The sequence below is a fragment of the Achromobacter denitrificans NBRC 15125 genome (assembly GCF_001571365.1).
GTDB lineage: Bacteria > Pseudomonadota > Gammaproteobacteria > Burkholderiales > Burkholderiaceae_B > Achromobacter > Achromobacter denitrificans.
Window position 1 is genome coordinate 1 of sequence record NZ_BCTQ01000041.1, and the last position, 56,640, is coordinate 56,640.

Consider the following 56,640-nt stretch of genomic DNA (forward strand, 5'->3'; position numbering starts at 1 on the left):
CCGACGCCCGCAAGCCGCAATCCCAGGCCCAGCAGGCCGCCGCCGGCGCGGCGACCACCGAGGACGGCCAGGCCGTGCCCGAGGACACCGGCGGAGGCAGCAGCGCCAGCGCCGCGGCCCAGCCCGCGCCCGCACCCGCGCCCAACGCCGCCGCGCACAGCCTGGTGCCGCAACCGCAAACCTATATGGGCACGCTGCCCTGCTTCTCGCCCGCCATGCAATGCACGGCGCAGCGCGTGACGCTGACGCTGGCGCCCAACGGCCGCTGGCGCGGCCGCACGGCCTACCTGGAAGACGATCCCAAGAAGGGCCCGCCGGTGGCCGAGCAAGGCTGCTGGGACGCCACCGACGAACGCCCGCCGCGCGTCATCCTGATGGACGGCCAGGGCAATGCCCGCGTGGAATTCGTGGTGGCCGCCAACAACGTGCTGCGCGTGCGCTCCATCGCCGGCCAGACGCCCAACCTGAACTACAACCTGACCCGCCAGCCGGACCTGGATCCGATCGACGAACTGGCCAAGGCCGGCGCGCCCAAGTGCCCTTGATGCGCGGGCGCTGAGCGCCCCGCAGCCGATGCCTGTGCCCCGGGCCTGGCGAACGCGACGTTCGCCAGGCCCGATGCTTTTGGGCGGAGGGCAGCCGGGCGGGCGGACGCATCCAGGCCAGGCCGGCATCATGGCTCGCCGCCCGGCCCAGCCTGGGCCAGGCCGTAGCCGGGCGGCGAGCGTTCATGCAGCGTGGGCGCCGGCACGGCCGCGCCGCCCTCCTGGCGGCCGCAGCCCGGCACGGGCGAGGCGCCCGAACGCCCGTGCGCGCACAGCCGGCAGGCCAGTTGCATGGCGTTGCGGGCCTGGAGCTTGGCGAAGATGCGGGCGCGATGGGCCTCGACGGTGCGCAGCGATATGCCCAGGTCGATGGCGATGACCTTGTTGGGGCGGCCGGCCGCTACATAGGAGACGATCTGCCGTTCGCGCGGGGTGAGGGAAGCGAGGACGGCTTCCAGGTCGGGGCGGGGGACTTGCATGGGCATGCTCTCCTGCAATGTGGGATTGCATCGAGTCTGCCCCGCCGCGTGGTGCGCCGGAAGCTGGCAATTCTGCCAGGGGAGGACATATTTGCCTCCCCTGCCCGGGCGTCAGGCCGTGTAGGCCAGCTCCAGGTTGTCGATCAGGCGGGTGCTGCCGAGCTTGGCGGCGGCCAGCACCACCAGGGGTTCGCCGGCCTGCAGGTCGGCGGCTTCGGGACGCTTCAGGTCGCGCTGGCGGCGCAGGGCCACGTAGTCCACTTGCCAGCCGCGGGCGGCGAGCCCGTCGATGGCCTCGCGCTCCAGCGCGGCGGCATCGCGCTCGCCCTGAGACAGGCGCTCGCCCAGGTGCCGCAGCGCGGCGTACAGCGCGGGCGCCTCGGCGCGGTCGGAATCGCTCAGGTAGCGGTTGCGCGAGGACAGCGCCAGGCCGTCCTCGGCGCGCACGGTTTCATGCGCCAGCACCTCGACGGGCAGCTGGAACTGGCGGCACATATTGCGCACCACCATCAGCTGCTGGTAATCCTTCTTGCCGAACACGGCCACGCGCGGCTGCACGCAGGAAAACAGCTTCAGCACCACGGTGCTGACGCCCTCGAAGAAGCCGGGGCGGAATTCGCCTTCGAGGATGTCGCCCAGGTCGTCGGGCGGCTGGATGCGGAAGTTCTGCGGCTCGGGATACATTTCGCGCTCGTTCGGCGCGAACAGCACGTAGACGTCGCGCTCGCGTTCGAGCTTCTCGATGTCGGCCGCCAGGGTGCGGGGATACTGGTCGAAGTCCTCGTTGGGGCCGAATTGCAGCCGGTTCACGAAGATGCTGGCCACCACCGGATCGCCATGCTGGCGGGCGAGCTTCATCAGCGACAGATGGCCTTCGTGCAGGTTGCCCATGGTGGGCACGAACGACACGCGGTTCTGTCCGCGCAGGTGATCGCGCAATTCCTGGATGGTATGTACGACTTTCAAGGGGACTCTCCCGGGATGGGTTCGGATTCTAGGCCCGGCGGGGTTCAGGCCGCGACCGCCGCCACGCTGGTGTAGGCCAGGCGGACGTAGATGGGCGCGTAGGGCTCCGCCTGCGTGATTTCCAGCAGGGATTCGCGGGCCAGTTCCAGCATGGCGATGAAATGCACGACCACCACCGCGGCGGGCGCGCCTTCGCGCACGCGCTCCATGAAGAGGTCGCCGAATTCCATGAAGCGCACGTCGTTCAGGCGCCGCAGGATGTGCGTCATGTGGTCGCGCACGGACAGTTGTTCGCGCGTGATGTGGTGGTGCTGGTTCAGCTTGGCCCGCTTCATGATGTCGGCCCAGGCCGCCCGCAGGTCGTCCACGCTGACTTCCGGCAGCATGCGCTCCACGCTCAGGTCGGCCACCGCGTGGCTGCTGACGAAGTCGCGGCCCAGCTGCGGCATCGCGTCCAGCTTCTGGGCCGCCAGCTTCATCTGCTCGTACTCCAGCAGGCGGCGGACCAGTTCGGCGCGAGGATCTTCCGGCTCTTCGCCGGTGTCGGTCTTCTTGACCGGCAGCAGCATGCGCGACTTGATCTCGATGAGCATCGCCGCCATCAGCAGGTACTCGGCGGCCAGCTCCAGGTTGTGGATGCGGATCTGCTCCACGTACGACAGGTATTGCCGCGTGACATCCGCCATGGGGATGTCCAGCACATTAAAGTTCTGCTTGCGGATCAGGTAGAGCAGCAGGTCCAGCGGCCCTTCGAACGCCTCCAGGAAGACCTCCAGCGCATCCGGCGGGATGTACAGGTCGGTCGGCATCTGGAACAGCGGCTCGCCGTAGAGGCGAGCGAAGGCCACGCTGTCGACCGTGTCGGGAGTGCTGTCGACGGGCGGTTCCACTAGCGCGGCCAGGGCATCGCCCGGGAGAGCGTTCTGGGCCATGGTTGCCGCAATGGGCTCAATCGGCCTGGTACACGTAAGGCTTCTGCGCCACGCGGGCGGCGCGGAAGCCTTCCAGCAGTTCCGGATCCTGGGGCTTGTCCCAAAGGCGGGCGCGGCCTTCGCGCTGGCGTTCTTCGGTGCCAGGGTGCGACTGCTTGAAGTCTTTCAGGAAAAGGGTGATCTCGGATTCGTAGTTGGTCGCCATGGCACCAATTTCAATGGGTTTCGGATGAGGGGAGTTTACTTCACGACGGCCCACCCCCCGGCGTTACAATCTCGCGGCACCCAACGCCCCCCTCCGCCATGTCCGCACAATCCGCAGCAGCAGCCCATCCCGCTCCGTCGCCCACTCCGGAAGCGATGCGCGCGGCGCGCATGATTCCCTTCATCGTCGGCTGCGCCCTGTTCATGCAGATGCTGGACGCCACGGTCGTGGCCACCGCCCTGCCGGCGATGGCGCGGGCCCTGGGCTCCACGCCGGTGCGGCTGAACGTGGCCATCACCTCCTACCTGCTGTCCGTGGCCGTTTTCGTGCCGGTCAGCGGCTGGGCCGCCGACCGCTACGGCGCCCGGCGCGTCTTCGTGGCCGCCATCGGCCTGTTCACGCTCAGCTCGGTGGCCTGTGCCCTGTCCCAGGACCTGCCGCAGCTGGTCATGGCCCGCATCGTCCAGGGGATGGCCGGCGCGATGATGGTGCCCGTGGGACGGATCATCCTGCTGCGCACCGTGCCCAAGCAGGACCTGCTGAAGGCCATGTCCTTCCTCTCCATCCCCGCCCTGCTGGGGCCGGTGATCGGACCGCCGCTGGGCGGCTTCATGGTCACCTACATGTCCTGGCACTGGATCTTCCTGATCAACATCCCCATCGGCGTGCTGGGCATTTTCCTGGTGCTGCGCTACGTGGCCGAGATCCGCGAGGAAGGCACGCCCCGCCTGGACTGGCCGGGCTTCCTGCTCAGCGCCGTCTGCCTGGCGACGCTGGTGAGCGGCTTCGAGGCCATCGGCCGCGACGTGATGCCGCTGTCCATGCTGCTGGGGCTGATCGCCACGGGCACCGTCTGCGGGTTCCTCTACGGCTGGCACGCGCGCCGCGCCGAGCACCCCATCATCGACCTGTCGCTGATGCGGATCCCCACCTTCGCCATCGCCACGCTGGGCGGCAACCTGTGCCGCTTCGCGGTCGGGGCCACGCCTTTCCTGCTGGCCATGCTGCTGCAGGTGGGTTTCGGCCTCTCGCCGTTCTCGGCGGGCCTGATCACCTTCGCCAGCGCCGCCGGCGCGCTGCTGATGAAATTCGTGGCCACCCCCATCGTGCGGTATTTCGGCTTCCGCCGGGTGCTGACCGTGAACGCCCTGCTGGCGGGGGTGTTCATCGTGATCTGCGGCACCTTCACGCCCGAAACCCCGGTCTGGCTGATGATCGCCATCCTGCTGGTGGGCGGTTTTTTCCGCTCATTGCAATTCACCGGGGTAAATACGCTAACCTATGCCGACATACCCCCGGCCAAGATGAGCCGCGCCAGCAGTTTCGCCGCCATGGCGCAGCAGCTCGGCATCAGCCTGGGCGTGGGCGTGGCCGCGGTGACGCTGAACATCAGCATGTCCTTGCGCGGCGCCGAGACCTTGGCGATACGGGACGTCGTCGCGGGCTTTATCGTCGTCGGCTTGCTGTGCATGGCTTCGACCTTCTCCTTTCGACGCCTCGACCCTCTGGCCGGGGCACACCTGAACGGCGCGAAACAAAGTGACGACGAATGAATTTGTCCTGGCCCTAGACCAGGGGACCACCAGCTCCCGAGCCATCGTGTTCGACCGGGAAGGCGTCGTGCGCGGCGTCGGCCAGCGTGAATTCCGCCAGCACTATCCCCGCCCGGGCTGGGTCGAGCACGACGTCAGCGAAATCTGGCACAGCCAGCTCGACGTGGCCCGCGAGGCCCTGCGCAACGCCGGCGCGGTCGCCGCCGACCTGGCCGCCATCGGCATCACCAACCAGCGCGAAACCACGCTGATCTGGGAGCGCGCCACCGGCCGCCCGCTGGCCCGCGCCGTGGTCTGGCAAGACCGCCGCACGGCCCCCATGTGCGACCAGCTGCGCCAGGACGGCCACGCCGACTTCCTGCAATCGCGCACCGGCCTGGTGCTGGACGCCTATTTCTCGGGCACCAAGCTCGCCTGGCTGCTGGACCACGTGCCCGGCGCCCGCCAGATGGCGGAGCGCGGCGAACTGGCCTTCGGCACGGTCGATAGCTGGCTGATCTGGCAGCTGACCGGCGGCGCGGTGCACAGCACCGACCCCAGCAACGCTTCCCGCACCATGCTGTTCGACCTCCACACGCAGGACTGGAGCGACGAGATCCTGGCGCTGCTCAAGATCCCGCGCAGCGTGCTGCCCCGCATCGCGCCCAGCAGCGCGGTGGTGGGCGAGGCCCTGCCCGAATGGCTGGGCGGCGCCGTCCCCATCGCGGGCGTGGCCGGCGACCAGCAGGCCGCCACCTTCGGCCAGGCCTGCTTCGCGCCGGGCATGGCCAAGAATACCTACGGCACCGGCTGCTTCATGCTGATGAACGTGGGCGAACAGCCCGTGCAGTCGCAGAACCACCTGCTTTCCACCGTCGGCTGGGGCCTGCCCCGCGCCGGCGATGGCGCCTGGCAACCGACCTACATGCTGGAAGGCGGCGTGTTCGTGGCGGGCGCGGCCGTGCAATGGCTGCGCGACGGCCTGGGCATCATCCAGCGCTCCGAGGAAATCGAATCCCTGGCCGCCAGCGTGTCCAGCACGGACGACGTCTTCATGGTCCCGGCCTTCGCCGGCCTGGGCGCGCCGCACTGGGATCCCTATGCGCGCGGCACCCTGGTGGGCCTGACCCGCGGCACTACCCGCGCCCACATCGCGCGCGCCACGCTCGAATCCATCGCGCTGCAAAGCGCCGAACTGCTCACCTGCATGAACGCCGACAGCGGCATCGCGCTGACCGAGCTGCGCGTGGACGGCGGCGCCGCCCGCAACGACCTGCTGATGCAGATGCAGGCCGACCTGCTGGGCGTGCCCGTGGTGCGCCCGCGCGTGCCCGAGTCCACCGCGCTGGGCGCGGCCGGCCTCGCCGGCCTGGCGGTGGGCTTCTGGTCGAGCCAGGACGAGTTCGCCTCGAAATGGCAGGCCGAGCGCACCTTCGAACCCACCTGGCCCGCCTCGGTGCGCGAGGCGCGGATGAAGCGCTGGCGGCAGGCCGTGGAATTGTCCAAGGGCTGGTCCGCCAACGCCGGGGCTTGAGGCTGGAGCCCCAGGCCAGGGGCCAGCCCCCGATCTGGGGCGCGCGCCTCAGGCCACTCTAACGCCCCCGATCGGCACCACCGTCGCGCTGAATTCCTTCAGCAGCGCCTCCCTGCGTTCCGCCACTTTCTCCATGGCGGCTTCCTTCACGTGGCCAAAGCCCCGGATCTCCTCCGGCAGGCTGGCCAGGGCCACGGCGCGGTCCAGGTTGCCGCGGTTCAGCTTGGACAGGATTGCCGTGAGCGTCTCGCGGTATTCGCGGATCAGTTCGCGCTCGGCGCGGCGCTCCGCCGTGTAGCCAAAGATATCCAGCCTGGACCCGCGCAGGCCGCGCAGCCTGGCAAGCAGGCGGAAGACGCGCAGCATGCCCGGACCGTAGCTGCGCTTGATCAGGTGGCCGGCCGCGTCCCGCCGCGCGAACAGGGGCGGCGCCAGATGGAAATTCAGCTTCCAGTCGCCCTCGAACTGCTCGCCCACCCGCTTGATGAACTCGCCGTCCGAATACAGCCGCGCCACTTCGTACTCATCCTTGTAGGCCATGAGTTTGAAGTAGCCGCGCGCCACGGCCAGCGCCAGCCGGTTGGTGCCCGTGGCGTCGCGCTCTGCGCGCGCGACCTTGTCCACCAGGTCGGCGTACTGCTGGGCATAGGCGGCGTTCTGATAGCTGGTCAGGAAGGCCTTGCGCACCGAGACCAGTTGCTCCAGCTCGTTCGCCGGTTTCTTCAGCGCCACCACCGGGCTGGCCGCGCGCGGCCGCTTGAGTTCGATGATGCCCTCGGGATGCGCCGGGGCCGCGCCGCCCCCGGCCAGCACGCGGTTCACGTCCGCCAGGTCGTGGGCCGCGCGGCGGCCCCAGGCGAAGGCGGCGATATTGTTCGGCACCTGCTGGCCGTTGAGCTCGATGGCCCGCAGCAGCGCCTCCTGCGACAGGGGAATCCAGCCCTTCTGGTAGGCGTAGCCCATCATCAGCGGATTCGCGTAGATCGCGTCGCCCAGCAGGCCCGTGGCCAGCGCGGCCGCGTCCACCGTGTCGAGGTTTTCCTTGCCGCAGGCGGCCTGCAGGTCCGCCATCAGGTTCACGCCCGGCAGCGTCCAGTCGGGATTGGAGACGAAGGCCGCGGTGGGCGCGGTATCGCTGTTCAGCAGGGCCCGCGTGCGGCCCGGCCGCAGCCGCGCCATGGCGTCCATGCTGGTGGCCACGACCAGGTCGCCCGCCAGCAGCAGGTCGGCTTCGCCCATGGCGACCCGCGTGTTCAGCAGGTGGTCCGGCGTTTCCGCCAGCACCACGTGGGAATACACCGAGCCGCCCTTCTGCGCCAGGCCCGCCATGTCCAGCACCGAACAGCCCTTGCCTTCCAGGTGGGCCGCCATGCCCAGCAACTGCCCGATGGTGACCACGCCGGTGCCGCCCACGCCGGCGATGAACACGCCGTAGGGCCGGTCCAGCGCGCGCGCGGCCGGCTGCGGCACGTCCTCGTCGATGACGCCGTCCTGCGCCAGGGCCTGCGGCTTCCTCGGCTTGCCGCCCTCCACCGTGACGAAGCTGGGGCAGAAGCCCTTCAGACAGGAGAAGTCCTTGTTGCAGCTGGACTGGTTGATCTTGCGCTTGCGGCCGAATTCCGTGTCCAGGGGCTCCACCGACAGGCAGTGCGATTGCCGTGAGCAATCGCCGCAGCCCTCGCAGACGCGCTCGTTGATGACGACGCGGCGCGCGGGATCCGGATAGGCGTCGCGCTTGCGGCGGCGGCGTTTTTCAGTGGCGCAGGTCTGGTCGTAGATCAGCACCGACACCGCGGGATGCTCGCGCAGCTCGCGCATCACCGCGTCCAGTTCGTCGCGGTGCCGCACCGGCACGCCCGGCTCCAGCCCTTCCATGCTCCGATACTTGGCGGGCTCGTCCGTCACCACCACGATTTTCTCTATGCCTTCGGCCGCCATCTGGCGGCTGATCATCGGCACGCTGAGCGGGCCGTCCACCGGCTGCCCGCCCGTCATCGCAACGGCGTCGTTGAACAGGATCTTGTAGGTGATGGGCACTTTCGCCGCCACCGCCGCGCGTATCGCCAGCAGGCCCGAATGGAAGTAGGTGCCGTCGCCCAGGTTGGCGAACACGTGCTTCTCGTCGGTGAACGGCGCCTGGCCCACCCAGGGCACGCCTTCGCCGCCCATCTGGGTAAAGACCTCCGTGCCGCGGTCCATCCATCTGACCATGTAGTGGCAGCCGATGCCCGCCATCCCGCGCGAGCCTTCCGGCAGGCGCGTCGAGGTATTGTGCGGACAGCCCGAACAGAACCAGGGCTTGCGCTCTTCGATGACCCGTGGGCGCGACAGCGCCTGCTCGCGCTCGGCGATGAACGCCAGGCGGGCCTCGATGCCGGCGCGCACGTTCTCGGGCAGCGCGAAGCGCAGCAACCGCCCGGCGATGGCGCGCGCAACCATGGCGGGCGAGAACTCGTAATGCGCCGGCAGCAGCCAATTGCCCTGCGGCACCGACCATTCGCCGCCGTCCTTGTCGTCGAACTTGCCGACCACCCGCGGGATCTTCTTGCCGCTGCCGATCCAGCTGAACAACTCTTCCTTCAGCTGGTATTCCAGCACCTGGCGCTTTTCCTCGATCACCAGGATCTCGTCCAGCCCCTCCGCGAAGCGCTGGGTGCCGGCGGACTCCAGCGGCCACACCATGCCCACCTTGAACAGGCGCAGGCCGATGCGGCGGCAGACGGCCTCCGACAGCCCCAGGTCCGACAGCGCCTGGCGCGTGTCCAGGTAGGCCTTGCCGGAGGTCATGATGCCGAAGCGCGCGTCGCGCCGCGGCACGTCCCACAACTCCTGGTTGAGCCGGTTGGCGCGCGCGTAGGCGAGCGCGGCGTAGAGCTTGTAGTCCAGCAGGCGCGCCTCCTGCTGCAGCGGCGTATCGGCCAGGCGGATGTTCAGGCCATCGGCCGGAAGCTGGAAGTCCTCGGGCAGCAGGATCTTCACGCGTTGCGGATCCACGTCCACCGAGGCGGACACCTCGACGATGTCGGTGATGCACTTCATGCCCACCCAGACCCCGGCGTAGCGGCTCATCGCCCAGCCGTGCAGGCCGTAGTCCAGCACCTCCTGGACGCTGGCGGGAAACAGCGCCGGGATCATGCAGGCCTTGAGGATGTGATCGCTCTGGTGCGGCAGCGTCGAGGACTTGGCGGGATGGTCGTCGCCCGCCACCACCAGCACGCCGCCATGGCGCGCGGTGCCGGCGGCGTTGGCATGCTTGAAGACGTCGCCGCAGCGGTCCACGCCCGGCCCCTTGCCGTACCACATGCCGAACACGCCGTCGTACCTGGCGCCCGGGAACAGGTTGACCTGCTGCGATCCCCACACGGCGGTGGCGGCCAGGTCTTCATTGATGCCGGGCTGGAACTCGATGTGATGCGCCTTCAGGTAACGGGCCGCCTTCCACATGTTCTGGTCGACCCCGCCCAGCGGCGAACCGCGGTAACCGGACACGAAGCCCGCCGTGTTCAACCCGGCCTGCTGGTCGCGAACGCGCTGCATCATCGGCAGGCGGACCAGGGCATGGATGCCGCTCATCCAGGCGCGGCCGGATTCCAGGGTGTATTTGTCGTCCAGCTGGACGGATTCGAGCGCCGCGCGGATGGCGGGCGTGAGAGGGGCGTTCATGTCTGCTCCGAGGGATCCTGGAACCCCCGCCGGCTTCGCGCGACACCCTCTTGAAGCGCACGCGGGCGAGCAGGGGACGTGAATTCCGGGCGCTGGCGCGCTTCTGTTTTCCCTTGGTTGTAACCGGTACCCCCACCCCGGGCAATAGGGCGATGCGATAATTGCCGCCATGGACTTCGCCCCACGTATCGTCGACTGGCAGCGCCGGCATGGCCGCCATGATCTTCCCTGGCAGAACACCCGCGATCCCTACCGGATCTGGCTGTCCGAGATCATGCTGCAGCAAACCCAGGTCGCGACGGTTATCCCCTATTACGACCGCTTCCTGCAGCGCTTCCCGGACGTGGCCGCGCTGGCCGCGGCCGCCCAGGAAGACGTGATGCCGTACTGGGCCGGGCTGGGCTACTACGCCCGCGCCCGCAACCTGCATCGCTGCGCGCAGGAGATCGCGCGCGACTGGGCCGGCCGCTTCCCGCCTACGGCCGAAGCCATCGCCACCCTGCCCGGCATCGGCCGCTCCACCGCCGCGGCGATCGCGGCCTTCGCCTACGGCGAGCGCTCCCCGATCCTGGACGGCAACGTCAAGCGCGTGTTCACCCGCCACTTCGGCATCGCGGGCGATCCGGCCAAGCGCGACATCGAACAGCGGCTATGGGCCCTGGCCGATGCGCAGGTGGATGCCGCGCCGGACCTGGACATGGCCGCCTATACGCAAGGGCTGATGGACCTGGGCGCCACGCTTTGCACGCGCGGCAAGCCCGCCTGCGACAAATGCCCGATGGCCGACAGCTGCGTCGCCCGGCGCGAGGGCCGCCAGGCCGAACTGCCCACGCCCAAGGCGCGCAAGGCCATCCCGGAGCGCGAGACCTGTATGCTGGTGTTGCGCCACCAAGGCGCCTTCCTGCTGCAACAGCGTCCCGAACCCGGCATCTGGGGCGGGCTGTGGAGCCTGCCGGAGTTCGATACGGCCCTGGATCCGGACAGCGCCTCCCGCGCGCTGGGGCTGGAGCCCGAGGAACGCTACGAGCTGGCCGCCTTCGCCCATACGTTCACGCATTACCGCCTGCACATCCGGCCCTGGCTCGTGCCGGTGCGCGCGGCCCGCCTGCGCGAATCCGCGCTGCCCGAGCGCTGGGTGCCCGCCGACAAGCTGGCCTCGACGGCCCTGCCCGCTCCCGTGAAGAAGCTGCTGCTGGGGTTGGTGGAGGCCGGCCTGCAGGGCGGGCTGTTCAAGGACTGAGCACGGCCGGCCCCGGGCCGACGTCCTCCTAGACCGTGGCCACCGGCGTCACCGGCGAACCGAAAGAGCCGGGCAGCCGCAGCGGCGGGCAGGTCAGCATGAAATGGCTGCGCCCGTTGCGCCGCAGCCATTGCGCCAGCGGCGTGAGATACCAGAGCTCGCCGAGGTGGATGCCCAGCCGGAACAGGCAGGCCTGGTGCAGCGGCAGCCCCTCGCACTGCGGGCAATCGTTCTTCTCGTAGGGATAGCCCTCGACCGCGAAGTTGTCGGCGATCAGGACGGAGATCCCACTTTCGTCGATCCAGCGCAACAGGCGCTCGTCCCGGCCGTCCAGCACGGCGCAGCTGTGGTGCAGCACCTGCGGATCGGGATCGCCGCCCATGTCGATCAGCTTCTGGCCGAAGCCGGTGTGCAGGCACAGCATGTCGCCGGCCTGGATATCGACCCGGTCCGCGTCGATCACGCGCTGCAGCGCGTCGTAGCCCACATAGGTCCGGGCATCGCCGTAATGGGCATGCAGGTCCAGCATGACGCCGCGCCCCTGCACGCCGGTCTCGGCCATTTTCTCGATGCCCAGCCGATGCGCGCGCGCCTCGGAATCGCCGGTCGGCCCCATGACGTCCACGCCGGCGCGAAAGCCGTTGTAGTACACCGGCACCGGGATGCCGTCGCCATTCACGTCGAAGTACTGCCCGACGTGCGACAGCGCGTCCCATTGGGTCGAATACTGGGTGTAGAGCGTCACCGAATCGTCGCTCGAACAATCGACGTAGCGGGCATCTTCGAGCCGCAGGGGATAGTTCACGCTGAACAGCCCGCGCTTGCGCGTGGCCACGTGGCGTTTCGGCGGCAACCGGTTCGGGTTCAGCGCCGTTCCTCCGGGCAGGTCCAGCGGCAGGCTCAGGCAGAAAGCCTCGCCCGCGCGCACTTCGCGCGCCGCCTGCACCCGCCTCTCGGCCGTCAGCAGATTCAGGCGGCCCAGTTCGTCGTCGGCGCCGAACTCGCCCCAATTGGAGCCCGGCGGCCGGTTCTTCCAGCGTTGGTTCATGTCGCCTTCCTTACTGTCCGACGTTCTGGCGCTGGCCCCAGGCGGGCAGCGGATAGGTGATCTTGTCGGTCACGCCGAACTCGGTGGGCCAGATCGTGCGGATCTGCCGGCCCTGCCATTGGTCCACCATGGGGAAGGCGCGGGTGTTCTCGCCGGTCTTGGGGTCGAACTTCACGCCCCAGCCCACGATGGTGGAACCCACCGGCTTGTCCAGGGCCAGGAAGGCCTGGCGCACCTTGTCCGGATCCACGCCGCCGGCGGCCGGCAGCACGTCGGACAGCAGCACCCACATCGCATTGAAGCCCATGGCCGAGTGGGCCGAGGGCTTGCGGCCGAACTTCTGCTCGTAGCGCTCGTGGAACACCTTGAACAGCGCCGCCGCTTCCGGCGTCAGGCCGCTGTCGTTGAAGTACGCCGAGGTGCCGGCGTTGAACACGCCGTTGGCGTCGTCGCCCAGCGCTTCGGCGAAATCCGGAATATTGTGGGCCCCGCCGTTGCCGATCATCGCCTTGACGTTCAGATTGGCCTCGCGCGCCTGGCGCCAGAACAGGATGCCGTCGGGCGTGTAGGAGCACGCGACGATCACGTCGGGATTGCTCGACTTCAGGCGCTGGACCAGCGAGGACAGGTCGGTGGTCTTGTAGCTGTAGCTGGACTCGTCGACGATCTGCACGCCTTTTTCCTTCAGCCACTTGCGGGCGCCGTCCGCCACGGCCGCGCCGTAGGAACTGTCCTCGTTCAGGATGGCCACGCGCGCCTTCTCCAGCGGCACGCCCAGCTTGGGCAGGATGACGTCGGTGGCGTACTGGGCGCTGCCCTTGCCCAGCTCGCTAGCCGGGTAGATGAAGCGGAACAGGTTCTTGAAGCCGCGGCGCGTGATGTCGTCGGCCACGGCGCCCTGCTCCACGTAGATGACGCCGTTGCGCTCCGCCACCTGGCTGGCCGCGAACGAGATCGAACTGGCGTACGAACCCACCAGCACCTTGACCCCGTCGCGATTGATCAGGCGCATCGCCTGCGACGCCGCCTCGTTGGAGCCGGGCACATCGGTGGTCAGCAAGACGATCTTCTCGCCCGCCACCCCGCCCTTCTCGTTGACGAGGTCGCGCGCCAGCTCGAATCCCCGGTTCACGTCGTTGCCCAGCGAGGCCAGCGGCCCGGTCAGGGGCAGCACCACGCCGATCTTGATGTCCGCGTGCGCGCTCGCGCCCGCCGCCAGCAGGGCGGCGCAGACGGTGTTCAACAGCAATTTCCTGACTTTCTTCATGCTTGTCTCCTGTTCCGCGCATCAGGCGGGTTCTGCTCCCGGGCGTCAAAGGCCCAGGTAGGCTTTTCTCACTTCGGGGTTATCCATCAAATCGTCGCTGGCGCCGCTGACGGCCACGCGTCCGTGATTGATCACGTAGCCGCGGTCGGCCGCCTTGAAGGCCTGGCGGACGTTCTGCTCCACCAGCATGACCGTGGTGCCGAGCCGGCGGATCTCCGCGATCGCCTCATACACCTTGGACACCATCACCGGCGCCAGGCCCAGCGACACTTCGTCGATCATCAACAGCTTCGGCCGGGCCATCAGGCCGCGCCCGATGGCGCACATCTGCTGCTCGCCGCCGGACAGCGTCCCCGCCATCTGGCCGGCCCGGTTCTTCAGCACGGGGAACAGCTCGAAAATGGTGCGCAGCGTAGCGTCGCGCTGCGGCCGCGCATGCGGCGTGAACGCGCCCAGCTCCAGGTTGGTCCTGACGCTCAGGCGCGGAAACAGCCGCCGGCCTTCCGGCACGTAGACCATGCCGCTGGCAACCACTTCGTGCGTGGAAGCGCCTTCCATCGGGCGCCCTTCCAGCTTCACCTCGCCGCGCTTGGCCGGGATCAGCGTGGCGATGGCGCGCATCAGCGTGGTCTTGCCCGCACCGTTGGATCCCACGATCGCCACCACCTCGCCCTGGTTGACCTCCAGGTCGACGCCCAGCAGCACGTCGCTATCGCCGTAGGAGGCTTCCAGGCGGCGGACTTCAAGCAAGGGCATAGTCATCTCCCAGATAGGCGCGCACCACGTCGGGCTGGCGCAATACATCCCGCGGCAAGCCGTCGGCGATTTTCTGTCCCTGGTTCAGGACCACGACGCGATCGGCCACGTTGAGCACCGCTTCGATGTTGTGCTCCACCAGGACCACGGTCATGCCGTCGGCGCGCAGTTCGCGGATCAGATCCAGCAGCTTGTGCACCTCGGGCTGGTTGAGGCCGGCCATGACCTCGTCCAGCAGGATCAGGCCGGGCCGCGTCGCCAGGGCGCGCGCGATCTCCAGGCGCTTCTTGCCGCTGATGGTGAGCGCCGCGCCGAGATGCCGCTCGCGCCCGGCCAGGCCGACGCGGGCGATCACGGCCCGCGCCCGCTCGCGCGCCTCGGCGATGTTGGCGGTGTGCCCCAGCGCGGCCACCAGCACGGTATCCAGCACCGTCATGGACGGGAACAGCTGCGGAATCTGGAACGTGCGCGCCAGACCGGCGCGGCAGATGCGCGGCCCGTCCAGGCTGTCCAGCGACAGCCCGCGGAACCGGATCGATCCGCCGTCGCAGGGCAAGGCGCCCGCCACCAGGTTGAACAGCGTGGTCTTGCCCGCGCCGTTCGGGCCGATGAGGGCGACGATCTCGCCCTCGGCCACGGTCAGGCTCACCTGGTTGACGGCGATGAGGCCGCCGAACCGCTTTTCCACTCGATCGACTTCAAGCATCGCTTGCGGCCTCCTTGGCAATCGCCGCCTTGCGGGCGCGGCGGGCCGACCAGGCCCCGATCACGCCCTGGGGCAGCAGCATCACGATCACGATCAACAGGCCCCCGTAGACCACCAGGTGCGCGCCCGCGCCCGCGTTGCCCAGCCAGTCGCGCAGGAACTCCTGCAGCGGCAGCGCGATCACCGCGCCCAGCACGGGGCCCAGCAGCGTGCCGACGCCGCCCAGGATGGTCATCAGCGCGAGGTCGATGGAGATCGAGGTCGCGAAGACCGTGGCGGGTTCGATGTACAGGACGTATTGCGCCATCAGCGTGCCGCCCACCGAGGTGAAGCCCGCGCTGACCAGGAACGCGATCAGCTTGTAGCGGCGCAGGTCGATGCCGCTGGCCTGGGCCGCCTCTTCGTTGTCGCGCACCGCCCGCAGGTAGTACCCGACGCGGCTGCGCGTGAGCGCGTACACCACGGCGCAGACCAGCAGCATGAAGCAGCCGGCCAGGAGGGCGTAGCTGCGCGGCTCGGCGAAGATCATGCGTCCGAACCCGGGCTGGTAGTCGATGGTGATGCCGTAGGGAATGTCGGCCTTCCGGCGCACCCACAGCAGCACGATCCGCACCGTCTCGCCCACCGCGATGGTCGACATGGCGAAGAACACGCCGCGCAGCCTGAACACCGGATACGAGATCAGGAAGGCCAGCAGCACGGATATCCCCACGCCCGCCAGCATGCCCAGCCATGGGCTGACGCCGGCCATGGTGTACAGCAGGGTCGAGCTGTACGCCCCGATGCCGAAGAACGCGGTATGCCCCAGGGAGAACTGCCCCGCGTAGCCGCCCAGCAGGTTCCAGGCCGACGCCAGCCCCGCGTAGAGCATCACCAGGAACAGGAGATTGAGATAGAAGCGGTCGGTGATCGCCAGCGGCAGGAGCACGGCCGCCGCCACCATGATCGCGATGCCGGCGCCGTCGCCCCTGCGCCATTCCAGCCAATGCATATTCATTTCAGACCTTCCTTTTCCGCGCCCTTGACGCCGAACAAGCCATTGGGCAGGAACGACAGCAGCAGGATCAGCAGCACGAAGTGGGTGGCCTCCTTCAGGTCGGGTTCGAGGTAGCCGACGAAGGTTTCGATCAGCCCCAGGATGATGCCGCCCGCCAGCGTGCCCGCGACGTTGCCCAGCCCGCCCAGCACCACCACCACGAAGGAGATCAGCACGAAGCTGGAACCCACCGAGGGATAGGCATAGAAGCTGGGGATCAGCACGCCTCCGGCCAGCGTGGTCAGGCCGATGCCCAGCGCGAAGGCCACGGCCAGCGTCTTGTTGATGTTGATCCCCACCAGGCGCGCCGCCGAAAGGTCTTGCGAGACCGCTTCGATGGCCTTGCCCATGTAGGTGCGCTTGATGAAGAGCATCGTCAGGGCCATGGCAGCCATCGCGAACAGGAACGACACCAGCCGGGTGCTGCTCACGTGCCCGCCGAACAGCGCGATCGACTCCCGCGCCGGCTCGAACACCTGCACGGTGAGGTAGTCGGCCGAGAACAGCATCAGCGCCAGGTTCTGCAGCACCAGGGACAGCCCCAGCGTGGCGAACACCTGCGTCATTTCGCTGCGGTAGATCGTGTACCGGATCAGCCCCAGGTAGAACGCCACGCCGATCGCGGCGCCCGCCAGGAAGATCAGCGGCGCGCCCCAATAGGGATCCAGCCCCGCCAGCTTCCACAGCCAGAACGCCGCGTACATCCCGATCATCAGGAATTCGCCATGCGCGAAGTTGACGACCTTGGCCACGCCGAAAATGAGGTTGAGCCCCATGGCGCCAAGCGCGTATACGCCGCCGAGCAATATCCCCGACAGCGCAAGTTGAATCAGAACTTCCATTTCCCCTCCCGAACGCGCGTCGGCGCAGGCCCGTCGGCGGGCCTGCGCGCGGGTCGGCCGTTCAGCCTCTAGTTGGTCATCCGCGGCAGATTCGCCGCCTTGATGGCGCGCCCCATTTGTTCGTAGGTGGCGTCGACCATCCGGGCGTAGTCCTGGCCCGGCATCCACACCGGGTCCACGCCCAGCTGCTTGTAGGTCTGCCGCAGGCGGTCGGACGCCACGGCGGCCTTGGAGGATTGCTCCAGGCGCGCCCGCACCGGTTCCGGCGTGCCCTTGGGCACCGCCAGGCCCAGCCAGGAATCGATCTCGACGTCGTAGCCGGCCTCCTTCAGCGTCGGCACGTCGGGAAATTCCGGCCAGCGCACCGGGCTCGCCGAGGCCAGCAGGCGCAGGCGGCCCGACTGGATGTAGCTGGTGACGTCCGACGGGTTCTGGACGATGGCGTCGACCTGCTTGCCCAGCAGGGCCGACACGGTTTCGCTGCCGGACTTGTAGGACACCTGCTCGAACTTGGCGCCGGTGACGCGGCCGAGGTCGAACATGGCCAGGTTGTTGGGCGCGGACGGCGCGCCGAAGAAAATGCCCGGCCCCTGCTTGGCGGCGGCGACCAGGTCGGCCACGGTCTGGTAGGGAGAGTCCGCGCGCACCACCACGCCATAGCGGTAGCGGCCGTAGGCGGCGACGAATTCGAAGTCGCGCGCGGCATACGGGATGGTCATCAGGTGCGGCATGATGGCGATGGACGAGAGCGTCACCACGCCCACGTTGTAGCCGTCGGCCGCCTGCTTGGCCACGTAGGCCGGGCCGATGGTGCCCAGCGCGCCGGGCCGGTTGAACACCACGACGGCGCGGCCCAGGTCGGCTTCCATCGCGCGGGCCAGCTCGCGGCTGGCGACGTCCGTATTGCCGCCCGCGCCGTAATTGACCGTCAGCGTGACCTCCTTGTCCGGCCAGGCCAGGGCGGGAGCGTGCGCCGCGCAGAGCGTGGCGGTGGCCAGCGCCGCCAGCAATGATGCTGCTTTCATGTTTGTCTCCTGTTTGGTTTCTTGTTCGCGGGCCGCGCGCTCAGGGCATGTAGAAGCCGCCGTTGACGTCGAGGATGGCGCCGTTGATGAAGCCGGACTCCTCGGCCGCCAGGAACACCATCGCCGCGGCCACCTCCTCCGGCGTGCCCAGGCGGCGCGCCGGAATCTGCGCCGCGTAGTTCTCGTTCACCGACGGCGCGGCCTGCTGCGCCATCTCGGTCAGGATGCGGCCCGGCGTGACCGCGTTGGCCGTGATGCCGGACGGCCCCATCTCGGCGGCGATCGCGCGGGTCAGGCCCAGCACCCCGGCCTTGGACGCCATGTAGCTGCCGCCGGCCACCAGCGACTTGGCGCGGCCCGCCAGCGAAGACACGTTGACGATGCGCCCCCAGCCCTGGTCGCGCATCGCCGGCAGCACCATCTGGCACAGCCGCAGGATGGACGTCAGGTTCACTTGCAGCACCAGGTCCCATTCGGCGGGCGCGATGTCCAGGATGCCGGAGGAATTGCCGTTGGCCTGCTTGGGCGAGATGCCGGCGTTGTTCATCAGCACCGACACCGGGCCCCAGGCTTCGCGCGCGCCGTCGACCAGCGCCTGCATGGCGGCGTAGTCGGTCACGTCGGCGCACTCCGCGCGCAGCCGGTCGGACGGGCCACCCAGCTTCTGCGCGTCCACCCCTTCCCGGCTGACCGCCAGCACGCGGTAGCCCTTGGCCAGCAGCAGGCGCGCCACTTCCAGGCCGATGCCGCGTCCCGCGCCCGTCACCAGGGCGACTTTGCTCGGATCGCGCTTCATGCCTGGCCCGCCGTGAAGAACGTGATGGGCGGGAAGGCGTTCTCGTCGCAGATGACTTCGATCAGGGTGGTCTGCTCGGCGCCGCGCGCCTCGCGCAAGGCGCCGGCGAGGTCGGCCGGCGCTTCGACGCGCACGCCCAGGCAGCCCGCCGCGCGGGCGATGGCGGCATGGTCCACGGGATGGAAATGCACCGCGGAGGTATGGGCGCCGAACTTCACGTTCTCGGCGTGCTTCTGGAAGCCCAGGATGCCGTTGTTGATCACCACCAGCGTGACCTTGATCCCCATGCGCCGGGCGGTTTCCAGTTCCGACCACACGTGGGCGAAGCCGCCGTCGCCCACCACGCAGACCACGTGGGCGTCCGGCTTCGCGACCTTCGCGCCCATGGCCATCGGGAAGCCCCAGCCCAATCCCGCCAGGCCGCGCGGCGTCAGGAAGCGCATGCCGGGCGCGAGCGAGGTCAGGTAATTGGCGATCCAGATGGACGAATAGCTGGCGTCGGCGACCACGATGGTGTCGGCGTCCACGTCCTGGCGGATTTCCTCCAGCAGGCGCTCCGGGCGGATCGGTTGCTGGTCCGACAGGCGGACCGAGCGCGACGCCTCCCAGGACGAGGCGCGGCCGGCCTGGATGGCGGTCTCCAGCGCGGGGCGGCGCGCCTGGGCGGCCGACAGGTCGCGGCCCGCCAGTTCGCCCAGCAGGGCCTTGAGCGTTTCCCGCGCGTCGCCCGCCAGGCGCAGCGCTTCGTAGTTGCGGCCGATCTCGCCGCCGTCGACGTCGATATGGATGTAGCGGGCGTTCTGGGGATAGAGCTTCCAGGAGTCGGTGGCGTTCTGGTTGGTGCGCGTGCCCACCAGCAGCACCACGTCGGCGTCGGCGATGAGCGGGCGCAGGTCGCGGCTGGCGCCATTGGGCCCCATGAAGTAGCCGACCACGCCCAGCGACAGCGGATGCCGTTCGTCGGTGCTGCCCTTGCCCATCACGGTGGTGCCCACGGGCAGGTGCGCCGCTTCCTGCAATGCGGCCAGCGCCTGCGCGGCCCCGGAGACGTGCACGCCGCCGCCGGCGATGACCACGGGCCGCTGCGCGCCGGCCAGCAGGTCGGCCGCGGCCTTGACCGCGTCGCTCGCGGCCACGCTGCGGTCCAGCGGGAAATGGCCCAGGCTGGCATGCCGCTGCGACGCGGCGGCGGCTTCGTTCAGCAGGTCGGCCGGCAGCATCAGCGCCACCGGCCCCGGGCGGCCCGAGCAGGCGATCGCGAAGGCCTGGTCCACGTAGTCCTCGACGCGCGAGGCCTCGGTGACGCGGCGGACCCACTTGGTGCAGGAGGTGAACAGGCCGATGTGGTCGAACTCCTGGAAGGCGTTCTTGTCGGTCTGGTCGCGGTTGACGTCCTGCACCAGCGCGATCACGGGAATGGACACCTTCAGCGCCTCGGCCAGCGGCGGCACGAGCAGAGTGGCGGCCGGGCCGTTCTGCGCGGTCACCACGGCGGGCTTGCCGGTGATGCGGGCGTAGCCGTCGGCCATGTAGCCGCCGGCGTTCTCGCTGCGGTAGGCCACCTGGGTCAGGCCGAGTTCCTCGCAAGCCAGGTGCAGCATGCTGGGCAGGCTCTGGCCGAATACGTGCGTCACGCCATGGCGGATCAGCGCCCGCGCGATCAGATGGGCCACGGTGCCATGGTTCGTCAGGCCGGGAGCGGCCAGGGGGTGCAGCGTCGACATCTCGTCTCCTGTTTATATTTTATAAAATATAGATGGCGATCAAGAGCCTCGTCAATAATTTTATTTTTTACAAAATACAAAATGTGGCCGCGGCGGAACGGTAGAATCGGCTAACCCAAGCCTTGCCCCTGCCCACGCATGCGGCCCGGCCGACCAGGAATACGGAATGACCATCAATTTGGCGCCGATGCAGCGGGAAAACATGACCGCCCGCATCTATCGTGAAATCAAGCAGAAAATCATGATGGGCGAGCTGCGACCGGGCGACACCATCACACTGCGCTCGATCACCGACACGCTGGGCGTGAGCCAGACGCCGGTGCGCGAAGCCCTGCTGCAACTGGTGTCGGAACGCGCCCTGGCGCTCAGCCCGGGCAAGTCGGTCAAGGTGCCCGAGCTCACCGTGGCGCAGCTGCAGGAATTGCGCAGCATCCGGCTGGAGCTGGAATGTTTCGCGGCGCGCCGCGCGGTGCCGCACGCCACGCCGGCGCTGATCGCCGAGCTGCGGCGCATCCACGCCAGCCTGATGGACAGCCGCCGGCAGCAGCTGATGGCGCCGGTGCTGGCGCGCAACTTCGACTTCCACTTCGCGCTCTACTCGGCCGCGCAGATGCCGCATCTGCTATCGATGATCGAGAACCTGTGGGTGCAGACGGCCTCGTACCTGTCCTACCTCTACACCCCGCCCTTCCCCGTGCTGCCCAATGGGCACCCGCACGAGGGCATCATCGCGGCGCTGGAAGCCGGCGATACCGAAGCGGTGGTGCGCGAAATCCGCCGCGACATCGAAGGCCATGGCGAATTCCTGATCCGCTACCTCACTGAACACGGCCTGGTGAAGTAACGCCTCAGGCGGGCGCCTCGGGCTGGGCGCCCGCCCCCAGCAGCATTACCAGCTTCAGGTCCGGATGCGTCGCCAGCCGGAAGGTGATCTGCTGGTAGGCCAGCTTGCCGCGCAGCGGATGCTGGAATTCGCGCAGGCCGCCTTCGCGCTCGACCACCGCATGGCGGGTCCACCAGTGCGCGAACACCGCGCTCTGCCTGCCCAGGCTGTCCAGCAGCGCCAGCACCGCCGGCTCGTCCAGGTGGGCGCCGGCGTCGGCCCGGAATTCCGCCACCACGCGGCGGGCGCGCTGGTCCCAGTCCACCACCAGTTCGCGCGCGGCGGGATCCAGGAAGATGTAGCGCAGCAGGTTGGGTTCGGCGTCCCGCCGGGGCCAGTCGTCGAACAGGTCGCGCAGCGGCTCGTTGTAGGCCAGCACGTTCCAGGCGCGGTCCAGCACGTAGGCCGGCGCGTTGATGGCGTTCACGCATTCCTGCAAGGGTCCCGGCACGCCGCCGCCGTCGTCGCGGGCATGCTGCGGATCGGCGCAGTCGGCCAGGTCGAACAGGTAGGCGCGCTCGGCGCGGGCCAGTTGCAGCACGCCCGCGATCCGCGACCAGACCGACGGCGATACCGAAACCTCGCGCCCCTGTTCGATCCAGGTGTACCAGGTCACGCTGATGCCGCACAGCTGCGCCACCTCTTCGCGCCGCAGGCCGGGAGTGCGGCGGCGCATGCCTTCGGGCAGGCCCGCCATCTGGGGCGTGATGCGCGACCGGGCGCTGCGCACGAATTCGCCCAGCGCCTGGCGGCGCACGCGGGAACCTTCATGGCCGGCGGCGCCGGACTGGGGGGAAGTAGTCATACCAGGATCAGCAATGGGCTTGTACGTGTATAGCGGCCCGCCTATCTTAGCGCCTGAGCCGCCCGTTCCGTGACGGCCCGCCGATATTTCCGCCTCCAGCAACCCAAGGATTCCCATGACTTCCCGCACCCACGACGACGCCGTCGACCGCCAGTTCAGCCCCCGCGCCGCCGCCTACCTGACCAGCGCCGTCCACGCCCAGGGCGAGGACCTGCTGCAGATGGCCGGCATCGCCGGCCAGCATCCCGGCGCCCGCCTGCTGGACCTGGGTTGCGGCGGCGGCCACGTGAGCTTTCACGTCGCGCCCCAGGTCGGGCACGTCACCGCCTACGACCTGTCGCAGCAGATGCTGGACGTGGTCGCGGGCGAAGCCGCCAAGCGCGGGCTGACCAATCTGGTCACCTGTCAGGGCAAGGCCGAGTACCTGCCGTTCGGCGACGGCGAGTTCGACCTGGTGATGTCGCGCTACTCCACCCACCACTGGCAGGATGCCGGGCGCGGGCTGCGCGAAGCGTTCCGCGTGCTCAAGCCCGGCGGCATCGCGGTGTTCGCCGACGTGGTCTCGCCCGGCGAGCCGCTGCTGGACACCTGGCTGCAGACGATCGAGGTGCTGCGCGACACCTCGCACGTGCGCGATTACTCGGTGGCGGAATGGACCCGGATGCTGACCGAGGCCGGCTTCACCCTGCAGGGCCTGGCCCCGCGCCGCCTGCCCCTGGAATTCCAGTCCTGGGTGACGCGCATGCGCACGCCGGACACGCTGGTGGCCGCGCTGCGCCATATGTTCGGCATCGCCCCGGACGTGGTGCGCGCGCACTTCGAAGTGCGCGAGGACGCGTCCTTCACCAGCGACACCGCCACCATCGTGGTGAGGAAGCCGGGCTGATTTCCGCGTGCCGGCGCGCCGCGCTCGACAGCGGCCGCGCCGACCTTGTATAGATACGGGTGATCCACGAACCGTACAACGAGGAAGCGCCATGTCCGACCCGTCACTATCGCCGCGCCACGCATCGCCCGCGGCGCTGACCGCCGCGCAGGCGGCCGCCCTGATCCGCCAGGGCGGCCTCACCAGCGTCGCGCTGACCCAGGCCTGCCTGGACCGCATCGCCGCCCGCGAGGACCTCAACGCCTTCATCGCCGTCGACCGCGACGGCGCGCTGGCCCAGGCGGCCGCCAGCGACGCCGCGCGCGGCCAGCCCGGCCGGACCGCGGGGCCGCTGGACGGCGTGCCCATCGCCATCAAGGACAACATCCACGTCGCCGGCCTGCCCAACACGGCGGGCACGCCCGCCCTGAGGCACTTCCGTCCGGCCGAGGACGCGCCCATCGTGCGGCGCCTGCGCGAGGCCGGGGCGGTGATCCTGGGCAAGACCCATATGCACGAACTGGCGTTCGGCGTGTCGGGCTACAACACCGCGTTTCCCGGCGCGAACAGCGTGGGCACGCGCAATGCCTACGATGCCAGCCTGATCGCCGGCGGCTCGTCCTCGGGCAGCGGCGCGGCCGTGGGCGCCCGCATGGCGCCGGCCGCATTGGGCACCGACACGGGCGCCTCGGTGCGCCTGCCGGCCGCGCTGAACGGCGCCGTCGGCTTCCGGCCCTCGGTCGGACGCTACGACGGCACGGGCATCACGCCCATCTCGCACACCCGCGACACGCCCGGGCCGATCGCCAACAGCATGGAGGACATCGTGCTGCTGGACGCGGTGCTGACGGGCGAGGCCGAGCCGCTGCCGCCCCTGCCCGCGGCCGGCCTGCGGCTGGGTGTGCACGACTACTTCTGGAAGGGCCTGGACCCGCAGGTGCGGGCAGTCATGGACGCGGCCCTGGCCAGGCTGCGCGCAGCTGGCGTGCAGCTGGTGGAACTGGACATGCCCGGCCTGGAAGCCAGCAACGCCGCGGTCGGCATGCCGGTCTGCCTGTACGAACAGAAGACGGACCTGGCGGACTATCTCGCGCGCCACCATGCCGGCGTCGACGTCGAGCAGGTCGTCGCGCAGATTTCCAGCCCCGACGTGAAGGCGATTTTCGAGGGCCTCATCATGCCCGGCGTGCTGCCCACGCCTTCCGGCGAACTGCTGCCGCTGCAGCCGCTGTACGAGCGCGCCATGGCGGTGCACCGCGGGGAACTGATCGAGGTCTACCGCCGCGCGTTCCAGGAACATGCCTTGGACGGCCTGCTGTTTCCCACCTCGCCGGTCCTGCCCATGGCGGCCGAGCCGGATGCCAGCAGCCTGGAGAACTTCAGCCGGCTGGCGCGCAACGTCGACCCGGGCAGCAACGCCGGCCTGCCCGGCCTGAGCGTGCCCGCGGGCCTGTCGGCGGGAGGCCTGCCGGTCGGGCTGGAAATCGACGGACTGCCCGGCGAGGACCGCAAGATCCTGGCCATCGGCCTGGCCCTGGAAGCCGTGCTGGGCCGCCTGCCGGGCCCGCCGCGCTAGGGCCGCGCGAGACGGCTTGCAGCGCGCGCGGGCGCCAAACCGTCCCGCCTATGCGAAAGCCGGCCCGAAGGCCGGCTTTTCTTGCTTTCCGCGCCGATCAGCCCAGGTTCGGGGCCAGGGTGCGCTTCAGGTCCTCGATGCTGCGTCCGCTGCGCGCCGCGTAGTCCTGCAACTGGTCTTCGCCGATCACGCCGACGTTGAAGTATTGCGACTGCGGATGGCTGAAGTAGAAGCCGGACACGCTGGAGGCCGGGTACATGGCGTAGCTGTCGGTCAGCATCATGCCGATGTCGGCGCCGTCCAGCACGCGGAACATGTCGGTCTTGATTACGTGCTCCGGGCAGGCCGGGTAGCCGGGCGCCGGGCGGATGCCCACGTACTTCTCGGCGATCATGTCCTCGTTGGACAAGGCCTCGTCGGGCGCGTAGCCCCAGAGGTCCTGGCGCACGCGGGCGTGCAGGCATTCCGCGAAGCCCTCGGCCAGGCGGTCGGCCAGGGACTTGAGCATGATGCTGGAATAGTCGTCCAGCGCCTTCTCGAATTCCGCTTCCTTCTTTTCGATGCCCAGGCCGGCCGTCACGGCGAACATGCCGATGTAGTCCAGCTTGCCGCTGGACTTGGGCGCGATGAAGTCCGACAGCGACTTGTTGCTCACGCCTTCGCGCTTGGCGCCCTGCTGGCGCAGGTTGCGGTAGGTGAACAGCACTTCGCTGCGGGTCTCGTCCTTGTAGACCTCGATGTCCTCGTCGTTGATGCTGTTGGCCGGATAGAAGCCCACCACGCCGTTGGCGGTGAGCCAGCGGCCCTCGATGATGCGCTTCATCATGGCCAGGCCGTCGGCGTAGACCTTGCGCGCCTGCTCGCCCACGACCTTGTCGTCCAGGATGGCCGGGAACGGGCCGAACAGGCTCCAGGTCTGGAAGAACGGGCCCCAGTCCACGTACTTGGCGATCTCGGCCAGGTCATAGCTCTTGAAGGTGCGGCGGCCGATGAACTTGGGGCGCGGCGGCGTGTAGTTGTCCCAGTCGATTGCGGGGCGCGAGGCGCGCGCTTCCGCCAGCGGAAGGATGGGCGTGGCCTTGCGGTTGGCGTGGCGGCGGCGCACCTCTTCGTACTCCTGGGCCAGTTCGGCCAGGTACGTTGCCGACTGGTCGGACATCAGGTTGGTCGCCACGCCCACGGAGCGGCTGGCGTCCGGCACGTAGATGACCGGGCCTTCGTAGTTGGGCGCGATCTTCACGGCGGTGTGCACGCGGCTGGTGGTGGCCCCGCCGATCATCAGCGGCAGCTTGCGGCTGCGGAAGTATTCGTCGCGCTGCATTTCGCTGGCCACGTAGGCCATTTCTTCCAGGCTGGGCGTGATCAGGCCGGACAGGCCGACGATGTCGGCGTTCTCTTCCTTGGCCTTTTCCAGGATCTGCGCGCAGGGCACCATCACACCCATGTTCACGACTTCGAAGTTATTGCACTGAAGCACCACGGACACGATGTTCTTGCCGATGTCGTGCACGTCGCCCTTGACGGTGGCGATGACGATCTTGCCCTTGGCCCGCACGTCGCCGCCGGCCGCCGCGATCTGGCGCTTTTCTTCCTCGATGAAGGGAATCAGGTGGGCCACGGCCTGCTTCATCACGCGCGCCGACTTGACCACCTGCGGCAGGAACATCTTGCCCGCCCCGAACAGGTCGCCCACGACGTTCATGCCGTCCATCAGCGGGCCTTCGATCACTTCGATGGGGCGGCCGCCGCGCGCGGCGATCTTCTGGCGCACTTCTTCCGTGTCTTCCACGATGAAGGCCGTGATGCCGTGCACCAGCGCGTGCGACAGGCGCTGCTCGACCTCCGCGTTGCGCCAGCTCAGGTCTTCTTCCTTCCGGGCGCCCGAGCCCTTCACGCTGTCGGCGAACTGCACCAGACGCTCGGTCGGCGAGCGCTCGTCGTCGGCCTCGGTCTTGCCCACGGGCTCGGGGCGGTCCAGGATCACGTCCTCGACCAGATCGCGCAGCTTCGGATCCAGGTCGGCGTACACGCCGAGCTGGCCGGCGTTGACGATGCCCATGGTCATGCCTTCCTGGACCGCGTAGTACAGGAATACGGTGTGGATGGCCTCGCGCATCGGCTCGTTGCCGCGGAACGAGAAGCTGACGTTGGACACCCCGCCCGAAATGCGGGCGTGGGGCAGGTTCTCGCGGATCCAGCGCGTGCCTTCGATGAAGTCCACGGCGTAGTGGTTGTGCTCGTCGATGCCGGTGGCGACCGCGAACACGTTCGGATCGAAAATGATGTCCTCGGGCGGGAAGCCTTCTTCCTCGACCAGGATCCGGTAGGCGCGGCCGCAGATTTCCTTGCGGCGCTCCAGCGTGTCGGCCTGGCCCTGTTCATCGAAGGCCATCACCACCACCGCGGCGCCGTAGCGCCGGCACAGGCGGGCGTGCTCGCGGAAGATGTCCAGGCCTTCCTTCATGGAAATGGAGTTCACCACCGGCTTGCCCTGCACGCACTTCAGGCCGGCCTCGATGACTTCCCACTTGGAGCTGTCGATCATGATCGGCACGCGGGCGATGTCCGGCTCGGAGGCGATCAGGTTCAGGAAGCGGTGCATGCAGGCCACCGAATCCAGCATGGCCTCGTCCATGTTGATGTCGATGATCTGCGCGCCGTTCTCGACCTGCTGGCGGGCCACCGCCAGCGCCTCGTCGTACTTCTCTTCGCGGATCAGGCGGGCGAACATCTTGCTGCCCGTGACGTTGGTGCGCTCGCCCACGTTGACGAACAGCGTGTCTTCGTCGATGTTCAGGGGTTCCAGGCCCGACAGGCGGGTCTTGACCGGAATGTCGGGCACGACGCGCGGCGTCAGCGCGCCGACCTTCTCAGCGATGGCGCGGATGTGGTCGGGCGTGGTTCCGCAACAGCCGCCGGACATGTTCACCAGGCCGGCGCGCGCGAATTCCTCCAGCAGCGCCGAGGTGTCGGCCGGGGTTTCGTCGAAGCCGGTTTCGGCCATGGGGTTGGGTAGGCCGGCGTTGGGATAGACGCAGACGTAGGTGTCGCAGATCTTGGACAGCTCGGCCACGTAGGGGCGCATCAGCGCCGCGCCCAGCGCGCAGTTCAGCCCGATGGTGACGGGGCGCGCGTGGCGCACCGAATTCCAGAAAGCCTCGACGGTCTGGCCCGACAGGATGCGGCCGGAAGCGTCGGTCACCGTGCCGGAGATCATGACGGGCAGGCGGACGCCGCGCTGCTCGAACACTTCCTCGGTGGCGTAGATGGCGGCCTTGGCGTTCAGGGTGTCGAAGATGGTTTCGATCAGGACGATGTCGATGCCGCCGTCGAGCAGGCCGTTGAGCTGTTCGACGTAGGCGACTCGCAGTTCCTCGAAAGTGACGTTGCGGGCGCCCGGATCGTTCACGTCCGGCGAGATCGACGCCGTCTTGGGCTGCGGGCCCAGCGCGCCGGCCACGAAGCGCGGCCTGTCCGGCGTGCTGTAGGCATCACAGGCTTCGCGCGCCAGCCGGGCCGACACCAGGTTCAGCTCGTAGGCCAGTTCCGGCAGGTCGTAGTCGCCCTGGGCGATCGAGGTGGCGCCGAAGGTATTGGTTTCGATGACGTCGGCGCCCGCCTCCAGGTACTGGCGGTGGATCTCGGAGATCACGTCCGGACGCACCAGCGACAGCAGCTCGTTGTCGCCCTTCAGGTCCTTGCCGTGGGCGGCGAAGCGCTCGCCGCGGAAATCGGCCTCGCCCAGCTTGTAGCGCTGGATCATGGTGCCCATGGCCCCGTCCAGGATCAGGATGCGCTTGCCCAGCAGGCGGGCGAATTCGCCGCCGTGGGTATAGGCTTCGGGAGGATAAGGCAGGCGGGGATACGACACGGGCAGGTCCGGAGGGAGTTGGCAACGGCGGCGCTGTGTGGCTAAAAAGCGAAAAACGCCGAAAAAACAAGCCCTGATCGTAACAAAATGGGCTAACTCCCGCCTCCTGGTGATACAGTTTCGGCCCCGAACCGGTGCTTTCGGCGCATTGCGCATGCAAGAACGCAACACTTGCAGGCCGCGTGCGAAAGGTAAACGGGAAACAGGAAGATGTCCGCAGGACGGCAGGGCCCCACAAGGCGCCCCCTCCCGGCTCCAGCCTGTGCTGCCCCCGCAACGGTCCCCATGCGCGCGACGCGCCCATGGCAGCCCGATACCGGCCAGTTCGATCGCCAGGAAGTCCATGCATTGCCGCCAGGCCCTCACCGGCCCGCCGCGGCGAGGACGTCCTCTCCATCGTGCATGGCCTGCGGGGTCGCGGGTCGTATCGAGGTTACGTAGATGAAAACCCGCTCCATCCGGCGCTATGCCGGCGCCCTGCTCTGTTCCGCCCCGGCCATCGCCGCCGCCCAGCAAGCTGCCTCCCCCGCTCCCCAGCTCGACGCCGTCACCGTCACCGCCCAGCGCGTGCCCACCGACGGCCGCACGCTGCCGGTGTCCATCTCGGTCATTACCGCCGAGGACATCGCCGCGGCTAGCGCCCGCACCATGCAGGACCTGCTGTCGACCCAGGCCGGCATCCACCTGATCAATACCAGCAGCTCCAGCGACAACTCCATCGTCGACCTGCGCGGCTTCGGCATCACCGGCGCCAGCAACACGCTGATCCTGATCGACGGGGTCAAGCAGAACACCAACGACCTGTCGGCGCCCAGCCTGGGCGTGGTGCCGCTGGACCAGGTCGAACGCATCGAAATCGTGCGCGGCAGCGGCTCGGTGCAATACGGCGGCGGCACCACCGGCGGCGTGATCAACATCATCACGCGCTCCGATTTCTCGAAGGAACCGGTCAGCGCCCGCGCCACCGCCACCTTCGGCAGCTACGGCCTGCGCCAGTACGACGCCGCCGTGGCCATGAACAATGAAAAGGTCGGCGTCGACGCCTACATGCAGTCCCTGCACAGCGACGGCTACCGCGACCACAGCGGCGAGCGCCGCGAAGGCGGCGGCGGCGGCATCACCTTCCGCCACGACGACGGCTCCATCCGCCTGTACGGCCGCACCACGACGCAGAAACTGGAACTGCCCGGCCCGCGCTCGATCAACCCGACCACCGGCGTGAACGAGTACCAGGACGATCCGCGCGGCTCCAAGAACGACGTCGACTACGTCAAGACCACCACCACCACCTTCGGCCTGCAACTGGAGCAGGCGATCGGCGCCGGCACCCTGTACGCCGACCTGTCGACCCGCGAAAAGAAGCTGAACGGCCTGTCCTACGACGGCTTCGGCGACACCCTGCGCGACCAGAAGCTGGAAGAGAACATCGCCAGCGTTCGCTACCGCCTGCCGATCAGCGGCGGCCACAGCCTCGTCTTCGGGGCCGACGGCCAGGAAGCCAAGACCACCGCCAACCAGAATGCCTACTACGACTTCCAGCCGTCGAAGTGGCAATCGCGCCAGCACCAGTACGGCCTGTTCGCCGAAGGCCAGGTCCGCGCCACCGACAGCACCTACGTGACGGCCGGCGTGCGCCGCCAGTACGCGTCCGACGACCTGGACGTGATTTCCGGCTCGGGCACCGCCTCCGACCGCAGCAACCACCTGACCGCCTGGCAGCTGGGCGTGCGCCAGGACCTGCCCTCCGGCTTCGGCGTGTACGGGAAGGTCGGCCGCAGCTTCCGCCTGCCCAACGCCGACGAACTGTTGTCGGTGCAGACGCCGCTGGCCCCGCAGACTTCCACCGACAAGGAAATCGGCGTGACCTGGCAATCGGCCAGCAGCAGCGCCCGCCTGTCGTACTTCCGCTATGACCTGACCAACGAGATCCAGTACAACCCGCTGGCCGACGGCATGTGGGGCCCCGGCACCGGCGCCAATACCAACCTGGACCCGACCCGCCGCCAAGGCATCGAACTGGAAGGCCACACCGCGGTTTCCAGCAGCGTGTCGCTGGACGCGAACCTGACCTGGATGGAAGCGCAATTCCGCTCCGGCACCTACGCCGGCGTGGATCTGGCCGGCAAGACCGTGCCGCTGGCGCCCAAGTGGCTGGCGAACGCCGGCGTGACCTGGCGCCCCACCGACGCGTTCCTGTGGAACGTAACGGCGCAGTACGTGGGCAAGTCGCGCATGGACAACGACCAGGCCAACCAGTTCGCCAAGGAACTGGATGCCTACGTGCTGTTCAACACCAAGGTGGCCTACAAGTTCACCCGCAACATCGAAGGCGCCATCGGCGTGAACAACATCTTCGACCGCCAGTACGCAACCTATGGCATCCGCGGCGGCAACGCGTCGTTCGAGATGCTGGGCCCCGTCGCCAACTACAGCCTGTACCCCGCGCCGGGCCGCAACTTCTATGCGTCGCTCACGCTGCGCTATTGATGGCGGACATCCGATATAGTCGGCGTTCTCCGCTGACCGTATCGGCTTCCGGCATGACACCCGCGCGCGCCCTTCCTCGCATCGCTCCGGGGCTGTTCCTGGCCCTGGGCATGCTGCTGGCCGCGGGCCCGGCTGCGGCCGAGCCAGCCGCCGGCGCCGGCATCCGGGTCCTGGACGACCGCAACCGCGAAGTGGTCCTGACGGCGCCCGCCCGGCGCGCCGTCACCCTGGCGCCGCATGCCACCGAGCTCGTCTACGCCGCCGGCGCGGGCGACTACCTCGCCGGCACCATCCGCGGCAGCGACTATCCCCCTGCCGCCCGCGGCCTGCCGGTCATCGGCGACGGCACCCAGCCCGATCCCGAGCGGGTGGCCGCCGCCCGCCCCGACCTGCTGATCGCCTGGCAGGCCGCCGCCGCCGAGCCGCTGGTGCGCGTCATGGACAAGCTGGGCGTGCCGGTCTTCTACAGCGATCCGCCCACGCTGGCGGCCATCCCCGGCGCCGTGGAACGCATGGGCGTCCTGTTCGGCACCGAGCCCCGGGCGCGGGCCGCCGCCCGCGACCTGCGCGCGCGGCTCGACGCCCTGACCTCGCGCTACGCCGGCCGGCGGCCGGTGCGCGTGTTCGTCCAGGCCGGCCTGGATCCGATCTACACCCTGAACGACTCCAGCATCGTCAGCGACGCCCTGCGCGCCTGCGGCGGCGTCAACGTCTTCGGCCAGGCTCCAGTGGTGGCGCCGCAGGTCACCCTGGAAAGCGTGCTGGCCGCGCGTCCGGAGGCCGTGCTGGCGGGCGTGAGCCGGCCGGAGGACACGGCCAGGAACCTCGCCGCCTGGCAGGCGCTGGGCCTGCCCGCCGCCCGCCAGGGCCATGTGTACGGGATCGACGCGGACGCCCTGTACCGGCCCGGCCCGCGCCTGCTGGACGCGGCCGAAACCCTTTGCGCCGACCTGGACCGCCTGCGGGGCTGATCCCGCCGCCATGCCGCCATCATCAAATAGTGGAACGCGACGTTCCGACGGACACATCTGCCGATCGGCGTCGTGCTTTATCATTCGTGCAACGATACGCCAGTCCCCGCGGGCCTCGCATCGTGCGCACCCGCCCTTTGAAACACCGCCATGACCACTCAAGACACTCTCACTATCGCCGGCCGCGCCTATTCGTCGCGCCTGCTCGTCGGCACCGGCAAGTACAAGGACTTCGAACAGACCCGCGCGGCGCTGGACGCCAGCGGCACCGAGATCGTCACCGTCGCGATCCGCCGCACCAACATCGGCCAGAACGCCGGCGAGCCGAACCTGCTGGACTACGTCCCGCCCTCGAAATTCACGCTGCTGCCCAACACCGCCGGCTGCTACAGCGCCGACGACGCCGTGCGCACGCTGCGCCTGGCGCGCGAACTGCTGGACGGCCATGACCTGGTCAAGCTCGAAGTGCTGGGCGACCCGCACACCCTGTTCCCCAACATGCCGGAAACGCTGAAAGCCACCAAGACGCTGGTGGACGACGGCTTCAAGGTCATGGTGTATTGCACCGACGACCCCATCCAGTGCCGCATGCTGGAAGACCTGGGCGCCGTGGCCGTGATGCCGCTGGCCTCGCTGATCGGCTCGGGCATGGGCATCCTGAACCCCTGGAACCTGCGCCTCATCATCGACCAGGCCCGCGTGCCCATCGTGGTGGACGCCGGCGTGGGCACCGCGTCGGACGCCGCCATCGCCATGGAACTGGGCTGCGACGCCGTCCTGATGAATACCGCCATCGCCGGCGCGCGCGACCCCATCCTGATGGCCAGCGCCATGAAGAAGGGCGTGGAAGCCGGCCGCGAGGCCTTCCTGGCCGGCCGCATGCCCAAGAAGCTGTACAGCGGCGCCCCCAGCTCGCCCACCGAAGGCCTCATCACGGCCGGCGCCCCGAAATGAGCACCCGCCAGCAGGCCGCCGGCGGCCGTCCCATCCCCAACGCGCTGACCATCGCCGGCGTCGACCCGTCCGGCGGCGCCGGGATCCTGGCCGACGTGAAGGCCATGAGCGCGCTGGGCGCCTACGGCTGCGCCGTGATCGCCGCGCTGACGGCGCAGAACACCCAAGGCGTCACCGGCATCTCGGCGGTTCCGCCCGACTTCGTCGGCCAACAGATCGACACGCTGTTCGCGGACGTGCGCATCGACGCCGTCAAGATCGGCATGGTGGGCCAGCATCCGGTGATCCGGGTGGTGGCCGAAAAGCTGGCCAAGTGGACCCCGGCCCACGTGGTGCTGGACCCGGTCATGGTGGCCAAGAGCGGCGACCTGCTGCTGGAGCGCGACGCCGTGGGCGCCATGCGCGAGGCCCTGCTGCCGCAGGCCACCCTGCTGACGCCCAACCTGCCCGAGGCCGGCGTGCTGCTGGAGGAACGGCCGGTCGAGACCGTCAAGGAAATGCGACGCGTGGCCGAACGCCTGCGCAACAAGCTGACGCACGCCGGCGAACGCTGGGTGCTGGTCAAGGGCGGCCACCTGCCCGGCAACGACACCATCGACCTGCTGCACGACGGCGACCGGATGATCGAACTGCCCGGCCACCGCATCCCCACGGTCAATACCCACGGCACCGGCTGCACCCTGTCGGCGGCGCTGGCGGCGCTGCTGCCGCAAATCGGGGACGTACCCGAGGCCGCCCGCCGCGCCAAGGCCTACCTGACCGAGGCCATCCGCCACGCGGAGCGCCTGTCGGTCGGCTCCGGGCACGGCCCCGTCCACCACTTCCACGCCTGGTGGTAGGCCCGGACGGCGGCTGAAACACCTCTGGTCGGGCCGGGGCGTCACAGTACGCTACGAATCGGTACAATGGTCTGTTGATTCCTCTGTTTTCTCTGACCGTCATGAACGCTTCGACCCTGCCCGACGTAGAACAAGCCCGCTTCAACATGGTGGAACAGCAGATCCGCCCCTGGGATGTTCTGGACGCCAACGTGCTGCAAGCGCTGTTCGATGTGCGCCGCGAACAATTCGTTCCGCCGGCCCTGCGCGCAATGGCGTTTTCCGACCTGGAGCTGCCGCTGGAGATCAACGCGGTCAACACGCGCCAGACCATGCTCGCGCCCAAGGTGGAAGCCCGCCTCGCGCAAGAACTGCTCCTGACCAAGTCCGACTGCGTGCTGGAAATCGGCACCGGCTCCGGCTACCAGGCCGCGCTGCTGGGCTACCTGGCGCAACAGGTCACCTCCGTCGAGATCGACAGCCGCCTGGTGACGTTCGCCCAGCAGAACCTGCAGATGAACAACGTCACCAACGTCAAGGTCGAAACGGGCGACGCCCGCAACGGCTGGGGCTCCACCGAATACGACGCCATCCTCGTCACGGGCTCCGTGCCGACCGTGCCGGACGCGCTGAAGTACCAGCTGCGCGTGGGCGGCCGCCTGGTCGTCGTCGTGGGCCAAGCCCCCGTCATGACCGCCTGTCGCATCACCCGCACCACCGCGGCCAGCTTCGAAACGGTGAACCTGTTTGAAACCGTCATCAAGCCGCTGCGCGGCGTCACGGTCTCCCAGTTCAAGTTCTGATCCCAACCCTGCCGCCCGGCGCCAGCCCCTTGAGGGGGCGCCGCGCCCCGGGCGGCCCGGCGTATCGTTGACCACCATGCGTTTCCGATTGCTAACGGCTTTACTGGTTTTTACCTGCGCCGCAAGCGTCGGCCCGTCGCTTGCCCGCGCGCAGAACCTGATCCAGGTCTGGCAATCGGCGCTGGGCAATGACCCGATCTACGCCGCCGCGCGGGCCAACTACCGCGCCGGCCTGGAAAAAGAACCCCAGGCCCGTTCCCTGCTCCTGCCCCTGATTTCCGCCGAAGCCGGCGGCGCCTACCAGGAAACCCGCAGCACCCAGGGCCTGGGCATCGCCTACAGCGGCGGCCGCGGCGTCTGGGACCTGTCGCTCACCCAGCCCCTGTTCGACTGGGGCCGCTGGCAGAACTACGAGCAGTCCAAGCTGGTCGTCGCCGACGTGGAAGTGCAATTGCAGCAAGCGTTCCAGGACCTGCTGCTGCGCGTGGCCGACGCCTACTTCAACGTGCTCTACGCCCAGGACACCCTGACCGCCACCGAGGCCGAAAAGGCCGCCGTGGCCGGGCAGCTGGAGTCCGCCAAGCGCAACTTCGAGCTGGGCAACGCCACCATCACCGACACCTACGAGGCGCAGGCCCGCTACGACCTGGTAGTGGCCCAGGAACTGCGCCTGCAGAACGACCTGGAAGTGCGGCGCGACGAGCTCGCCAAGATCATCGGCACGGCGCCCGGCGCGCTGGCCGAACTGCCCTACGGCGTGCAACTGCCCGCCCCGCAGCCCGCCCGCGTCGCCGACTGGAGCAACCAGGCGGAGGCCTCCAGCCTGGACGTGCTGCGCGCCCAGCTGCTGACCCGCATCGCCGGCCGTGAAATCCAGATCGCCAAGAGCGGCCACTATCCCACGCTGAACCTGCGGGCCACCAGCGGCAGCGCCAGCGATGCCGTCATGCGCAATGCCGCGCCGGGCAAGCCCATCGACAATACCGTCGGCGTCGTGCTGTCGATTCCGCTGTATTCGGGCGGCGGCGTGTCGTCGCAGGTGACCGAGAAAGTGCAGCTGGAGCAGAAGGCGCGCCACGACTACGAGGCGGCGCGCCGCCAGGCCGTGCAGGCCGCGCGCCAATACTACACAGGCGTCACCAGCGGCCTGGCGCGCATCCAGGCCCTGGAAGCGGGCGAGAAATCCAGCCGCGCCGCGGTCGAGGCCAACCGCACCGGCTACGAGGTCGGCGTGCGCATCAACCTGGACGTGCTCAATGCCCAGCAGCAGCTCTACGCCACCCAGCGCGACCTGGCGCTGGCGCGCTACAGCACGGTGCTGGCCAGCCTGCGCCTGAAGGCCACCAGCGGCATCCTGGCGGAAACCGACCTGGAAGCGATCAATCGCCTGCTGAGGGAGCCGCGCTAGCGGCATCCCCCGGCGCTACGCGCCCTGGATCTTCTTCACCAGGGCGGTGGTGGAGCGCTCAAACTCGAAGGGAATCGCCACGGCGCGCCCGCCCCAGGTCTTGACCAGGGCGGTCTCGGGCAGTTTTTCCATGTCGTAGTCGCCGCCCTTCACGATCAGGTCGGGCTTGAGCTGCGCGATCAGCGCCTCGGGCGTGTCCTCGTCGAAAGACGTGACGAGCGTCACGCAACCCAGCGCCGCCAGCAGCGCGGCGCGGTCTTCCATGCGGTTCAGCGGGCGCTCGGCGCCCTTGCCCAGACGGCGCACCGAGGCATCGGTGTTCACCGCCACGACCAGCGTGGCGCCCAGTTGGGCGGCCTGGTCCAGGTAGGTCGCATGCCCGCGGTGCAGGATGTCGAAGACGCCATTGGTGAACACCAGCGGCCGCGGATGGCAGCCGGCGGCGATGGCGGCGACGCATTCGTCGCGGGACAGGACCTTGGATTCGAAACGGGCGGCGGGCATGGCGCGATTGTACAGCCGCCCCCGCCGCTCGGCCTCAGACCGGCGACGGGCTCGCGGAGGCGAGGATGATCTCTTTTTCCTTCGGAACGATCAGGGACGCCATTTCCTTGCGGTAGCGGTTCAGGTCCTTCACGGTTTCGAAGCTGCGGTCCATCAGCTTGGACAGGATGTGCAGGATGCGGGTGGCGACCTTCTGCTCCCACACGCCGTCGAAGCGGATCTGCGTGTCCAGCCAGTGTTCGAGCCAGCCGGGTTCCGGCAGGCGCGACTGCACCGTGTCGTTGGGGAACAGATCCTTGTTCACGTGCAGGTTGGTGGGGTGCAGGGCCTGCTGGGTGCGGCCGGCCGACGCCATCAGCACGCCGATCTTCGAGAACGCCAGGCGCGCCTGCTCGCTGGTGTTCTGGCCGCGGTCGTGCAGGGCGCGGCGCATGTACTGCAGGTAGGCGCCGGCGTGACGGGCCTCGTCCTGGGCCACCGTCTTGTAGATGGCCTTGATGACCGGCTCCGTGTGCCATTCGGCGGCGCGGCGGTACCAGTGGTTCAGGCGGATTTCGCCGCAGAAGTGCAGCATCAGCGTTTCCAGTTCCGGCGCGGCGTCGAACTCGAAGCGCACGTTGTGCAGCTCTTCCTCGGTGGGCACGAGGTCCGGGCGGAAACGGCGCAGGTACTCGATCAACACCAGCGAGTGCTTCTGCTCTTCGAAGAACCAGACCGACATGAACGCGCAGAAATCGCTGTCGCCGCGGTTGTCGCGCAGGAACATCTCGGTGGCCGGCAGCGCGGCCCATTCGGTGATGGCGTTCATCTTGATCGTGTGAGCCTGCTCGTCCGAGAGCTTGCTGCGATCGAAGTCGTCCCAGGGAATGTCATGCGCCATGTTCCAGCGCACGGCTTCCATGGTCTTGAAGAGTTCAGGATAAAGCATGTTCTGCCCTTGTATTCGTCCCGCTGATGGGGCTATGAAAATTAATGAATGGCGCGCGCGACATGTCGGCGCGAGCGCTGCAAACATCCCGCCGCAGCGCTATTTTTCGCCGTCTCCCGCGAAGCTATGATGACCGTTTCATGAATGAAACATGACGAGGCGTCTAGATCATTGCGCCGCCTATCGGGTCAATGCCCATATCGCGACCCCTACCGCGAGAGCCACGACGCCAACCAGCGCTGCAACCAGCCGGTTGTTCTGTTCCTGAGCCCGCCGCAGCTGGGCCATCTCGGCCAGCAGCGCCGGCGAGACATTGGGACGGCTCAGGTGGTCATGGACCAGCCTGGGCAAGGCGGGCAGCATCTGCGACCACTGCGCGGCCTCCTTCTCCAGGCTTTGCCGCAAGCCCTGGATCCCGACGCGCTGGCGCATCCAGCGTTCCAGGTAGGGCTTGGCGGTCTTCCAGAGATCCAGGTTGGGGTCGAGCTGCCGGCCCAGGCCCTCGACGTTCAGCAGGGTCTTTTGCAACAGGACCAGCTGCGGCTGGATCTCCACATTGAACCGGCGCGAGGTCTGGAACAGGCGGAGCAGCACCTGCCCCAGCGAGATCTCCGACAGCGGCCGGTCAAAGTACGGTTCGCAGACGGCGCGCACCGCGCCCTCCAGCTCTTCCTCGCGCGTATCGGGAGGCACCCAGCCCGACTCGATGTGCAACTGGGCCACCCGGCGGTAGTCGCGGTGGAAGAAGGCCAGGAAATTCTGCGCCAGGTAATTCTTGTCGAACTCGGACAGCGAACCCACGATGCCGAAGTCCAGCGCGATGTAGCTGCCCAGCGTCTCGGGGCGGTCCGACACGTAGATGTTGCCCGGGTGCATGTCGGCATGGAAGAAGCCGTCGGTGAACACCTGGGTGAAGAATATCTCGACGCCGGTGCGCGCCAGGGTCGGGATGTCGATGCCGGCCTCGCGCATGCGCTCCACCTGGCCCACCGGCATGCCGTACATGCGCTGCATGGTGAACACCGTGGAGGCCGTGTATTCCCAGATCACCTCGGGCACGATCAGCATGTCGCCGCGGCCGGATTCCGGGCCGAAGTTGCGGCGCAGCTGGCTGCAGTTGGACGCTTCGCGCACCAGGTCCAGCTCGTCGTGCAGGTACTTGTCGAACTCGGCCACGACTTCGCGCGGCTTCAGGCGGCGGCCGTCGGGCCCCAGGCGCTCGATGATGCGCGCCACGACCTTCAGCAGCGACAGGTCCTTCTCGATGATGCTCAGCATGCCCGGGCGCAGCACCTTCACCGCGACTTCTCGGCCGTCGTGCAACACGGCGAAGTGCACCTGGGCGATCGAGGCCGACGCCACCGGATCCACGTCGAACTGGGCGAACAGCTTCTCGGGCGGCGCGCCCAGCGCCGCCTCGATGCAGGCGGCCGCCTGCGCCGAGGGGAACGGCGGCACGCGGTCCTGCAGCAGGGCCAGTTCGTTGGCGATGTCGGCGGGGATCAGGTCGCGGCGGGTGGAGAGCACCTGCCCGAACTTCACGAAAATGGGGCCGAGCGATTCCAGGGCTAGCCGCAGCCGCAGCCCGCGCGGCTTGCGCGGCCGCGTGCCCAGGCGGATGACCCGCAGCAGGCACGTGGCCAGCGGATGGTTCAGGCTGGACAGGACCAGTTCGTCCAGCCCGTAGCGCAGCGAAACCAGGATGATGCGGATAAGGCGCAGCAGGGGAAACATGGATCAGGCGCCCCGCTTTGCGCCGGCCGTGGCCAGGCGGGTCTGGAGCGCGGCCGCCGAGCGGGCCAGGGCGTCGGTCCGGGCGTTCAGCTCGGCCAAGTCCAGGCGCCACTGCTCCAGCAGGGGCCGGCCGGCCAGCACGCCGCTTTCTTCCGACAGGTATTCCGACACGTTGCCGGCCAGGCGCTCGCCGGCCTGGCGCGCGCTGCCGGCCGCGGCGCGGGCGCCGCCCACGATGCGCAGCGCGGCGATGTCGCCCACCACGCGGGCCAGGGCGTCCTCGGGATCCCAGCGCAGCTGCTTGGAAAGATCCGCGACCACCTGGGCCAGGGCGGCGTCGCCGGAGATGTGCGTGGCTTCGGCGAAATCCGGCGCGTCGCGGTCTGCGCCCAGCCGCGGCAGCGGCAGCTTCTCGGGCGCGACCGTCAGGGTCACGTCGGGCACTACCGCCGGATCGGCCTGCGCGGCCTGCCCTTCGCTGTCTATCGTCAGGCCCAGGCTGAAGCCGCCCAGCGCGAAGCGCACGGTCTTGCCGGCGTGGCGGGAGAGGCGCTCGCGCGCCCAGTCCTCACGCCGCAACAGGGCGTTGAGCGCGCTAACAGCCAACCGCGAGGGAGTGGGCAGGAACGAAAAAGGCAGCATGACGGTCTGCAACTGCCCGACGGGCCGGTTGCCGGATTTGATGGGTAAATCGGGAGTGTAACGGGTTAGATGAGAGCGTGTTTTGCGCAGGCACATGGAAAAACCGGCCCCTAGAGGGGCCGGTTCAAACGGATGCCTTGCGGCACCCCCAACGGAGGGCGGTTCAGCCCGGTCCGCCAGCCTTAGCTGGCGTAGTCGACCGGGATCTGCTGAATGCCGGCCAGCAACCAGCCGCCGGACGCAGGCTTGAAGAGATTCCAGACTTCCTCGAAGCGGAAGGCTTCGGTGCCCGGCGCTTCGCGCAGCATGCCGGAGAAGCGCACGCTGGCCAGGTGGCCGTCGGACACCGTTTCGATGCCCAGCAGCTCGGCGTTCAGCAGCACCACTTCGGTCTTGTTGGGCGCGGCGCCGCGTTCGGCCAGTTGCGGCTTGAGCTCGGTGATCAGGTCGTCGGTCAGGAACTCGCGCAGGCGGTCGGTGCTGCCGCTGTCCCAGATGGCCTGGATGCGCACGAACTGATCCTTGGCCTGCTTCAGGAAGTTGGGCGTGTCGAAATCGCCCGGCACGAACCAGTTGTTGTCCTCGCCGGCCTTCGGCAGGACGGCCGGCTCGGCGGCTGCGGCAACGGGAGCCGCGGCGGGCGCGGCGGCCGGCTGCAGCGACTCACGCCACATCGGCTTCTGCTGCTGGCCGGCAGACGCGTTGTTGGCGCCGCCGAACGCACCCTGCGTGGCAGTGCGGGGACCGGCGCCGCGCAGGCGGCGGACGATGAACATGATGGCGAACACGACCAGGCCGATCAGCAGCGCGGACGACAGGAACTCGGCGAAAGCGCCCGACAGGCCCATGCTGGAGAGCAGCGCGGCGATGCCCAGGCCGGCGGCAATGCCAGCGATGGGGCCGAGCCAGCGCGAAGCGCCGCTCTTGGCGGCGGCGCCCGCGGCGCCGGCCGTTGCCGCGCCGGCGGCTGCCGGCGCCGCGGTGGCGCCGGCGGTGTTGTTCGCCGCGGCCGGAGGCGTGGTGGCCTGGCGTTGCTGGGTCACATTGGAGGATTGTCGGCCGACGCTGGAACCGCCGCCGGCGCGCCGGGCTTCGGCGTCAAACGACGCCGTCACCAGCGCAGCGCCGGAAACGGCGATGAGCGCCGCGGCGACAAACCGCGAAAGACAGAATTTGGACATGAGTTTTTGCTCCCTCGTACTCGCGCCCCCTGCTGCCCCGAGCAGCAGGGAACCCCGCGGATCGCGGGGTCGTGGTCGCGACTTTTCTTACAATAATCTGAATAGCGTAAGAATAACGGACAAGACGCCGCCCCACAAGTTCCGCAAGGGGCGGAGAAATATCCTGCCGGCGAGGGCGGTCAGCCCAGCCGCACGCCTTCGTGCAGGGCGGCGATGCCGGCGGTCAGGTTGAAGTACTGCACCCGTTCCAGGCCGGCGGTGCGCAGCATGTCGGCCAGGGTTTCCTGGTCGGGGTGCATGCGGATCGATTCGGCCAGGTAACGGTAGCTGGCCTCGTCCTTGGCGATCTTCTTGCCCAGCCAGGGCAGGACATTGAAGGAATACCAGTCGTAGGCCGGCGCCAGCGGCTTGGCCACGCGCGAGAATTCCAGCACCAGCAGCTTGCCGCCCGGCTTCAGCACCCGGGTCATTTCGGCCAGGGCGCGGTCCTTGTGGGTCATGTTGCGCAGGCCGAAGGCCACGCTGACCCGATCGAAATAGCCGGAGGGGAAAGGCAGCCGCTCGGCATCGCACACGGCGGCGGGCACCAGCAGGCCGGCGTCGGTCAGGCGGTCGCGGCCGACGCGCAGCATGGAATCATTGATGTCGGTGAGCCAGACCTCGCCCGTGGGGCCGGCCCGCTTGGCGAAGGCTTTCGCCAGGTCGCCCGTGCCGCCGGCGATGTCCAGCACTTTCATGCCGGGGCGGATGGCGGCGCGGCCGATGGTGAACGCCTTCCAGACGCGGTGCAGGCCCGCCGACATGAAATCGTTCATGACGTCGTAGCGCTGGGCGACCGAATGGAAGACTTCGGCGACCTTGCGGGCTTTTTCGCTTTCCGGCACCGACTGGAAGCCGAAATGGGTGGACGGCGAGGCGGAATCCGCGGAATGTTGCGATTCGGAGGGGTTTTGCATGATGAATTCCCGATATATCGTCCAATGGTAGCCTATTGGCCCCCCGGGCCGAGGCCCGCGGACGCCTCCGGCGGCGCCCAGCGGTCACATACCTGAAATATTGCGGCCATACTATCGCAATGTTCGCGCCGCGCCGGCGCTCAGAAGTGTGCCAAATCCGCCATGTCCAGCACCATCCTCGTCGTCGAAGACGAACCCGCCATCCAGGAACTGATCGCCGTCAACCTGTCCTTCGCCGGACACAAGGTGCTGCGCGCCTTCGACGCCGACCAGGCCCAGACGCTGATCCGCGCCGAGCTCCCCGATTTGATCCTGCTCGACTGGATGCTGCCCGGCACCTCCGGCCTCGCCATGGCGCGCAAATTGCGCAACGACGAGCGCACCCGGGCCGTTCCGGTCATCATGCTGACCGCCAAGGGCTCCGAGCAGGACAAGGTCGACGGCCTGGAAGCCGGCGCCGACGACTACATTACCAAGCCGTTCTCGCCCAAGGAGCTCATGGCCCGCATCAAGGCCGTGCTGCGCCGCCGCGCGCCCCAGCTCACCGACGACGTGATCGACGTGGGCGGGCTGAAGCTGGACCCGGTGACGCATCGCCTGTCGGGCAACAGCCACTCCCTGCAGATCGGCCCCACCGAATTCCGCCTGCTGCACTTCTTCATGACGCACCCGGAACGGGTCTTCTCCCGCTCGCAGCTGCTGGACCAGGTCTGGGGCGACCACGTCTTCGTCGAGGAACGCACCGTCGACGTCCATATTCGCCGCCTGCGCAAGGCCCTGGAGCCCAGCGGCCACGACGCGCACGTGGAAACGGTCCGCGGCAGCGGCTACCGGTTTACTGCCCAGCTCCCGACGCGGTAAAACTCCCGCACGATGATCTGGCTGCGCACCCTTTTCCTGATCGCCCTGTGGGCGATCGCGGCGTTTATCGCCCAATGGCTCATCGGAGACCCGGCGGGCTGGATCCTGTTCAGCGCCGCGCTGGCCGGCATGCTGGTCTGGCGCAGCTGGCGCCTGCACCTGGTCTCGCGCTGGGCGAACAACCCGGACACCTCCCCTCCCGCCTCGGTCGGCCCCTGGGACGACATCCTGGCGCCGCTGTACCGCTATACCCGGGCCCGCGCCCGCGAGCTGGCCGAAACCCAGAACACCATGCACGGCATGCTGGCCGCCGCCCAGGCGCTGCCGGACGGCGCGGTGACCCTCAATGAGGATTTCCAGATCGACTGGTGCAACCGCATGGCGCGCCAGCACCTGGGGCTGCGCCTGCCCGCCGACCGCGGCCACAATCTGCTGAACCTGCTGCGCGCGCCCGAATTCGTGGAATACGCGCACCGCGCGTCCTGGCCCGAGCCCATCCTGGTGCGCCTGGGCCAGAACGGCCAGGAACGGCTGATGATGATGCAGCTGACGGCCTACGCCAGCAACCAGCGCCTGCTCATCACCCGCGACGTTACCCAGATAGAGCGCCTGGAGACCACCCGCCGCGATTTCGTCGCCAACGTGTCGCATGAGCTGCGCACGCCCCTGACGGTGCTGGCGGGCTTCCTGGAAACGCTGCGCGACATGCCGGCCGACGCGCTGCCCGCCGAACAGCGCGAGCAGTACATCGACATGATGCACGAGCAGGCCCAGCGCATGCAGGCCATCGTCGAAGACCTGCTGACGCTGTCCACGCTGGAATCCTCGCCGGGCAGCGACCCGCGGGCGGTCAACATCAGCGCCCTGCTGCAGAAGGCGCGCCAGCAGATCGAAGCCCTATCGGGCGGGCGCCACGTGCTGGAATGGCACATCGACGAGACCCTCGACGTGCTGGGCGCGGAGACCGAGCTGGCCTCGGCCCTGTCCAACCTGCTGACCAACGCCGTGCGCTACACGCCGGACGGCGGCACCATCACCGTGCGCTGGGAACGCGAGGCGGACGGCGGCGCGCGCTACAGCGTGCAGGACACCGGCATCGGCATCCCCGCCCGCCACCTGCCCCGCCTGACCGAGCGCTTCTACCGCGTGGACCGCGGGCGCTCGCGCGCCGTCGGCGGCACCGGCCTGGGGCTGGCCATCACCAAGCACATCGCGATGCGCCACGACGCCGAGTTGCTGATCAGCAGCGAACAGGGCAAGGGCAGCGTATTCGCCCTGCGCTTCCCGCCGGACCGCGTCGCCGTCGAAGCCGCGGCCTGAGCCGCCCTGCCTCCCTCCGCGCCGTTCGGGCGGCGCGGATGGTAAATTTTCGGCCATGCGCATCCTGGTCATCGAAGACGAACCCAAACTGGCCGACTACCTCAAGAAAGGATTGTCGGAGCAAAGCCATGTGGTCGACCTCGCCCGCGACGGCGTAAACGGCCTGCACCTGGCGCTGGAAGGCGTTTACGACCTCATCGTGCTGGACGTGATGCTGCCGGGCGTGGACGGCTTCGGCATCCTGGCCTCGGTGCGAGAGCAGAAAGACACCCCCATCCTCATGCTCACGGCGCGCGATGCCGTCGAAGACCGCGTGCGCGGCCTGGAGGGCGGCGCCGACGACTACCTCGTCAAGCCCTTCGCCTTCTCCGAGCTGCTGGCCCGGGTGCAGGCGCTGCTGCGGCGCGGGCGCTCGCAGGAGCCCACCGTGCTGCGGCTGGCCGACCTGGAGCTGGACCTGGCGCGGCGCCGCGCCCAGCGTGGCGGCCGGCGGCTGGACCTGACCGCCAAGGAATTCAGCCTGCTGGCGCTGCTGCTGCGCCGCCAGGGCCAGGTGCTGTCGCGCACCACGCTGGCCGAGCAGGTCTGGGACATGAACTTCGACAGCGACACCAATGTCATCGACGTCGCCGTGCGGCGGCTGCGCGGCAAGCTGGACGACCCCTACGACACCAAACTGCTGCATACCGTGCGCGGCATGGGCTACGTGCTGGAATCGCGTCCCGCGGACGGCCGCCCCGGATGAGGCCCTGGCGCGTGCGCTCCATGCAGGCGCGGCTGACCTTGCTGCTGGGCGCCATCGCGCTGCTGGTGTCCAGCCTGGCGGGCGCCACGCTGTTCTGGGCGCTCAAGCGCGAAGTGGAACGCCAGGAAATCACCGAGGTCAGCGGCAAGCTGGAGCTGATCGACCACCTGATCGATATGCAGAACAGCGCCCGCGGCCTGCAGGACCTGGCCGCCACCTTCGACGAGATGCGGGCGGACGAAGGCCAGCTGGGCATCTGGATCATGGACGCGCAGGGCAAGGTGGTCTACGGCGGCACCGCCCCCGAGACGCTGGAAGTGCTGCCCGGCAGGCAGGTGGTGCTGCAGACGCCCGACGGCGGCCGCATGCGCGGCCTGCGCGTGGACATGAACGACCGCATCCTGCCCGGCGCGCAGCTGACCGTGGCCGTCAGCACCCGCACCAGTTCCCAATTCCTCTACGCCTACGGCACCGCCCTGGTGTTGATCTGCGCGCTGTGGGTGGGCGCGACGGTGGTGCTGGCCGCCTGGGCCGTGCGCCGCAGCATGGCGCCGGCGCGCAGGCTCTCCGAGCAGGCGGCGGGCATCCAGCCCGACAACCTGTCGCGGCGCCTGCCCCTCGAAGACACCGACCGCGAGCTGCACGACCTGGTGCGCTCCTTCAACCGGACCCTCGAACGGCTGCAGGCCGCCTACCAGCAGATGGAAGGCTTCAATGCCGACGTGGCGCACGAATTGCGCACCCCGCTGGCCACGCTGATCAACGGCACCCAGGTGATGCTGTCCTCGCCGCGCGAGGCGGCCGAGCTGCGCGACGCCCTCGAATCCAATCTGGAAGAGCTGGAAGACCTCAAGACCCTGGTCAACGACATGCTGTTCCTGGCGCGGGCCGACCGCGGCGAACGGGCGGCGGACCTCAAGCCGGTGTCGCTGGCCGCCGAAGCGAGGCGCGTGGCCGAATATTACGAAGCCACGCTGGAGGAAAACGGGGTGAGCCTGCGCTGCGCGGGCGACGCCGTGATCGCCGCCAACCCGGGCCTGGTGCGCCGCGCGCTGGCCAACCTGATCTCCAACGCCATCAAGGCCACGCCCCGCGGCGGCGAGATCGTGCTGGCCTGCTCGGCGTCGCCGGCCGGCGCGCGGGTGGAAGTGCGCAACCCCGGCGCGCCCATCCCGGCGGCGGACCTGCCCCGCATCTTCGACCGTTTCTTCCGGTCCGGCCAGGCCCGGGCGCCGCGCAGCGAGGGCCATGGGCTGGGCCTGGCCATCGTGCGCGCCATCGCCCGCATGCACGGCGGGGAAGTGGACGCCGCCTCGGACGCCCGCGGCACCGTCATCGGCATCACCTTGCGCGGCGCCGTCGGCCAGCCGGCGGCGCCCAACATTACAAAAATGTAATCCGCGCGACAGAATAGGGTCACCGCCGTTTTCCTACAGTGCCATCACCGTCCCTCACTACCAAGGATCCGCGTGAAAGGCACCCTGCTCCGCACCTCCCAGGCCGCCGTCCTGGCCCTGACGATCAGCGCCGGCGCCGCTTACGCCGCCGGTGGCCACGGCGACCACGCCGGCCATGCCATGCCGGCCGCCTCCGCGCCCATCGGCAAGCCCGGCGACCCCGCCCGCGTCACCCGCAGCATCGACGTCGACATGACCGACGCCATGCGCTTCACGCCCGCCCGCATCGAGGTCAAGGCCGGCGAGACCGTGCGCCTGAACGTGCGCAACAGCGGCCGGATCCGGCACGAGCTGGTGCTGGGCACCGACGCCGACCTCAAGGCGCACTACGACATGATGATGAAAGACCCGGGCATGCGCCACGAGGAAGCCAATGCCGTGTCGCTGGAAGGCGGCAAGAACGGCCAGATCGTCTGGCGTTTCGACAAGGCCGGCACGGTCTCCTTCGGTTGCCTGGAACCCGGCCACTACACCGCGGGCATGAAGGGCTCGGTATCGGTGCTGTAGGCCCGGACGGACCCGACATGACAGCTTCCCATCCCCTCTCCCGCCGACGCTTCGTGCAGGGCCTGGCCGGCGGCGGCGCGCTGGCCGCGCTGGGCGGCTGGCGCTCGGCGCTGGCCGTCCCGGCCCCGGCGGCCGCCGCCGAACTGCGCGGCACCGAATTCCACCTGGAGATCGGCGAAACCCCCGTGAACTTCACCGGCGCGGCGCGCATCGGCACCACCGTCAACGGCCAGTTGCCCGCTCCGCTGCTGCGCTGGCGCGAGGGCGACACGGTAACCCTGCGCGTCACCAACCGCCTGCGCGAACAGACCTCCATCCATTGGCACGGCATCCTGCTGCCCACCGAGATGGACGGCGTGCCGGGCCTGAGCTTTCCCGGCATCGACCCGGGCCAGACCTACACCTACCGCTTCGACGTGCGCCAGAGCGGCACGTACTGGTACCACAGCCATTCCGGCTTCCAGGAGCAGACCGGCCTGTACGGCGCGATCGTCATCGACCCGCGCCGCCGCGATCCCATCGCCTCCGACCGCGACTACACGGTGCTGCTGTCCGACTGGACCGATGAAGATCCCATGCGGCTCTTCAACAAGCTGAAGATCATGCCGGACTACTACAACCGCATCCAGCCCAGCATCGAGAGCCTGCGCGCCCAGGCCCGGGACCAGGGCTGGAGCGCCGCGCTGTCGGAACGGCTGATGTGGGAACAGATGCGCATGAATCCGTCGGACCTGGCGGACGTGTCCGGCGCCACCTACACCTTCCTCACCAACGGCATCACCCCGGCCGGCAACTGGACGGGGCTGTTCCGGCCCGGCGAACGCGTGCGCCTGCGCTTCATCAACGCCTCCGCGATGACCTACTTCGACGTCCGCATCCCCGGGCTGAAGATGACCGTGGTGGCCGCCGACGGGCAGGACGTGCGCCCGGTGGACGTGGACGAATTCCGCATCGGCGTGGCCGAAACCTATGACGTCATCGTCGAACCGCGGGAGGACCGCGCCTACACGATCTTCTCCCAGGCCATGGACCGCTCGGGCTACGCCCGCGCCACGCTGGCGCCGCGCGCCGGCATGCAGGCCGAGGTGCCGACGGTCGATCGCGTGCAGCTGCTGGGCATGATGGACATGGGCATGGCGCACGACATGGGCGGGGGCGGCCACGACATGGCCGGCACGACGGCCGGCGGCGGCCATGGCGCCATGCCGGGCATGGACCACGGCGGCCACGGCTCCGGCGCGGGACAGGGCGGGATGGTGGAGGTCAAGCATCCCTATCCGACCGAGCTCGGCGTGGGCAACTCCATGCTGCCCGACGTCGTCTCCACCCGGCTGGACGATCCCGGCGTCGGCCTGCGCGACAACGGCCGCCGCGTGCTGACCTACGCCGACCTGCGGTCCATGCGCGAACCCGCGGACAATCGCGCTCCGTCGCGCGAGATCGAACTGCACCTGACGGGGACCATGGAACGCTATATGTGGTCCTTCAATGGCGTGAAATTCTCGGACGCCAAGCCCATTGTGCTGCGCTACGGCGAGCGCGTGCGTTTCGTGCTGGTCAACGACACCATGATGACGCACCCCATCCACCTCCACGGGCTGTGGAGCGACCTGGAATCGCCCGACGGCGCGTTCCAGGTGCGCAAGCACACCATCTCCCTCAATCCCGCGCAACGGCTGAGCTACCGCGTCAGCGCGGACGCGCGCGGCAACTGGGCCTACCACTGCCACCTGCTGTACCACATGGAGGCCGGCATGTTCAGAGCGGTCGTGGTGGAGTAAACGATGACACGGAAGAATCGCCCCACCGGACGCCTGCTCGCCTGCGTCCTCGCTTCGGCCCTCGTCGCCCCCGCCGCCTGGTCCCAGCCGGCCGCGATGGACCATGGTTCCATGAACCACGGCGCAGCGCCCGCGCCGGCGCCCGCCGACCACGGTTCCATGCCCGGCATGGACCATGGCTCGATGAACCACGGCGAGGCGGACGGCGGCGCCCCGGCCGCCCCGCCGGTCGGCAGCCTGCCGGCCAGCGACGGCGCGGGCGAGCGCGGCTACGATAGCTATGGCATCCATCCGCACATGATGGACAACGCGCCGACCTGGCAGGTCCTGTTCGACAAATTCGGCCTCGCGCGCAATCGCGACGGGCAGAACACGCAGGAATGGGACGGACGCTTCTGGTTCGGCACCGCCACCGACCGCTTCCTCATCAAGAGCGAAGGGGAACGCGAGAACGGCGGCGGATCGGGCGGCAAGGTCGAAGCCTTCTGGAGCCATGCCGTCTCGCCCTTCTGGGACCTGCAGCTGGGCGCGCGCCGCGATATCGGCAGCGGCCCCAAGCGCAACTGGGCCGCCATCGGCATCGAAGGCGTCCTGCCCTACAACATCGAGCTCGAAGCCACCGGCTACGCGGGCTCGTCCGGGCGCGCGGCGCTGGCGCTCAAGGCCGAGTACGACCTGCTGCTCACGCAGCGCCTGATCTTCACGCCGGAGCTCGAAGCCAGCCTCTACGGCAAGGACGATCCCGAACGCGGCATCGGCTCCGGCCTGTCCGACGGATCGCTCTCGCTGCGGCTGCGCTACGAAGTCACGCGCGAGTTCGCGCCATATATTGGCGTATCCTTTGAACGCAAGTTCGGCCAGACCGCCCGCTACGCGTCGGATGCCGGCGCCAGCCGGTCCCAGACCGCCATCATGGCGGGCGTGCGGTTCTGGTTCTGAACCTTGAGTCCACGTCCCTTGCACGGAGCATCATGAACGTCTCTCGCCTTACGCGCCGCCTGGCCCTCGTTGCCGCCCTGAACGTGCCCGCCTACGCCTTTGCCGAAACGCCCACCAAGGTCGAGGTCTGGAAAACGCCCACCTGCGGCTGCTGCGAAGATTGGGTCAAGCACATGCGCGACAACGGCTTCGTCGTAACCACCCACGACGTCCAGGACACCGGCCCCATTCGCCGCAACGCCGGCATGGCGGCCTACGGCTCCTGCCACACGGCGGCCGTGGGAGGCTACGCCATCGAAGGCCACGTGCCGGCCAGCGACGTGCGCCGCCTGCTGCTGGAGAAGCCCGACGCCGCCGGCCTTTCGGCCCCGGGCATGCCGCTGGGCTCGCCGGGCATGGACGGACCCGAGTACGGCGGGCGCAAAACGCCGCACGACGTCGTGCTGGTGGACAAGCAGGGCGGCGCCACGGTCTTCCAGGCCTACCGCTAGGCTTCAGGGGCGCGCGCCGCGCGCGCCCCCTGAAACAATTCATCCACACCGTGCCAATGGCTACTCCTTGCACTGCAGCAAAAATGGGCCACAATAAATAAAACGCGTTCCCCCACTCCTCCCCCAGGCAGTCATGGCACAAATCGTCCTGTTCGAGAACATCCATCCCAGCGCCCGCGCCGTCTTCGAAGCCGCCGGCTACACCGACATCGTCACGCACGCCGCGGCATTGCCGCCGGCGCAACTGGGCGACGCCCTGCGCGGCGCCCAGGTGGCGGGGATCCGTTCTCGCACGCACCTGGATGCGGCCCTGCTGTCCGGCAACCCCGACCTGCGCGTCGTGGGCTGCTTCTGCATCGGCACCAACCAGGTCGACCTGGACACCGCCATGCAGCGCGGCATCCCGGTGTTCAACGCCCCGTTCTCCAACACGCGCTCGGTCGCCGAGCTGGTGCTGGGCGAAGCCATCCTGCTGCTGCGCCGGATCCCCGAAAAGAACGCCCGGGTCCATCTCGGCCACTGGGACAAGAGCGCCGCCGGCGCCTTCGAAACCCGCGGCAAGACCCTCGGCATCGTCGGCTACGGCAATATCGGCTCGCAGATCAGCACCCTGGCGGAAAGCCTGGGCATGCGCGTGGTCTACCACGACGTCGAGGCCAAGCTGCCGCTGGGCAACGCGCGCCCCGCCGGCACGCTCAACGACCTGCTGGAACAGTCCGACGTCGTGACCCTGCACGTGCCGGGTGGCAAGGCGACCGAAAAGATCATGAACGCGGACACCATCGCGCGCATGCGTCCGGGCGCCATCCTCATCAACGCCTCGCGCGGCACCGTGGTGGACATCAACGCGCTGCACGCCGCCCTGAAGTCCGGCCACCTGGCCGGCGCCGCGCTGGACGTCTTCCCCACCGAGCCCAAGGGGCCGGACGAACCGCTGGCCAGCCCGCTGATCGGCATGCCCAACGTCATCCTGACCCCGCACATCGGCGGCAGCACGCAGGAATCGCAAGAGAACATCGGCCGCGAAGTCGCCGAGAAGCTGGTGCGCTTCCTGCAGGCAGGCACCACCAAGGGCGCGGTCAATTTCCCCGAACTGCCCTACCTGGAACAGGCTGGCGGCACGCGCATCCTGCACGTGCACCGCAACGCCCCGGGCGCGCTCGGCACGCTGGACAACCTGATGGCGCAGCATGGCCTGAACATCGTCAGCCAGACGCTCCAGACCAAGGGCCAGATCGGGTATGTGATCACCGACGTCGAAGGCCCGGTCGACGACCTGGTCATGACCACGCTGCGCCAGCACCCCATCACGGTTCGCTGCGACCGGCTGTAGCGCCCGCCCGGCAAGGGCCTGCAAACCGCGGGCCCGCGGCGGAAGCGCCGCCGGGCTGCGCCATTCCACTGCCCTGCCATCAGTTCCGCGCCCCGCCGGCCGGCAGGCCGCCCGCGGGGCCGCCGCCATCGGACACGGCGGCCGCGCGAACCAGGCATTCCGCCATCTTGCCGCCCACGCTGCCCGCGTCGAACGGCAGCCGCCCGATGAGCCCGATCTCGCGATGAAACGCCGCCTCGCCCAGCGACACCAGGCGCAAGCCGGCCGTATCCAGCCCGCGCAGCCGCGGCAGCAGCGCCACTCCCAGCCCGTGCCGCACCATATTGGCGATCGCCTCGATCTCGTCGAGCTCCACCGCCTCGTGCACCGCGATGCGTTGCTTCTTCAGGAACAGATCCACGACCCGTCCGCCGAACGAAGCCCGGTCGTAGCGGATGAACGGCTGCGTCGCCAGCAGCTCGCGCCAGGATGCCTGCGCCATCGATTCCGGCATCGCCAGCATCACTTCCTCGCGCAGCAGCGGCTGCCAGCCCAGTTCCGGCGGCAGCGCGAACGGCGGCCGGATCAACACCGCCATGTCCACCTCGCCGGCGTCCACCTGCCCGAGTAGCGACAGCGACACGCCCGGCACGATCCGCACCCGCACGTCGGGATAGCCGGCCCGGAACTCGCCCAGCGCCCGCACCAGCAGGTCCTGCTGCACCGAGGCGATCGCGCCGATGCGCAGCGACCCGCTGACGTGTCCGGCCCCGGCCGTGGCGGCCATGCGCTCGGCCATGGCCACCAGCTCCTCGGCCTGCGGCAGCATCTCGCGGCCATGGGCGTTCAGCACCGCGGCCCGCGCGCCGCGGTCGAACAGCGCCACCCCCAGGTATTCCTCCAGGCGCTTGATCTGCGCGCTCACCGCCGATTGGGTCAGGCCCAGCTGGGCGCCCGCGCCGGTGAAGGTGCCGTCCCGCGCCACCGCGATGAAAGTCTTGAATTCCTTGATCACGATCAAATTTTTCGATGCTAAGACACAAAAAATATCGTTTTTCAATCAAAAAAACAATTCATAAACTATGCATTCAGGACACGACCCGATGGTGCCGGTCCGCATTCTGATTGACCTTTTTCGCCTTACCCGGAGCTTTTCATGACCGCTCAAACCAACCTGCCGCCGTTCCACCTGGCCTTCCCGGTCCGCGACCTGGCGGAAGCCCGCGCCTTCTACGGCGAGAAACTGGGCTGTCCGGAGGGCCGCAGCTCGCCCGAATGGATCGACTTCAACTTCTACGGCCACCAGATCGTGGCGCACCTGGCGCCCAGCGAATGCGGTCACCGCGCCACCAGCGCCGTGGACTCGCATAATGTGCCCGTGCGCCATTTCGGCGCCGTGCTTTCCATGGAACAATGGGAAGCCATGGCCCAGCGCCTGACCGACGCCGGCACTGAATTCGTCATCGAGCCCTACATCCGTTTCAAGGGCGAGGTGGGCGAACAGGCCACCATGTTCTTCCTGGATCCGTCGGGCAATGCGCTGGAGTTCAAGGCGTTCAAGAACATGGATTCTTTGTTCGCCAAGTAAATCCGTCCTACAGGTTTCGTGTCGTTGAACGCACTATCAGAACCCCCTTCTCCGGCCGAAACCTCCTGGCGCATCCTGCCCCAGGGTGACCGCTGCCTCATCGTTTCCTTCGGCGACCGCATCGACGCCTCGGTGGGCAGGACCTGTCTGGCCGCGGCCGGCAAGCTGCGCGAGGCGCGGCTTCCCGGCGTGACCGACGTGGTGCCCTCCTTCGTCGCCGTGGCCGTGCATTACCGGCCCGACGCCCAGGGCACCCCCACCTATGCCCAGCTGGCCGACCGCATCGGGCACTTGCTGGCCGAAGGCATCCGCGCCGACGCCACGGGCGGGCGCGAGGTCGACATCCCCGTCTGCTACGGCGGCGAGCATGGCCCGGACCTGGCCGAAGTCGCCCGGGCCGCCGGCCTGACGCCCGAAGGCGTCATCGAGCTGCACAGCCAGCCCCGCAGCATGGTGTTCATGCTGGGGTTCGCGCCCGGCCACGCCTACCTGGGCGTGCACGACGAAAAACTGAACATCCCGCGCCGCCCCTCGCCGCGCACCGCCGTGCCGGTGGGCGCGGTGGCGGTGGCCAACCGCCAGACCGTGATCTATCCGAACCGGCTGCCGGGCGGCTGGAACATCATCGGCGCCACGCCGCTGACCATGTTCGATCCGGCCCGCGAACCCGCCGCGCTGCTCCAGCCCGGGGACTCCGTCCGCTTCGTGCCCATCAGCCCCGAGGAATTCACGCGCATCCGGGAGGCCGGGCGATGAGCGTGACGGTGATCAAACCCGGCATGCTGTCCAGCTTCCAGGACCGCGGCCGCGAAGGCTATCAGCACCAGGGCATTCCCGCCGCGGGCGCCATGGACGAGCGCGCGCACCGCCTGGCCAACGCGCTGGCGGGCAACCTGGACGACCCGGCCACGCTCGAAATGACATTGACCGGCCCCACGCTGCGCTTCGACGCGCCGGCCTGCTTCGCGCTGGCCGGCGCCGACCTGGGCGCCACGCTGAACGGCCAGGACATTCCCCTGCACCGGCCGCTGGTGGCGCGGGCGGGCGATGCGCTGGCCTTCGGCGCCAGGCCGGCCGCGGGCGTGCGCGGCTACCTGGCCGTGCACGGCGGCTTCGCGCTCCCACGCGTCATGGGCAGCGAAAGCACGTATCTGCGCAGCGGCTTCGGCGGCTTCCAGGGCCGCGCGCTGGCCAAGGGCGACCAAGTGCCCCTGCGGGCGCCGCTGGCCGACGGCCGCGACCTCGACGCCCTGCAGGACGCGCTGTGGCAGTTGCGCGTCTACCTGCCGGCCGCGCTGGGCGCCAAGCGCCGCGACGCCATCCGCTTCCTGCCGGGCATGCACTGGCAGGAATTCTCGGAAACCTCGCGCCAGGATTTCGCCGGCGCGGAATTCCGCATCAGTCCGCAGTCCGACCGCATGGGCTATCGCCTGCTGGGCCCGGCGCTGTCCATGAGCCAGCCCCGCCAGATGCTGTCGGAAGCCGCCTGCTTCGGCACCGTGCAGGTGCCGTCGGGCGGCGAAGCCATCATTCTCATGGCCGACCGGCAGACCACCGGCGGCTACCCCAAGATCGCGCAGATCGCCACGGTGGACCTGCCCATCCTGGCGCAATGCGCTCCCGGACAGACGCTGCGCTTCCAGCCGGTCGGGCTGGAAGAAGCCCAGCGCCTGGACAGCGAGCGCGAGCGCGCTTTCTCTCAACTGCAGGACGCGCTGGAACCGCTGCGCGCGCTTCTCGCCTAGAAAGGAAACGGCTATGACCACCCGCATCGACATGAACTGCGACATGGGCGAAAGCTACGGCGCCTGGACCATGGGCAACGACGCGGCGGTGCTGCAGTACGTCAGTTCCGCCAACATCGCCTGCGGCTTCCACGGCGGCGATCCGGCCACCATGCGCAAGACCGTGGCCGCCGCGCTCAGGCAGGGCGTGGCGCTGGGCGCCCACCCCAGCCTGCAGGACCTGGCCGGCTTCGGCCGCCGCGTCATGCAGATCAGCCCCGACGAGGCCTACGACATCGTGGTCTACCAGATCGGCGCGCTGGCCGGCGTCGCCGCCTCGCAGGGCGCGCGGCTGCACCACGTCAAGGCTCACGGCGCCCTCTACAACATGGCCGCCAAGGACGAAGACCTGGCGCGCGCCATCTGCCAGGCCGTCAAGGACGTGGACGCCTCGCTGATCCTGTACGGGCTGGCCGGAAGCAAGCTGATCGACGCCGCCCGCGACATCGGCCTGGCCGACGCCAGCGAGGTCTTCGCCGACCGCTCCTACCAGGACGACGGCTCCCTCACGCCGCGCACGCGCCCGGGCGCCATGATCGAAGACGTGGACCAGGCGGTGGCGCAGGTGGTGCGCATGGTGCGCGAAGGCAAGGTGCGGTCGGTGGCGGGCAAGGACGTCCCGGTGCAGGCGGACACGCTCTGCATCCATGGCGACCAGCCCAATGCCCTGCTCTTCGCCAACGGGATCCGCCAGGCCCTGGAAAAGGCCGGCATCGAAGTGCGCACGCCCCCGCGCGCTCAGGCGCGGCCGTAGCGCGGCGCCAGGTCTTCCGCGTCTTGCAGCGCGGCGTCGCGGTAGGCTTCCAGGACGGCCGGCAGCACGTCGGCCAGATAGCCGCGCGCCACGCTGGCCGCCTGCTCGGCGTCCCGTTCCGCCATCGCGTCGATGATCCGGCGGGTGCAGGCGGCGATGTTGCTGGAGGCCATCGAGCGCCGGGCCAGCAGGTAGCGCAGGGGCTCGATCTGCTCATACAGCTTGCTCAGCATGTCCGCCAGCGGCGAGTTCCCGGTGCTGCGGGCCGCGGACAGATAGAACTCGCAGGATGCCGAAATGCAGGCCCGGACGTCGCCGGCGGCCAGCGCCTTGGCGATCTCGCCTTGATGACGGTCCAGTTCGCCGAGCAACGGCGCCAAGTCTTCGGTGTCGACCGCCTGGCGCAGGCAATAAGCTTCGAGTTCCGCCCGCAGCAGGTACAGGTGGCGGATCTGCGTTTCCGTGTAAAGGGTGGCGCGAAAGCCCTTGCGCTGGACGTGCGTGACCAGGCCGCTCAGTTCCAGCAGGCGCAAGGCTTCCCGGATCGGGCTGCGGCTGGTGCCGAAGCGCTGTTCCAGTTCCTGTTCCCGTAGCGGCTGGCCGGGGCGGATCGTCCCGTCCACTATCAGTTCACGAATCTGTTCCTGTAGGAAATACGGAATCGTGGCGGGCGCTTTGACTTCCAATCGGCTCCCCTTGTGCTGCGTGATGCATGGTATGCGACCCAGGCAAGATACTAGAAATTTCTTGAAACACAAATAAGAAAATTGTTGCTGATCGCCTGGCGTTCAATCCCAGTCGTCGCGGTAAACGAACTTGGGCATCTGCCAATTGAACCGCAGCGCCAGCAGACGCACCGTCAGCCCGGCCGCCAGCGCAATGGGCACGGCGGCGTTGGCCGACAGCCCCAGCGCCTGCCCGCCCAGGTACAGCCCGCCCGTCACGACCGACACGCTGGCATACAGCTCCTTGCGGAACAGCAGCGGCACCTCGTTGCAGAGCACGTCGCGCAGCACCCCGCCCGCGCAGCCGGTGATCATGCCGCTGATCAGCACCACCGTGATCGGCAGTTGCATCATCTGGGCGACCTGGCAGCCGATGACCGTGAACGCCACCAGGCCCAGGGCGTCGGCCAGCAGGAACAGGCTGCGCAACCGCCGCATGACCGGCGCGATCAAGGCGGTCACGATGGCCGCGCCGCCCGTCATCCAGAGGTATTCGGGGTGGATCACCCAGGTCAGCGGATAGTGGCCCAGCAGCACGTCGCGCAGCGACCCGCCGCCCAGCGCGGTCACGCAGGCGATGATGCACACGCCCATCCAGTCCATGTCGCGCCGGCCGGCGGAAAGCGCCGCGGTCATGGCTTCGGCCACGATGGCGACGAGGTACAGCGTATGCAGCAGGACGGGCGAGATATCG

General features: G+C 68.7%; 51 protein-coding genes (1 of these 51 only partly in view). 26 read left to right on the forward strand and 25 right to left on the reverse strand.

The genetic code is table 11. The annotated features are described in order from the left end of the window. Positions 1-545: copper resistance protein NlpE N-terminal domain-containing protein (locus tag ADE01S_RS25660; protein WP_062684571.1), on the forward strand; the 545-nt coding region annotated here is incomplete at its 5' end. A 128-nt stretch (positions 546-673) separates the two neighbouring features. Here the strand turns inward: ADE01S_RS25660 and ADE01S_RS25665 are convergent. The 4 genes from ADE01S_RS25665 to ADE01S_RS25680 all read right to left on the reverse strand — a co-directional run bounded on the left by ADE01S_RS25665 (position 674) and on the right by ADE01S_RS25680 (position 3,127). After that, positions 674-1,024, reverse strand: coding sequence for a response regulator transcription factor (locus tag ADE01S_RS25665; protein WP_062684618.1), 351 nt, complete (start codon positions 1,022-1,024; stop codon positions 674-676). A 111-nt stretch (positions 1,025-1,135) separates the two neighbouring features. Continuing rightward, a complete protein-coding gene (panC, locus tag ADE01S_RS25670) occupies positions 1,136-1,990 on the reverse strand; it encodes a pantoate--beta-alanine ligase (RefSeq protein WP_062684572.1) in 855 nt (284 codons plus the stop codon). A gap of 44 nt (positions 1,991-2,034) precedes the next feature. Beyond that, positions 2,035-2,922 carry a segregation and condensation protein A gene (locus ADE01S_RS25675; RefSeq protein ID WP_062684573.1) on the reverse strand — a complete coding sequence of 296 codons (888 nt, stop codon included), beginning with the start codon at positions 2,920-2,922 and terminating at the stop codon, positions 2,035-2,037. Positions 2,923-2,938: 16 nt separating this feature from the next. After that, positions 2,939-3,127, reverse strand: coding sequence for a DUF3460 family protein (locus ADE01S_RS25680; protein ID WP_062684574.1), 189 nt, complete (start codon positions 3,125-3,127; stop codon positions 2,939-2,941). Between the two features lie 98 nt (positions 3,128-3,225). Here ADE01S_RS25680 and ADE01S_RS25685 point away from each other — a divergent pair, with 98 nt between their 5' ends. Both ADE01S_RS25685 and glpK read left to right on the forward strand, forming a co-directional pair. Next, complete coding sequence (locus ADE01S_RS25685; RefSeq protein ID WP_062684575.1) at positions 3,226-4,680, forward strand: DHA2 family efflux MFS transporter permease subunit; 1,455 nt, start codon at positions 3,226-3,228, stop codon at positions 4,678-4,680. Then, positions 4,667-6,193 (forward strand): glycerol kinase GlpK, encoded by a 1,527-nt coding sequence (gene glpK, locus ADE01S_RS25690; protein ID WP_062684576.1) that lies wholly within the window; start codon positions 4,667-4,669, stop codon positions 6,191-6,193. The genes ADE01S_RS25685 and glpK overlap by 14 nt, the downstream gene beginning before the upstream one ends. A 48-nt stretch (positions 6,194-6,241) precedes the next feature. Here glpK and ADE01S_RS25695 read toward each other — a convergent pair whose 3' ends face one another. Continuing rightward, on the reverse strand, positions 6,242-9,856 hold the full coding sequence (locus ADE01S_RS25695; RefSeq protein ID WP_062684577.1) for an indolepyruvate ferredoxin oxidoreductase family protein: 3,615 nt from the start codon (positions 9,854-9,856) through the stop codon (positions 6,242-6,244). 169 nt (positions 9,857-10,025) lie between these two features. On the opposite strand from ADE01S_RS25695, the gene mutY reads away from it, so the two are divergent. Beyond that, the gene (gene mutY / locus ADE01S_RS25700; protein WP_062684578.1) at positions 10,026-11,096 is read left to right on the forward strand and encodes an A/G-specific adenine glycosylase; all 1,071 of its coding nucleotides are present in this window, start codon (positions 10,026-10,028) and stop codon (positions 11,094-11,096) included. 28 nt (positions 11,097-11,124) lie between these two features. Here the strand turns inward: mutY and ADE01S_RS25705 are convergent, their stop codons facing one another. The 9 genes from ADE01S_RS25705 to ADE01S_RS25745 form a co-directional block, all read right to left on the reverse strand. Next, on the reverse strand, positions 11,125-12,144 hold the full coding sequence (locus ADE01S_RS25705; protein ID WP_062684579.1) for a cyclase family protein: 1,020 nt from the start codon (positions 12,142-12,144) through the stop codon (positions 11,125-11,127). Positions 12,145-12,154: 10 nt separating this feature from the next. After that, positions 12,155-13,411, reverse strand: a complete 1,257-nt coding sequence (locus ADE01S_RS25710) for an ABC transporter substrate-binding protein (RefSeq protein ID WP_062684580.1) — start codon at positions 13,409-13,411, stop codon at positions 12,155-12,157. Between the two features lie 45 nt (positions 13,412-13,456). Next, positions 13,457-14,167, reverse strand: coding sequence for an ABC transporter ATP-binding protein (locus tag ADE01S_RS25715; RefSeq protein ID WP_062684581.1), 711 nt, complete (start codon positions 14,165-14,167; stop codon positions 13,457-13,459). Next, on the reverse strand, positions 14,154-14,873 hold the full coding sequence (locus ADE01S_RS25720; protein ID WP_062684582.1) for an ABC transporter ATP-binding protein: 720 nt from the start codon (positions 14,871-14,873) through the stop codon (positions 14,154-14,156). Before ADE01S_RS25720 ends, ADE01S_RS25715 begins: the two co-directional genes overlap by 14 nt. Next, positions 14,866-15,870 (reverse strand): branched-chain amino acid ABC transporter permease, encoded by a 1,005-nt coding sequence (locus ADE01S_RS25725; RefSeq protein WP_082775898.1) that lies wholly within the window; start codon positions 15,868-15,870, stop codon positions 14,866-14,868. Before ADE01S_RS25725 ends, ADE01S_RS25720 begins: the two co-directional genes overlap by 8 nt. Further along, positions 15,867-16,751: a branched-chain amino acid ABC transporter permease gene (locus ADE01S_RS25730; RefSeq protein ID WP_062684584.1), complete on the reverse strand. Its 885-nt coding sequence runs from the start codon at positions 16,749-16,751 to the stop codon at positions 15,867-15,869. Before ADE01S_RS25730 ends, ADE01S_RS25725 begins: the two co-directional genes overlap by 4 nt. A gap of 68 nt (positions 16,752-16,819) precedes the next feature. After that, positions 16,820-17,776 (reverse strand): tripartite tricarboxylate transporter substrate binding protein, encoded by a 957-nt coding sequence (locus ADE01S_RS25735; protein WP_062684585.1) that lies wholly within the window; start codon positions 17,774-17,776, stop codon positions 16,820-16,822. Positions 17,777-17,816: 40 nt separating this feature from the next. Then, entirely contained in the window at positions 17,817-18,572 is a 756-nt protein-coding gene (locus tag ADE01S_RS25740) for a 3-oxoacyl-ACP reductase (protein ID WP_062684586.1), read from the reverse strand. Continuing rightward, on the reverse strand, positions 18,569-20,296 hold the full coding sequence (locus ADE01S_RS25745; RefSeq protein WP_062684587.1) for an acetolactate synthase catalytic subunit: 1,728 nt from the start codon (positions 20,294-20,296) through the stop codon (positions 18,569-18,571). Before ADE01S_RS25745 ends, ADE01S_RS25740 begins: the two co-directional genes overlap by 4 nt. 166 nt (positions 20,297-20,462) lie before the next feature. On the opposite strand from ADE01S_RS25745, the gene ADE01S_RS25750 reads away from it, so the two are divergent. Continuing rightward, positions 20,463-21,140: a GntR family transcriptional regulator gene (locus tag ADE01S_RS25750; protein ID WP_062684588.1), complete on the forward strand. Its 678-nt coding sequence runs from the start codon at positions 20,463-20,465 to the stop codon at positions 21,138-21,140. Between the two features lie 4 nt (positions 21,141-21,144). Here the strand turns inward: ADE01S_RS25750 and ADE01S_RS25755 are convergent, their stop codons facing one another. Beyond that, positions 21,145-21,984 carry a helix-turn-helix transcriptional regulator gene (locus ADE01S_RS25755; RefSeq protein WP_062684589.1) on the reverse strand — a complete coding sequence of 280 codons (840 nt, stop codon included), beginning with the start codon at positions 21,982-21,984 and terminating at the stop codon, positions 21,145-21,147. Positions 21,985-22,099: 115 nt separating this feature from the next. Between ADE01S_RS25755 and ADE01S_RS25760 the strand changes: the two genes are divergently transcribed. Together ADE01S_RS25760 and iaaH are read left to right on the forward strand one after the other, a co-directional pair. Next, positions 22,100-22,870 carry a class I SAM-dependent methyltransferase gene (locus tag ADE01S_RS25760; protein WP_062684590.1) on the forward strand — a complete coding sequence of 257 codons (771 nt, stop codon included), beginning with the start codon at positions 22,100-22,102 and terminating at the stop codon, positions 22,868-22,870. Positions 22,871-22,961: 91 nt separating this feature from the next. Continuing rightward, positions 22,962-24,425: an indoleacetamide hydrolase gene (gene iaaH / locus ADE01S_RS25765; RefSeq protein WP_062684591.1), complete on the forward strand. Its 1,464-nt coding sequence runs from the start codon at positions 22,962-22,964 to the stop codon at positions 24,423-24,425. A gap of 97 nt (positions 24,426-24,522) precedes the next feature. Here iaaH and metH read toward each other — a convergent pair whose 3' ends face one another. Beyond that, positions 24,523-28,296: a methionine synthase gene (gene metH, locus ADE01S_RS25770; RefSeq protein WP_062684592.1), complete on the reverse strand. Its 3,774-nt coding sequence runs from the start codon at positions 28,294-28,296 to the stop codon at positions 24,523-24,525. Between the two features lie 441 nt (positions 28,297-28,737). Between metH and ADE01S_RS25775 the strand changes: the two genes are divergently transcribed. The 6 genes from ADE01S_RS25775 (at position 28,738) to ADE01S_RS25800 (ending at position 35,737) form a co-directional block, all read left to right on the forward strand. Next, the gene (locus tag ADE01S_RS25775) at positions 28,738-30,783 is read left to right on the forward strand and encodes a TonB-dependent receptor (protein ID WP_062684593.1); all 2,046 of its coding nucleotides are present in this window, start codon (positions 28,738-28,740) and stop codon (positions 30,781-30,783) included. A 53-nt stretch (positions 30,784-30,836) separates the two neighbouring features. Then, positions 30,837-31,754, forward strand: coding sequence for a cobalamin-binding protein (locus ADE01S_RS25780; RefSeq protein WP_062684594.1), 918 nt, complete (start codon positions 30,837-30,839; stop codon positions 31,752-31,754). A gap of 150 nt (positions 31,755-31,904) precedes the next feature. After that, positions 31,905-32,708: a thiazole synthase gene (locus ADE01S_RS25785; RefSeq protein ID WP_062684595.1), complete on the forward strand. Its 804-nt coding sequence runs from the start codon at positions 31,905-31,907 to the stop codon at positions 32,706-32,708. Next, complete coding sequence (gene thiD / locus ADE01S_RS25790) at positions 32,705-33,547, forward strand: bifunctional hydroxymethylpyrimidine kinase/phosphomethylpyrimidine kinase (RefSeq protein ID WP_062684596.1); 843 nt, start codon at positions 32,705-32,707, stop codon at positions 33,545-33,547. Before ADE01S_RS25785 ends, thiD begins: the two co-directional genes overlap by 4 nt. A 101-nt stretch (positions 33,548-33,648) precedes the next feature. Further along, complete coding sequence (locus ADE01S_RS25795; protein ID WP_043544965.1) at positions 33,649-34,329, forward strand: protein-L-isoaspartate O-methyltransferase family protein; 681 nt, start codon at positions 33,649-33,651, stop codon at positions 34,327-34,329. A gap of 76 nt (positions 34,330-34,405) precedes the next feature. Then, on the forward strand, positions 34,406-35,737 hold the full coding sequence (locus ADE01S_RS25800) for a TolC family outer membrane protein (RefSeq protein WP_062684619.1): 1,332 nt from the start codon (positions 34,406-34,408) through the stop codon (positions 35,735-35,737). Positions 35,738-35,752: 15 nt separating this feature from the next. Here ADE01S_RS25800 and rfaE2 read toward each other — a convergent pair whose 3' ends face one another. The 6 genes from rfaE2 to ubiE all read right to left on the reverse strand — a co-directional run bounded on the left by rfaE2 (position 35,753) and on the right by ubiE (position 41,682). After that, entirely contained in the window at positions 35,753-36,241 is a 489-nt protein-coding gene (gene rfaE2, locus ADE01S_RS25805; RefSeq protein WP_062684597.1) for a D-glycero-beta-D-manno-heptose 1-phosphate adenylyltransferase, read from the reverse strand. Between the two features lie 34 nt (positions 36,242-36,275). Beyond that, positions 36,276-37,169, reverse strand: a complete 894-nt coding sequence (locus tag ADE01S_RS25810; RefSeq protein WP_062684598.1) for a ferritin-like domain-containing protein — start codon at positions 37,167-37,169, stop codon at positions 36,276-36,278. 180 nt (positions 37,170-37,349) lie between these two features. Beyond that, positions 37,350-38,903 carry a ubiquinone biosynthesis regulatory protein kinase UbiB gene (gene ubiB, locus ADE01S_RS25815; protein WP_062684599.1) on the reverse strand — a complete coding sequence of 518 codons (1,554 nt, stop codon included), beginning with the start codon at positions 38,901-38,903 and terminating at the stop codon, positions 37,350-37,352. A 3-nt stretch (positions 38,904-38,906) separates the two neighbouring features. Further along, the gene (locus ADE01S_RS25820) at positions 38,907-39,545 is read right to left on the reverse strand and encodes a ubiquinone biosynthesis accessory factor UbiJ (RefSeq protein ID WP_062684620.1); all 639 of its coding nucleotides are present in this window, start codon (positions 39,543-39,545) and stop codon (positions 38,907-38,909) included. Positions 39,546-39,727: 182 nt separating this feature from the next. Further along, entirely contained in the window at positions 39,728-40,726 is a 999-nt protein-coding gene (locus ADE01S_RS25825) for a Tim44 domain-containing protein (RefSeq protein ID WP_062684600.1), read from the reverse strand. Between the two features lie 179 nt (positions 40,727-40,905). Then, entirely contained in the window at positions 40,906-41,682 is a 777-nt protein-coding gene (ubiE, locus tag ADE01S_RS25830; protein WP_062684601.1) for a bifunctional demethylmenaquinone methyltransferase/2-methoxy-6-polyprenyl-1,4-benzoquinol methylase UbiE, read from the reverse strand. A gap of 162 nt (positions 41,683-41,844) precedes the next feature. Here ubiE and phoB point away from each other — a divergent pair, with 162 nt between their 5' ends. The 9 genes from phoB (at position 41,845) to serA (ending at position 51,116) form a co-directional block, all read left to right on the forward strand. Beyond that, positions 41,845-42,543: a phosphate regulon transcriptional regulator PhoB gene (gene phoB, locus ADE01S_RS25835; RefSeq protein WP_062684602.1), complete on the forward strand. Its 699-nt coding sequence runs from the start codon at positions 41,845-41,847 to the stop codon at positions 42,541-42,543. A gap of 12 nt (positions 42,544-42,555) precedes the next feature. Continuing rightward, positions 42,556-43,863, forward strand: coding sequence for a phosphate regulon sensor histidine kinase PhoR (phoR, locus tag ADE01S_RS25840; RefSeq protein WP_062684603.1), 1,308 nt, complete (start codon positions 42,556-42,558; stop codon positions 43,861-43,863). A gap of 55 nt (positions 43,864-43,918) precedes the next feature. After that, on the forward strand, positions 43,919-44,608 hold the full coding sequence (locus tag ADE01S_RS25845) for a heavy metal response regulator transcription factor (protein ID WP_062684604.1): 690 nt from the start codon (positions 43,919-43,921) through the stop codon (positions 44,606-44,608). Further along, on the forward strand, positions 44,605-46,005 hold the full coding sequence (locus ADE01S_RS25850) for a heavy metal sensor histidine kinase (protein WP_062684605.1): 1,401 nt from the start codon (positions 44,605-44,607) through the stop codon (positions 46,003-46,005). Before ADE01S_RS25845 ends, ADE01S_RS25850 begins: the two co-directional genes overlap by 4 nt. 72 nt (positions 46,006-46,077) lie before the next feature. Continuing rightward, positions 46,078-46,572, forward strand: a complete 495-nt coding sequence (locus ADE01S_RS25855; RefSeq protein ID WP_062684606.1) for a cupredoxin domain-containing protein — start codon at positions 46,078-46,080, stop codon at positions 46,570-46,572. A gap of 17 nt (positions 46,573-46,589) precedes the next feature. Further along, positions 46,590-48,353, forward strand: coding sequence for a copper resistance system multicopper oxidase (locus ADE01S_RS25860; protein WP_062684607.1), 1,764 nt, complete (start codon positions 46,590-46,592; stop codon positions 48,351-48,353). A 3-nt stretch (positions 48,354-48,356) separates the two neighbouring features. Next, entirely contained in the window at positions 48,357-49,292 is a 936-nt protein-coding gene (locus tag ADE01S_RS25865; protein ID WP_062684608.1) for a copper resistance protein B, read from the forward strand. A 32-nt stretch (positions 49,293-49,324) separates the two neighbouring features. After that, positions 49,325-49,783 (forward strand): DUF411 domain-containing protein, encoded by a 459-nt coding sequence (locus ADE01S_RS25870; protein ID WP_082775899.1) that lies wholly within the window; start codon positions 49,325-49,327, stop codon positions 49,781-49,783. Between the two features lie 133 nt (positions 49,784-49,916). Continuing rightward, complete coding sequence (gene serA / locus ADE01S_RS25875) at positions 49,917-51,116, forward strand: phosphoglycerate dehydrogenase (protein WP_062684610.1); 1,200 nt, start codon at positions 49,917-49,919, stop codon at positions 51,114-51,116. A 79-nt stretch (positions 51,117-51,195) separates the two neighbouring features. On the opposite strand, the gene ADE01S_RS25880 is transcribed toward serA, so the two are convergent. Next, entirely contained in the window at positions 51,196-52,110 is a 915-nt protein-coding gene (locus ADE01S_RS25880; RefSeq protein WP_062684621.1) for a LysR family transcriptional regulator, read from the reverse strand. Positions 52,111-52,251: 141 nt separating this feature from the next. Between ADE01S_RS25880 and ADE01S_RS25885 the strand changes: the two genes are divergently transcribed. From ADE01S_RS25885 to ADE01S_RS25900, 4 genes are read left to right on the forward strand one after another with little or no spacing between them, the layout of a single operon-like run. Continuing rightward, positions 52,252-52,683: a VOC family protein gene (locus ADE01S_RS25885; protein ID WP_062684611.1), complete on the forward strand. Its 432-nt coding sequence runs from the start codon at positions 52,252-52,254 to the stop codon at positions 52,681-52,683. A 24-nt stretch (positions 52,684-52,707) separates the two neighbouring features. Beyond that, positions 52,708-53,439 (forward strand): 5-oxoprolinase subunit PxpB, encoded by a 732-nt coding sequence (gene pxpB, locus ADE01S_RS25890; RefSeq protein ID WP_062684612.1) that lies wholly within the window; start codon positions 52,708-52,710, stop codon positions 53,437-53,439. Beyond that, positions 53,436-54,428, forward strand: coding sequence for a 5-oxoprolinase subunit C family protein (locus ADE01S_RS25895; protein ID WP_062684613.1), 993 nt, complete (start codon positions 53,436-53,438; stop codon positions 54,426-54,428). The genes pxpB and ADE01S_RS25895 overlap by 4 nt, the downstream gene beginning before the upstream one ends. Positions 54,429-54,441: 13 nt before the next feature. Continuing rightward, positions 54,442-55,221, forward strand: a complete 780-nt coding sequence (locus ADE01S_RS25900) for a LamB/YcsF family protein (protein WP_062684614.1) — start codon at positions 54,442-54,444, stop codon at positions 55,219-55,221. On the opposite strand, the gene ADE01S_RS25905 is transcribed toward ADE01S_RS25900, so the two are convergent. Together ADE01S_RS25905 and ADE01S_RS25910 are read right to left on the reverse strand one after the other, a co-directional pair. Further along, a complete protein-coding gene (locus ADE01S_RS25905; protein WP_062684615.1) occupies positions 55,206-55,907 on the reverse strand; it encodes a GntR family transcriptional regulator in 702 nt (233 codons plus the stop codon). The genes ADE01S_RS25900 and ADE01S_RS25905 overlap by 16 nt on opposite strands. Positions 55,908-56,009: 102 nt before the next feature. After that, a protein-coding gene (locus ADE01S_RS25910) for a trimeric intracellular cation channel family protein (RefSeq protein ID WP_062684616.1) crosses the window boundary here: on the reverse strand, positions 56,010-56,640 show its 3' portion. It continues 8 nt past the right edge of the window; the window shows 631 of its 639 coding nt (coding positions 9-639); its start codon lies beyond the right edge, outside the window — the gene reads right to left on this strand; the stop codon is at positions 56,010-56,012.

What these genes read in the sequence shown, in the direction of transcription:
- serA (WP_062684610.1), top strand. Translation starts at nt 49,917, where the DNA reads ATGGCACAAATCGTCCTGTTCGAGAACATCCATCCCAGCGCCCGCGCC.
- ADE01S_RS25740 (WP_062684586.1), bottom strand. Translation starts at nt 18,572, where the DNA reads ATGAAGCGCGATCCGAGCAAAGTCGCCCTGGTGACGGGCGCGGGACGC.
- ubiB (WP_062684599.1), bottom strand. Translation starts at nt 38,903, where the DNA reads ATGTTTCCCCTGCTGCGCCTTATCCGCATCATCCTGGTTTCGCTGCGC.
- ADE01S_RS25715 (WP_062684581.1), bottom strand. Translation starts at nt 14,167, where the DNA reads ATGCCCTTGCTTGAAGTCCGCCGCCTGGAAGCCTCCTACGGCGATAGC.
- thiD (WP_062684596.1), top strand. Translation starts at nt 32,705, where the DNA reads ATGAGCACCCGCCAGCAGGCCGCCGGCGGCCGTCCCATCCCCAACGCG.
- ADE01S_RS25665 (WP_062684618.1), bottom strand. Translation starts at nt 1,024, where the DNA reads ATGCAAGTCCCCCGCCCCGACCTGGAAGCCGTCCTCGCTTCCCTCACC.
- ADE01S_RS25760 (WP_062684590.1), top strand. Translation starts at nt 22,100, where the DNA reads ATGACTTCCCGCACCCACGACGACGCCGTCGACCGCCAGTTCAGCCCC.
- ADE01S_RS25750 (WP_062684588.1), top strand. Translation starts at nt 20,463, where the DNA reads ATGACCATCAATTTGGCGCCGATGCAGCGGGAAAACATGACCGCCCGC.
- ADE01S_RS25680 (WP_062684574.1), bottom strand. Translation starts at nt 3,127, where the DNA reads ATGGCGACCAACTACGAATCCGAGATCACCCTTTTCCTGAAAGACTTC.
- ADE01S_RS25780 (WP_062684594.1), top strand. Translation starts at nt 30,837, where the DNA reads ATGACACCCGCGCGCGCCCTTCCTCGCATCGCTCCGGGGCTGTTCCTG.
- ADE01S_RS25820 (WP_062684620.1), bottom strand. Translation starts at nt 39,545, where the DNA reads ATGCTGCCTTTTTCGTTCCTGCCCACTCCCTCGCGGTTGGCTGTTAGC.
- ADE01S_RS25695 (WP_062684577.1), bottom strand. Translation starts at nt 9,856, where the DNA reads ATGAACGCCCCTCTCACGCCCGCCATCCGCGCGGCGCTCGAATCCGTC.
- ADE01S_RS25725 (WP_082775898.1), bottom strand. Translation starts at nt 15,870, where the DNA reads ATGAATATGCATTGGCTGGAATGGCGCAGGGGCGACGGCGCCGGCATC.
- ADE01S_RS25860 (WP_062684607.1), top strand. Translation starts at nt 46,590, where the DNA reads ATGACAGCTTCCCATCCCCTCTCCCGCCGACGCTTCGTGCAGGGCCTG.
- ADE01S_RS25845 (WP_062684604.1), top strand. Translation starts at nt 43,919, where the DNA reads ATGCGCATCCTGGTCATCGAAGACGAACCCAAACTGGCCGACTACCTC.
- ADE01S_RS25850 (WP_062684605.1), top strand. Translation starts at nt 44,605, where the DNA reads ATGAGGCCCTGGCGCGTGCGCTCCATGCAGGCGCGGCTGACCTTGCTG.
- ADE01S_RS25730 (WP_062684584.1), bottom strand. Translation starts at nt 16,751, where the DNA reads ATGGAAGTTCTGATTCAACTTGCGCTGTCGGGGATATTGCTCGGCGGC.
- ADE01S_RS25900 (WP_062684614.1), top strand. Translation starts at nt 54,442, where the DNA reads ATGACCACCCGCATCGACATGAACTGCGACATGGGCGAAAGCTACGGC.
- ADE01S_RS25755 (WP_062684589.1), bottom strand. Translation starts at nt 21,984, where the DNA reads ATGACTACTTCCCCCCAGTCCGGCGCCGCCGGCCATGAAGGTTCCCGC.
- rfaE2 (WP_062684597.1), bottom strand. Translation starts at nt 36,241, where the DNA reads ATGCCCGCCGCCCGTTTCGAATCCAAGGTCCTGTCCCGCGACGAATGC.
- ADE01S_RS25710 (WP_062684580.1), bottom strand. Translation starts at nt 13,411, where the DNA reads ATGAAGAAAGTCAGGAAATTGCTGTTGAACACCGTCTGCGCCGCCCTG.
- ADE01S_RS25870 (WP_082775899.1), top strand. Translation starts at nt 49,325, where the DNA reads ATGAACGTCTCTCGCCTTACGCGCCGCCTGGCCCTCGTTGCCGCCCTG.
- ADE01S_RS25745 (WP_062684587.1), bottom strand. Translation starts at nt 20,296, where the DNA reads ATGTCGACGCTGCACCCCCTGGCCGCTCCCGGCCTGACGAACCATGGC.
- ADE01S_RS25895 (WP_062684613.1), top strand. Translation starts at nt 53,436, where the DNA reads ATGAGCGTGACGGTGATCAAACCCGGCATGCTGTCCAGCTTCCAGGAC.
- ADE01S_RS25675 (WP_062684573.1), bottom strand. Translation starts at nt 2,922, where the DNA reads ATGGCCCAGAACGCTCTCCCGGGCGATGCCCTGGCCGCGCTAGTGGAA.
- ADE01S_RS25735 (WP_062684585.1), bottom strand. Translation starts at nt 17,776, where the DNA reads ATGAAAGCAGCATCATTGCTGGCGGCGCTGGCCACCGCCACGCTCTGC.
- ADE01S_RS25795 (WP_043544965.1), top strand. Translation starts at nt 33,649, where the DNA reads ATGAACGCTTCGACCCTGCCCGACGTAGAACAAGCCCGCTTCAACATG.
- ADE01S_RS25705 (WP_062684579.1), bottom strand. Translation starts at nt 12,144, where the DNA reads ATGAACCAACGCTGGAAGAACCGGCCGCCGGGCTCCAATTGGGGCGAG.
- phoR (WP_062684603.1), top strand. Translation starts at nt 42,556, where the DNA reads ATGATCTGGCTGCGCACCCTTTTCCTGATCGCCCTGTGGGCGATCGCG.
- ADE01S_RS25775 (WP_062684593.1), top strand. Translation starts at nt 28,738, where the DNA reads ATGAAAACCCGCTCCATCCGGCGCTATGCCGGCGCCCTGCTCTGTTCC.
- ADE01S_RS25685 (WP_062684575.1), top strand. Translation starts at nt 3,226, where the DNA reads ATGTCCGCACAATCCGCAGCAGCAGCCCATCCCGCTCCGTCGCCCACT.
- ADE01S_RS25810 (WP_062684598.1), bottom strand. Translation starts at nt 37,169, where the DNA reads ATGCTTTATCCTGAACTCTTCAAGACCATGGAAGCCGTGCGCTGGAAC.
- ubiE (WP_062684601.1), bottom strand. Translation starts at nt 41,682, where the DNA reads ATGCAAAACCCCTCCGAATCGCAACATTCCGCGGATTCCGCCTCGCCG.
- ADE01S_RS25800 (WP_062684619.1), top strand. Translation starts at nt 34,406, where the DNA reads ATGCGTTTCCGATTGCTAACGGCTTTACTGGTTTTTACCTGCGCCGCA.
- mutY (WP_062684578.1), top strand. Translation starts at nt 10,026, where the DNA reads ATGGACTTCGCCCCACGTATCGTCGACTGGCAGCGCCGGCATGGCCGC.
- phoB (WP_062684602.1), top strand. Translation starts at nt 41,845, where the DNA reads ATGTCCAGCACCATCCTCGTCGTCGAAGACGAACCCGCCATCCAGGAA.
- ADE01S_RS25885 (WP_062684611.1), top strand. Translation starts at nt 52,252, where the DNA reads ATGACCGCTCAAACCAACCTGCCGCCGTTCCACCTGGCCTTCCCGGTC.
- ADE01S_RS25785 (WP_062684595.1), top strand. Translation starts at nt 31,905, where the DNA reads ATGACCACTCAAGACACTCTCACTATCGCCGGCCGCGCCTATTCGTCG.
- ADE01S_RS25825 (WP_062684600.1), bottom strand. Translation starts at nt 40,726, where the DNA reads ATGTCCAAATTCTGTCTTTCGCGGTTTGTCGCCGCGGCGCTCATCGCC.
- iaaH (WP_062684591.1), top strand. Translation starts at nt 22,962, where the DNA reads ATGTCCGACCCGTCACTATCGCCGCGCCACGCATCGCCCGCGGCGCTG.
- ADE01S_RS25720 (WP_062684582.1), bottom strand. Translation starts at nt 14,873, where the DNA reads ATGCTTGAAGTCGATCGAGTGGAAAAGCGGTTCGGCGGCCTCATCGCC.
- ADE01S_RS25865 (WP_062684608.1), top strand. Translation starts at nt 48,357, where the DNA reads ATGACACGGAAGAATCGCCCCACCGGACGCCTGCTCGCCTGCGTCCTC.